Origin of the sequence: Mucilaginibacter sp. (assembly GCF_041663085.1) — a bacterium.
Classification (GTDB): Bacteria; Bacteroidota; Bacteroidia; order Sphingobacteriales; family Sphingobacteriaceae; genus Mucilaginibacter.
The window spans coordinates 1-48,897 of sequence record NZ_JBAZRC010000012.1; the positions used below are offsets into that span (position 1 = coordinate 1).

At 39.9% G+C, this 48,897-nt stretch carries 49 protein-coding genes and 2 tRNA genes; 31 read left to right on the forward strand and 20 right to left on the reverse strand.

Annotation, left to right across the window (positions count from 1 at the left end; all coding sequences use genetic code 11):
- From WC615_RS04765 to WC615_RS04780, 4 genes are all read right to left on the reverse strand, one after another.
- Nucleotides 1-397: FAD/NAD(P)-binding protein (locus WC615_RS04765; protein WP_372976990.1), on the reverse strand; the 397-nt coding region annotated here is incomplete at its 3' end.
- Nucleotides 398-501: 104 nt separating this feature from the next.
- Entirely contained in the window at nt 502-1,224 is a 723-nt protein-coding gene (locus WC615_RS04770) for a sensor histidine kinase (protein WP_372976991.1), read from the reverse strand.
- A 366-nt stretch (nt 1,225-1,590) separates the two neighbouring features.
- Nucleotides 1,591-2,325 (reverse strand): LytR/AlgR family response regulator transcription factor, encoded by a 735-nt coding sequence (locus tag WC615_RS04775; protein ID WP_372976992.1) that lies wholly within the window; start codon nt 2,323-2,325, stop codon nt 1,591-1,593.
- A 220-nt stretch (nt 2,326-2,545) separates the two neighbouring features.
- On the reverse strand, nt 2,546-4,687 hold the full coding sequence (locus WC615_RS04780) for an ATP-binding protein (protein ID WP_372976993.1): 2,142 nt from the start codon (nt 4,685-4,687) through the stop codon (nt 2,546-2,548).
- Nucleotides 4,688-5,414: 727 nt separating this feature from the next.
- Between WC615_RS04780 and WC615_RS04785 the strand changes: the two genes are divergently transcribed.
- From WC615_RS04785 to WC615_RS04795, 3 genes are read left to right on the forward strand one after another with little or no spacing between them, the layout of a single operon-like run.
- The gene (locus WC615_RS04785; RefSeq protein WP_372976994.1) at nt 5,415-5,963 is read left to right on the forward strand and encodes a ferritin-like domain-containing protein; all 549 of its coding nucleotides are present in this window, start codon (nt 5,415-5,417) and stop codon (nt 5,961-5,963) included.
- A 9-nt stretch (nt 5,964-5,972) separates the two neighbouring features.
- Nucleotides 5,973-8,192 carry a catalase gene (locus WC615_RS04790; protein WP_372976995.1) on the forward strand — a complete coding sequence of 740 codons (2,220 nt, stop codon included), beginning with the start codon at nt 5,973-5,975 and terminating at the stop codon, nt 8,190-8,192.
- A gap of 50 nt (nt 8,193-8,242) precedes the next feature.
- Nucleotides 8,243-8,719, forward strand: coding sequence for an ankyrin repeat domain-containing protein (locus tag WC615_RS04795; protein ID WP_372976996.1), 477 nt, complete (start codon nt 8,243-8,245; stop codon nt 8,717-8,719).
- Between the two features lie 101 nt (nt 8,720-8,820).
- Here WC615_RS04795 and WC615_RS04800 read toward each other — a convergent pair whose 3' ends face one another.
- The gene (locus tag WC615_RS04800) at nt 8,821-10,059 is read right to left on the reverse strand and encodes an alkaline phosphatase family protein (protein WP_372976997.1); all 1,239 of its coding nucleotides are present in this window, start codon (nt 10,057-10,059) and stop codon (nt 8,821-8,823) included.
- Between the two features lie 178 nt (nt 10,060-10,237).
- On the opposite strand from WC615_RS04800, the gene WC615_RS04805 reads away from it, so the two are divergent.
- Nucleotides 10,238-10,501 carry a hypothetical protein gene (locus tag WC615_RS04805; protein WP_372976998.1) on the forward strand — a complete coding sequence of 88 codons (264 nt, stop codon included), beginning with the start codon at nt 10,238-10,240 and terminating at the stop codon, nt 10,499-10,501.
- Here WC615_RS04805 and WC615_RS04810 read toward each other — a convergent pair.
- A complete protein-coding gene (locus WC615_RS04810) occupies nt 10,472-11,095 on the reverse strand; it encodes a TetR family transcriptional regulator (RefSeq protein ID WP_372976999.1) in 624 nt (207 codons plus the stop codon). The two genes, WC615_RS04805 and WC615_RS04810, sit on opposite strands and share 30 nt — an antisense overlap.
- A 456-nt stretch (nt 11,096-11,551) precedes the next feature.
- On the opposite strand from WC615_RS04810, the gene WC615_RS04815 reads away from it, so the two are divergent.
- From WC615_RS04815 to WC615_RS04850, 8 genes are all read left to right on the forward strand, one after another.
- Entirely contained in the window at nt 11,552-14,737 is a 3,186-nt protein-coding gene (locus tag WC615_RS04815; protein ID WP_372977000.1) for a SusC/RagA family TonB-linked outer membrane protein, read from the forward strand.
- A 16-nt stretch (nt 14,738-14,753) separates the two neighbouring features.
- The gene (locus tag WC615_RS04820; RefSeq protein WP_372977001.1) at nt 14,754-16,217 is read left to right on the forward strand and encodes a SusD/RagB family nutrient-binding outer membrane lipoprotein; all 1,464 of its coding nucleotides are present in this window, start codon (nt 14,754-14,756) and stop codon (nt 16,215-16,217) included.
- 70 nt (nt 16,218-16,287) lie between these two features.
- Nucleotides 16,288-17,208: a metallophosphoesterase gene (locus WC615_RS04825; RefSeq protein WP_372977002.1), complete on the forward strand. Its 921-nt coding sequence runs from the start codon at nt 16,288-16,290 to the stop codon at nt 17,206-17,208.
- Nucleotides 17,209-17,458: 250 nt separating this feature from the next.
- Entirely contained in the window at nt 17,459-18,010 is a 552-nt protein-coding gene (locus WC615_RS04830) for a hypothetical protein (protein ID WP_372977003.1), read from the forward strand.
- A gap of 107 nt (nt 18,011-18,117) precedes the next feature.
- Nucleotides 18,118-18,366 (forward strand): hypothetical protein, encoded by a 249-nt coding sequence (locus WC615_RS04835; protein ID WP_372977004.1) that lies wholly within the window; start codon nt 18,118-18,120, stop codon nt 18,364-18,366.
- 27 nt (nt 18,367-18,393) lie between these two features.
- Complete coding sequence (locus WC615_RS04840) at nt 18,394-20,637, forward strand: FG-GAP-like repeat-containing protein (RefSeq protein WP_372977005.1); 2,244 nt, start codon at nt 18,394-18,396, stop codon at nt 20,635-20,637.
- Nucleotides 20,638-20,678: 41 nt separating this feature from the next.
- Nucleotides 20,679-21,047, forward strand: coding sequence for a hypothetical protein (locus tag WC615_RS04845; protein WP_372977006.1), 369 nt, complete (start codon nt 20,679-20,681; stop codon nt 21,045-21,047).
- A gap of 126 nt (nt 21,048-21,173) precedes the next feature.
- On the forward strand, nt 21,174-22,430 hold the full coding sequence (locus WC615_RS04850) for a DUF3179 domain-containing (seleno)protein (protein ID WP_372977007.1): 1,257 nt from the start codon (nt 21,174-21,176) through the stop codon (nt 22,428-22,430).
- 109 nt (nt 22,431-22,539) lie between these two features.
- Here WC615_RS04850 and WC615_RS04855 read toward each other — a convergent pair.
- Nucleotides 22,540-22,611, reverse strand: a tRNA-Phe gene (locus tag WC615_RS04855).
- 52 nt (nt 22,612-22,663) lie between these two features.
- Between WC615_RS04855 and WC615_RS04860 the strand changes: the two genes are divergently transcribed.
- Entirely contained in the window at nt 22,664-23,827 is a 1,164-nt protein-coding gene (locus tag WC615_RS04860) for a tyrosine-type recombinase/integrase (protein ID WP_372977008.1), read from the forward strand.
- Between the two features lie 48 nt (nt 23,828-23,875).
- Here the strand turns inward: WC615_RS04860 and WC615_RS04865 are convergent, their stop codons facing one another.
- Nucleotides 23,876-24,376, reverse strand: a complete 501-nt coding sequence (locus WC615_RS04865; protein WP_372977009.1) for a hypothetical protein — start codon at nt 24,374-24,376, stop codon at nt 23,876-23,878.
- A gap of 663 nt (nt 24,377-25,039) precedes the next feature.
- On the opposite strand from WC615_RS04865, the gene WC615_RS04870 reads away from it, so the two are divergent.
- Nucleotides 25,040-26,866, forward strand: a complete 1,827-nt coding sequence (locus WC615_RS04870) for a hypothetical protein (protein ID WP_372977010.1) — start codon at nt 25,040-25,042, stop codon at nt 26,864-26,866.
- A 906-nt stretch (nt 26,867-27,772) separates the two neighbouring features.
- Here the strand turns inward: WC615_RS04870 and WC615_RS04875 are convergent.
- Together WC615_RS04875 and WC615_RS04880 are read right to left on the reverse strand one after the other, a co-directional pair.
- Nucleotides 27,773-28,489, reverse strand: coding sequence for a hypothetical protein (locus WC615_RS04875; protein ID WP_372977011.1), 717 nt, complete (start codon nt 28,487-28,489; stop codon nt 27,773-27,775).
- Entirely contained in the window at nt 28,486-28,863 is a 378-nt protein-coding gene (locus WC615_RS04880; RefSeq protein ID WP_372977012.1) for a hypothetical protein, read from the reverse strand. Before WC615_RS04880 ends, WC615_RS04875 begins: the two co-directional genes overlap by 4 nt.
- A 401-nt stretch (nt 28,864-29,264) precedes the next feature.
- On the opposite strand from WC615_RS04880, the gene WC615_RS04885 reads away from it, so the two are divergent.
- From WC615_RS04885 to WC615_RS04895, 3 genes are all read left to right on the forward strand, one after another.
- A complete protein-coding gene (locus tag WC615_RS04885; RefSeq protein WP_372977013.1) occupies nt 29,265-29,744 on the forward strand; it encodes a hypothetical protein in 480 nt (159 codons plus the stop codon).
- 13 nt (nt 29,745-29,757) lie between these two features.
- On the forward strand, nt 29,758-30,003 hold the full coding sequence (locus tag WC615_RS04890) for a hypothetical protein (protein WP_372977014.1): 246 nt from the start codon (nt 29,758-29,760) through the stop codon (nt 30,001-30,003).
- A gap of 132 nt (nt 30,004-30,135) precedes the next feature.
- Complete coding sequence (locus tag WC615_RS04895) at nt 30,136-30,636, forward strand: hypothetical protein (protein ID WP_372977015.1); 501 nt, start codon at nt 30,136-30,138, stop codon at nt 30,634-30,636.
- Nucleotides 30,637-30,656: 20 nt separating this feature from the next.
- Here the strand turns inward: WC615_RS04895 and WC615_RS04900 are convergent, their stop codons facing one another.
- On the reverse strand, nt 30,657-30,899 hold the full coding sequence (locus tag WC615_RS04900; RefSeq protein WP_372977016.1) for a helix-turn-helix domain-containing protein: 243 nt from the start codon (nt 30,897-30,899) through the stop codon (nt 30,657-30,659).
- A gap of 138 nt (nt 30,900-31,037) precedes the next feature.
- Between WC615_RS04900 and WC615_RS04905 the strand changes: the two genes are divergently transcribed.
- The 8 genes from WC615_RS04905 to WC615_RS04940 all read left to right on the forward strand — a co-directional run bounded on the left by WC615_RS04905 (nt 31,038) and on the right by WC615_RS04940 (nt 36,872).
- Nucleotides 31,038-31,592, forward strand: coding sequence for a hypothetical protein (locus WC615_RS04905; protein WP_372977017.1), 555 nt, complete (start codon nt 31,038-31,040; stop codon nt 31,590-31,592).
- A 7-nt stretch (nt 31,593-31,599) separates the two neighbouring features.
- Entirely contained in the window at nt 31,600-32,007 is a 408-nt protein-coding gene (locus WC615_RS04910) for a hypothetical protein (RefSeq protein ID WP_372977018.1), read from the forward strand.
- 43 nt (nt 32,008-32,050) lie between these two features.
- A complete protein-coding gene (locus WC615_RS04915) occupies nt 32,051-32,329 on the forward strand; it encodes a hypothetical protein (protein ID WP_372977019.1) in 279 nt (92 codons plus the stop codon).
- Nucleotides 32,319-32,771, forward strand: a complete 453-nt coding sequence (locus WC615_RS04920; protein WP_372977020.1) for a hypothetical protein — start codon at nt 32,319-32,321, stop codon at nt 32,769-32,771. The genes WC615_RS04915 and WC615_RS04920 overlap by 11 nt, the downstream gene beginning before the upstream one ends.
- Nucleotides 32,772-32,810: 39 nt before the next feature.
- Nucleotides 32,811-33,722, forward strand: a complete 912-nt coding sequence (locus WC615_RS04925) for a putative phage abortive infection protein (protein ID WP_372977021.1) — start codon at nt 32,811-32,813, stop codon at nt 33,720-33,722.
- A 592-nt stretch (nt 33,723-34,314) separates the two neighbouring features.
- Nucleotides 34,315-35,160 carry an AbiJ-NTD4 domain-containing protein gene (locus WC615_RS04930; RefSeq protein ID WP_372977022.1) on the forward strand — a complete coding sequence of 282 codons (846 nt, stop codon included), beginning with the start codon at nt 34,315-34,317 and terminating at the stop codon, nt 35,158-35,160.
- A 228-nt stretch (nt 35,161-35,388) separates the two neighbouring features.
- Nucleotides 35,389-35,949, forward strand: a complete 561-nt coding sequence (locus tag WC615_RS04935; RefSeq protein ID WP_372977023.1) for a hypothetical protein — start codon at nt 35,389-35,391, stop codon at nt 35,947-35,949.
- Nucleotides 35,946-36,872, forward strand: coding sequence for a hypothetical protein (locus WC615_RS04940; RefSeq protein ID WP_372977024.1), 927 nt, complete (start codon nt 35,946-35,948; stop codon nt 36,870-36,872). The genes WC615_RS04935 and WC615_RS04940 overlap by 4 nt, the downstream gene beginning before the upstream one ends.
- Here the strand turns inward: WC615_RS04940 and WC615_RS04945 are convergent.
- The 5 genes from WC615_RS04945 to WC615_RS04965 form a co-directional block, all read right to left on the reverse strand.
- On the reverse strand, nt 36,869-37,726 hold the full coding sequence (locus WC615_RS04945; RefSeq protein ID WP_372977025.1) for a hypothetical protein: 858 nt from the start codon (nt 37,724-37,726) through the stop codon (nt 36,869-36,871). The two genes, WC615_RS04940 and WC615_RS04945, sit on opposite strands and share 4 nt — an antisense overlap.
- Before the next feature lie 217 nt (nt 37,727-37,943).
- On the reverse strand, nt 37,944-40,376 hold the full coding sequence (locus tag WC615_RS04950; protein ID WP_372977026.1) for a right-handed parallel beta-helix repeat-containing protein: 2,433 nt from the start codon (nt 40,374-40,376) through the stop codon (nt 37,944-37,946).
- Between the two features lie 302 nt (nt 40,377-40,678).
- Complete coding sequence (locus WC615_RS04955) at nt 40,679-41,119, reverse strand: energy transducer TonB (RefSeq protein ID WP_372977027.1); 441 nt, start codon at nt 41,117-41,119, stop codon at nt 40,679-40,681.
- On the reverse strand, nt 41,112-41,390 hold the full coding sequence (locus tag WC615_RS04960) for a hypothetical protein (protein WP_372977028.1): 279 nt from the start codon (nt 41,388-41,390) through the stop codon (nt 41,112-41,114). The genes WC615_RS04955 and WC615_RS04960 overlap by 8 nt, the downstream gene beginning before the upstream one ends.
- A gap of 909 nt (nt 41,391-42,299) precedes the next feature.
- Nucleotides 42,300-42,372 (reverse strand) — tRNA-Phe (locus tag WC615_RS04965).
- Between the two features lie 265 nt (nt 42,373-42,637).
- On the opposite strand from WC615_RS04965, the gene WC615_RS04970 reads away from it, so the two are divergent.
- Genes WC615_RS04970 through WC615_RS04980 form a run of 3 tightly spaced genes read left to right on the forward strand, consistent with a single transcriptional unit; the run spans nt 42,638 to nt 45,174 of the window.
- Complete coding sequence (locus WC615_RS04970) at nt 42,638-43,945, forward strand: 4Fe-4S dicluster domain-containing protein (protein WP_372977029.1); 1,308 nt, start codon at nt 42,638-42,640, stop codon at nt 43,943-43,945.
- A gap of 12 nt (nt 43,946-43,957) precedes the next feature.
- Nucleotides 43,958-44,386 (forward strand): DUF2750 domain-containing protein, encoded by a 429-nt coding sequence (locus WC615_RS04975; protein WP_372977030.1) that lies wholly within the window; start codon nt 43,958-43,960, stop codon nt 44,384-44,386.
- Nucleotides 44,386-45,174: a (Fe-S)-binding protein gene (locus tag WC615_RS04980; RefSeq protein ID WP_372977031.1), complete on the forward strand. Its 789-nt coding sequence runs from the start codon at nt 44,386-44,388 to the stop codon at nt 45,172-45,174. Before WC615_RS04975 ends, WC615_RS04980 begins: the two co-directional genes overlap by 1 nt.
- Here the strand turns inward: WC615_RS04980 and WC615_RS04985 are convergent.
- Nucleotides 45,169-45,654: a hypothetical protein gene (locus WC615_RS04985; RefSeq protein WP_372977032.1), complete on the reverse strand. Its 486-nt coding sequence runs from the start codon at nt 45,652-45,654 to the stop codon at nt 45,169-45,171. The two genes, WC615_RS04980 and WC615_RS04985, sit on opposite strands and share 6 nt — an antisense overlap.
- Before the next feature lie 46 nt (nt 45,655-45,700).
- On the opposite strand from WC615_RS04985, the gene WC615_RS04990 reads away from it, so the two are divergent.
- Genes WC615_RS04990 through WC615_RS05000 form a run of 3 tightly spaced genes read left to right on the forward strand, consistent with a single transcriptional unit; the run spans nt 45,701 to nt 47,108 of the window.
- Nucleotides 45,701-46,186: an ABC transporter ATPase gene (locus WC615_RS04990; RefSeq protein ID WP_372977033.1), complete on the forward strand. Its 486-nt coding sequence runs from the start codon at nt 45,701-45,703 to the stop codon at nt 46,184-46,186.
- Nucleotides 46,187-46,188: 2 nt separating this feature from the next.
- On the forward strand, nt 46,189-46,476 hold the full coding sequence (locus tag WC615_RS04995; protein WP_372977034.1) for a YciI family protein: 288 nt from the start codon (nt 46,189-46,191) through the stop codon (nt 46,474-46,476).
- Nucleotides 46,477-46,496: 20 nt separating this feature from the next.
- The gene (locus WC615_RS05000; protein ID WP_372977035.1) at nt 46,497-47,108 is read left to right on the forward strand and encodes a DUF1801 domain-containing protein; all 612 of its coding nucleotides are present in this window, start codon (nt 46,497-46,499) and stop codon (nt 47,106-47,108) included.
- Nucleotides 47,109-47,296: 188 nt separating this feature from the next.
- On the opposite strand, the gene WC615_RS05005 is transcribed toward WC615_RS05000, so the two are convergent.
- From WC615_RS05005 to rplI, 3 genes are all read right to left on the reverse strand, one after another.
- Nucleotides 47,297-47,707, reverse strand: coding sequence for a DUF1801 domain-containing protein (locus WC615_RS05005; RefSeq protein ID WP_372977036.1), 411 nt, complete (start codon nt 47,705-47,707; stop codon nt 47,297-47,299).
- A 65-nt stretch (nt 47,708-47,772) separates the two neighbouring features.
- Nucleotides 47,773-48,516 (reverse strand): monofunctional biosynthetic peptidoglycan transglycosylase, encoded by a 744-nt coding sequence (mtgA, locus tag WC615_RS05010; RefSeq protein WP_372977037.1) that lies wholly within the window; start codon nt 48,514-48,516, stop codon nt 47,773-47,775.
- A 101-nt stretch (nt 48,517-48,617) separates the two neighbouring features.
- Nucleotides 48,618-48,897: 50S ribosomal protein L9 (rplI, locus tag WC615_RS05015; RefSeq protein ID WP_372977038.1), on the reverse strand; the 280-nt coding region annotated here is incomplete at its 5' end.

Consider the following 48,897-nt stretch of genomic DNA (forward strand, 5'->3'; position numbering starts at 1 on the left):
TGTAATGGATAGTATATTCAATGCCCGCCTCGTCTGCTTTTTGTTGTAACAGGGCAAATTGCGCTGCAAGGTATTGGCCAAACAGCAGGCGTGGCAGTACTTTATAATCGTTATATATTTCGGGGGTGATACAAAACTTGTCCAGCAATGCTTTTGGCGCTGTTTTTATCCAGTCGGCAATAGAGGTAACCAACTCCGGGATCTCGTTACCGGATACATTGGTGATATGTTCAGTACCCGCACCTTCGGTGCTGTAGGGCATGCCGGCGCCTAATTCCTGTTTTTTTTCAAAAACAGCTATGGTGATATCCTTACGGCCGGCATCAACCAGGCGTTTAAACATGAACAACCCACTGGGGCCCCCGCCAAGTATGGCAATGCGTTTTTTATTTTTCAATTTACTTGTGCCACCTATTTTAGCGGTGATATATGTAAATCGAAATAACATTAAATTGTTTTACCCGTATTGCTTTATAGGATATTTTATATATTAAGGGTGTATTAAAGTGCTGCTTCCTTTTTTTGCGGAAGGCTATAATAAAATGTGGTGCCCTGGCCCGGGGATGATTCAGCCCAGATACGGCCATTCATCTGCGCTATCATATCCTTGCAAATACTCATGGCTATTCCTGCGCTTTGCAAATAACCCTGTACCTGTGTGTCAGTATCCTGCAAATGGAAAAGCGTTTCCAGCTGGTCGGCAGTCATCCCGTTGCCGCGGTCGGTAAAGGCAACGGTTACCCAGTCTTCGTCTGCACTGCAGGTTACACCTATAATGCCGCCATGCTGCGAATATTTGGTAGCATTACTTAAAATATTGCGATTGATGAATTGCAGCATTTCCTTGTGCGCGTAAATAAGCTGGCGCTCGGGAATAACGTTATATAAGGTAATGTTTTTGCTTATCTGGTCGTAAAGGTATAAACCGTTAGCCTCGTGTATCAGGTCGCACAAAAGCAATGGTTGTGTTTTACCGGCCGAGTTTTCTTTTCTTGATTTTACCCAGCAAAGCAAGCCATCTAATAGTTTGATGCTTTTAGCGGCGGTATTGCTCAGCTCTTCAAAAAGCAAATGCGTTTCATCAACAGCCAAAGGGCGCTGGGTATGTTTAATTACATCGGCAGTCATCACTATAGATGCAAATGGCTGCCGCAGATCATGCGCCATTATAGCTATCAATGTTTGGCAAAAAGTATCTTGTGTTTCCAGGTTGTCTGATTTCATGACCGTGACGTGCGATTGAGTTTAACGGGTTGGCGCAGGTACAGATGGCGCTTTTTGTGCCTGCGATGATAATCGGCGGCAATCCATACAAAAAAAATAATACAGCCGTTCCACATCAGCACTACAAACATTGGCAACATGCGTTGTAAAATAAAATGCATTACGTTTCCCTCCTTTGTTATGAAAAACATGCTATCAGTAACGATAAACAAGGCTTCACATGCAAAGAAAAAAAGAGTTGCCGAAGCTAAAGACCACGTTCGACAGATACCCCGTTATGACAGACAGAAAGGTTGATAGGTTAGACCATGGCTACTCCTAAAAGTTTTGGAAAAGCACTATTTACAGAGATAGAAAAGGTGTTTGTTAGAACCACTGATGCGCGAACTTCCTGAAATCGTCTTTAAACTGTTCGGTTACCGGGATAATGGTTTTACCAATTTTGATAGTGTTTTTGGTGATAGCGTCTATCTTATCTACAGAAACTATAAATGACCGGTGCACCCTTATAAAGCCATTTACAGGCAACTTTTCTTCAAGTCCCTTCATGGTAGTTAAAGCTTTTAAAAAGCCGTTATTGCCCGTTAAATAAACCTTAACGTAATCTTTAAAGCCTTCCAGGTATAAAATGTCTTTCAAATAAATGCGTACCATTTCATACTCTACCTTTAAAAATATAAAATCGTTTATTACATAGCTATCGCTATGTATGGCGGGTTTTTCTTTTTCGGCGAAATAGGTTTTGGCTTTATAGCAAGCTGTTAAAAAATCTTCATACCCCACGGGTTTCAGCAAGTAATCGAGCGCGTTTACTTTGTAACCCTCCAGCGCAAACTTTTCATGCCCGCTTATAAAAACAATACGGGGGGCATTAACGCCATGCATAGCCTGTAGCATTTTAGCAAGTTCCATACCTGTAATACCGGGCATATTAATATCCATAAATATCAGTTGGATATCCTGTGTTTCTATAGCGGCAAGCGCCTCAGAGGGCGACTGATAGAATGTTATTAAGTTTAAAAACGGTACCTGACTTATAAATACCTGCAGATGAGATATGGCTAATTCGTCATCATCCACAATGATACAATTGATTGACATAGGCAAAGATGTAAGCAATAATTGGTCAACAAACACTAAAGCCAATGTTTAACTGGCTTTTTTACCTGCCTTTAATGCTCAGGTGGCTGTATCTGTATATACCGTGCATTAAAATTAGGGTATTGCTTTTATATATTATTAGTGTGATGAAAGTTTTTATGGTGCTGTAAAATCTAAAATGTGTGTTTATTTTCTCAATTGTAGTACGCCATTCCACAATTTATAAACCCAGCGCCAGTATAATTTGCTTTATTAATTCAGCCTCAACAAATGGTTTAACCAAAACACCGGCAAAGCCCTGCACTGTATATTTTTCCCTGTCGGCAGGTAAGCCGTCGTTACTTATTACAATAACAGGAAGTGTATTAAGCGGCGCTTTTAAACTTTTTATGTTTGCAACAAGTTCTGTGGCGTTCATGCCGGGCAGGTTTAAATCGGTCAATACAATTTGTATGGTTTCTTTAGCAATTGTTTGCAGGGCTTCATCGCCGCTTGATGCCTGGTGAAATTTGATGTTCCACTTAGCGGTCATCATTTTAAGGAAAGTTAAGCTAAGCTCATTGCTGTCAACCGCTAAAATGCTTATGCCGTTTAACTTCCATACCGGGTTATTGGTTGCCTGGTCATTTTCGTCAGGCTGGTGGGTTTTGTATAGGATGATAAAACTAAAGGTACTCCCTGTTTTCTCATCGCTTTCTACCTTTATTTCGCCGTTTTGCAGCTGAATAAGCTGCTTGCATATGTATAAGCCCAAACCGGTACCAATTTGCCCCTTAGCAGAGTTTGACTGGTAATATTTAGAGAAAAGCTTAGTTTGCTGCTCAGCACTGATGCCCGCGCCTGTATCAATAATTTTTATTTGCAGCTTATTTACGCCGTTGGCGGGTACAAGCTGTGCTTTTACTGTTATGCCCCCTTGTTTGGTGTATTTTACTGCATTGCTTAATAAATTAACCATTACCTGTTTAAGCCTGAAGCTATCGCCCAGTACCACCGCTTCTTTATTCCCCTCAAAATTATAGGCAAGGCTTAGCTGTTTTTTGGTGGCGCTAAACTCCATACTTTCAACAACTTCTTTTAAAACAGTGTTGGGGTTAAAAGGGTCGCTGTTTATTTTAAAGGTGTTGGTTTCCATCTTTGCGGCATCAAGCGTATCATTTAAGGTATGCAACAACATGTCTGACGAGAGCCTGATAGAGCCCAGCATATCTATTTGCCTGGCCGAGAGGTTTGAACGGCTGAAAATGTACAGGAAGCCGTTAATAGCGGTAAGCGGGTTGCGTACCTCGTGGCTCATGTGCAGCAGCAGGTCCATCTTTTGCTGCGCAATGGTTACCGATCGTTGGTTCTCGCGCAATAAGTACTCTTCGGCCCGGTTAAGGTTGATGATAAATATGATAAGCAGGGTGGCAAATATAAGCACCATTAAAAGCGAGGCCAGGTAAAACTTATTTAATAAAGCGGTGGTGTCGCGATAGCTTTTGAGCGCGTTTTCCTTCAGCTCGTTGATAATGTTGAGGTTGATATTATTTACATCACTTACAATCCTTTCCAGCTCATTATTAATGCGCGTGTTGAGCATTATCATTTGCTTTTGCGTGGTAAACAGCTTTAAATTATGTTGTTGCAGTTGCTTTAGCTGTTTGTTGTAAAAGTTTTTGCTGCGTTTAGCATTTATTTTGTTTACCGAATCAATTATCCGTTTGCTGCGGTTGTAGTTAATTACCGTAACGTTAGGCGCCCCTGTGGTGCCGCTTTTGTTGGTAATAGCATCTTTTATACGCGCAAATAAGCCCTTTTTAGTAACCTTGGCGGTACTTTTTACAGTATCAATACTGTTTGTTACTTTCTCTGTACGTATGTATGGGGCAGCCGTGGTTAAGCCGCTGTTTGATGTATCGGCAGCCGAAGGCTTTTTTAAGAGAGAATCGAAACTATGTTTTAAAATATACAGGTTATCAGAAAGTTTGAGTTTCTTTAAAAACAAGCTCCTTACTTTAACACGCTGTTCGGCAGATAATTTTGTTGTATCTATATCATCTTTAAGCAGCCCGTCTATCAGGTTAAACGATAACGAAAGTTTTGTTCGGTATGAGTTGCTTTTTGCAGTATCGCCGGTTAAAAGCGATTCCTGGAAATCATCCTCGGCTTCGTGAAGCAGCAGTAAGGCTTTTTGTGATTTTGCTTCATCGTACTCAATGCCCGATGTTTGTTTTGAAAGATTGGCCAGCTGGTTGGAAATGGAGCTGTGTACAAACAATGCGGCAATTGCCAGTGCAATTACAAATAGTATAAATGCAATAAGTATCCTTCTTGATAACCCTTTTATATTGGTGGCGGCTAAGTTATTTTGGTTGGGCATAGGGTTGGTAATTGTGAGTTACAGGCAGCAATAATAGAGCGCGGCAGGGCCTCCCAAAAATCGTTAAAAAAATGAAATTTTATACCAATTTTAAATTTTGTGCCCACAAGGATGTTTGCAAGGTAGTGCCGGCTTATATTTTATATAACCTTTCTTTTTTTGCCGACATGATACGATACCTGGATTTAAGGCATTTAGCGCAAAAATATCGTTTTATGGGTATAAAAAATAAAAGGTTTTGCCCAAACCAGTTCCTGGGCAATTTATAGTGAAAGGGCTGCGAGCACTTGCCGCACCTTAAAAATTCTCTTTGATCGTGGTTCATCACATCGTTCTTAACAACAAGCTAAACAGCTATACGCCCGGGCGTGTATAGCCACAGGTTTTACCGGGCAAAGGAATAAATACTTCCGCAATATTTAAAAAAAGTCGACGTAAAGCGGAAAGCGATCGACGGAACACGGGGAAATAACAGACAGGACGGGCTCGCCTGATGAATATGTTCCCAGTAACCGGCTGTTAATGGAGATGGATATACACGCCCTGTATCCCGGCATAATTTACATTGCAATATGTTCCCCAATATAAATATTAATTATAACGATAAATTTAGTGAACAATCATACAACTATTGTGTTTATTATTTGCCTGTCTGCTCTATTTATTTTAGCCGTTCCCAATCTTTTTTCCCGGCAGGCCAACCATTAACTTATTTAAAAAATTTGTCATGAGCAAAGAAACAGGGGAACCTAAATTCAGCACCAAAACATCACCAAAGGCCGAGCCTGCCTTACTGGAATTGTTTACCGATGGTATTAAAGACATTTACTGGGCAGAGAACCACCTGGTAAAAACGCTGCCTAAAATGCAAAAAGCAGCTACTTCAAAAACACTGGTGAGCGCCATTGAAGGCCATTTGGAAGAAACCAAAACACATGTAACACGCCTTGAACAGGTATTTAAACTGCTGGGCGAGGAAGTGCAGGCGCAAAAATGTGATGCTATGGAAGGCCTTACCAAAGAGGGTGAAGGCATTATAGAAAGCACCGAACCCGGCACCGCAACGCGCGATGTAGGGATCATCCTTGCTTCACAAAAGGTTGAGCATTATGAAATAGCTACGTATGGCGGTTTAACCCAATTGGCTAAAACGCTTGGGTTAAACGATGTGGCCGAATTACTTTATCAAACCCTTACGGAGGAAAAAGCCGCGGATGAGAAATTAACCGGGGCGGCGGAGAACGATATTAATTACCTGGCTGCAAACGAAGCTTAACACAATACCATGAGCAAGAAAAACACCCCCCCAAAGCTGGGTACAGAAACGGCAATAGATAAGAAGTTAGCCGCACAACCCGAAAATAGTAAAACAACGCAACTGGCCGAACATACGGCAGATGCAACCGGCGAACGGATGAATACCAATACCGGTTTAAATATAAATGACGACCAAAACTCGCTTAAAGCAGGCGACCGCGGCCCTACCTTACTGGAAGATTTTATCCTGAGGGAAAAGATCACGCATTTTGATCACGAACGTATCCCCGAACGTGTGGTGCATGCAAGGGGCTCCGGTGCGCACGGGGTATTTAAAGTTTATGAGTCGTTATCAGGCGTAACAAAAGCGAAATTTTTAAACGATATTGAAAGGGAAACGCCGGTATTTGTACGCTTCTCTACAGTAGCCGGCTCGCGCGGATCAAGCGACCTGGCGCGTGATGTACGCGGTTTTGCCGTACGTTTTTATACGCAAGAGGGTAATTTTGACCTGGTGGGCAATAATATGCCCGTGTTTTTTATACAGGACGCCCTTAAATTTCCAGACCTGATACATGCGGTAAAACCCGAGCCGGATAACGAGATCCCCCAGGCGGCTTCTGCACATGATACCTTTTGGGATTTTATTTCCCTGATGCCCGAATCGGCACATATGGTTATGTGGGCCATGAGCGACAGGGCTTTGCCACGCAGCCTGCGTATGATGGAAGGCTTTGGTGTGCATACCTTCCGTTTAATAGATGAGGCGGGTAAAGCCAGTTTTGTTAAGTTTCACTGGAAACCTTTGCTGGGCGTACACTCCGTTGCCTGGGACGAAGCGCAGAATATATCCGGGAAAGACCCCGATTTTCACAGAAGAGACTTGTGGGATGCTATTGAGAGTGGTGCTTTCCCTGAATGGGAGCTTGGCCTGCAGATCATTCCGGAGGAAGATGAGTTTAAATTTAATTTTGACCTGCTTGACCCAACAAAGCTGGTGCCCGAAGAGTTGGTGCCGGTGCAGCGCGTTGGTAAAATGACGCTGAACCGTAACCCCGATAATTTTTTCGCAGAAACAGAACAGATCGCTTTTCACCTTGGCCATATAGTGCCGGGGATAGATTTTTCAAACGATCCGCTTTTACAGGGACGTTTATTCTCTTATACGGATACACAGTTAACCCGTTTAGGCGGGCCAAATTTCCAGGAGATCCCTATAAACCGCCCTATTGTACCTGTGCACAATAACCAGCGCGATGGTTTTATGCGTCAAATCATTAATAAAGGTAAAACCAGCTATAGCCCAAACTCTTTGGGGAATAATGACCCGCAACAAGTAAAAGAAGCGGATGGTGGTTTTGTAAGCTATCAGGAACGGATAGAGGCGCGTAAATTACGCAGGAGGAATAAAAGTTTCTTTGACCACTTTAGCCAGGCACGCCTTTTCTTCAACAGCCAGTCGGACCCGGAGAAGAACCACATTGTTGATGCCCTTACCTTTGAGTTGGGTAAAGTAAAAACGGTTGCCATCAGGCAGCGTATGCTGGGCATACTGGAGCAAATAGATAAAGGGCTGGCAACGCAAGTAGCCTTTGGTTTAGGCCTGCACCTGCCGGCAAAAGCCGATTTGCCTTCCAACCAAAGTATCCCTGCTGATGGCGACCCTTCCGAATACCAGTCAATACAGGTTGATGGATCAATTGCCCGGTCTGCAGCATTAAGCATGGCCAATACTATTAAAAACACTATCAAAAGCCGCAAAATTGCTATACTGACTGCAGATGGCGCTAATGCGGAATCCATCATAAATATTAAAAATAAACTGACTGCCGAAGGGGCCGTAGTAGAAATAATTGCGCCAAGGCAAGGGTACATTACAGCCGAGAATGATGCGCAGATAGAAGTTGACCAAAGTTTTTTGGGTGCAGCATCGGTATTATTTGACGCGGTTTATGTTGCCGGCGGTACCAACGCTGTGGCAACCCTGGAGGCAGAAGCCAACGCGGTACATTTCCTGAACGAAGCGTTTAAACATTGCAAGGCCATTGCGGCGCATGATGATGCAAAGCAGGTTTTAGATGCAACCTATTTTAGTAAGAAACTTCCGCCCGATTACAGTGAGGAAACTGTGCTGAGCGAAGGTGTGCTGCTGGGTGATGCCGGTAATAAATTTGCAAGCCTTTTTGTGAAGATGATTGCGCAGCACCGTTTTTGGGAACGCGAGAAACCAAGATTAATACCTGCATAAATTAATTCTATAGCCTGTGCGAACGCACAGGCTATTTTTACAAAATATATATGGACCCAATTATTACACAATTAACCGGCGCAGCCCGTTCAGGAAATATCGAATTGCTTACAGACCTGATAGCCTCGGGGGCAAACCTTAATGCGAAGGATGAAAAAGGGTTTACCCCGCTCATAATTGCATGCTATAATAATAAAGCCGAAGCCGCAAAACTTTTACTTATGGCCGGCGCCGAGGTGGACGCTTCAGACTTTGGCGGCAACACCGCACTTATGGGTGTTTGCTTTAAAGGGTACCCGGCTATTGCCGAGCTATTGCTTGACTATTGTGCGAACCCCAATTTGCAGCATGGCAATGGCGGCACAGCGCTAATGTTTGCTGCCATGTTTGGCCGTAACGATATTATAAAGATCCTTTTGGCGCATGGTGCTGATAAAGCTATTGTAGACAACCGCGGGATGTCGGTTTTTGACCTGGCCGCGCAACAGGGTAACGAAGAGGGGATAGCTATACTGGAACAGGATTGAGCTGCTATAGCTAATTTAAAAAGTAAGCCTCTTTGATTTCTCTAAGAGGCTTGCTTTTTTGTGTATCAGACGCAGTGGATAAACCATTCGCCGTGGCTGTTTTATTTTACAGGTTTAACAACATGCCAAACATTTACAGTGTTGTGCTTACCTTCTATTACAACTTTATAAAAAGGCTGGCCAACTAAACCGGCAGAAGTATAACTGAATTTTTGTGCGCCAGAGGTTGGCGTGCCTATCAGCTTGTAGGTATCGGCTTTACCTTCCTTTACATTATTTGTATAGGTGATATATACTTTCAGTTTTTCGGCAGGTGCAAATGTTTTCCATTTTACGGTGAATCCCTGTGCGGTTGTATCCAGCGTAGCGTTACTTAATGATACCGGGCCGGTGATAGGTACGCCGTCAAGTTCCCTTTTTATTGGAGCAGGCAGGTTGATGTTTAAATAATTGGCAACAGATGGCAGGATATCTACAATGCCGGGTTGGGCATACTTCATATAAGCATTGGTAACAGGCTTATTCAATATCATCCAGGTGGTTCTTTCGCGTTCGCTTTGGCCACCGTGCCCGTGCCCGTTTACCGGGTCGCGGCCGTGGTCGGTCGTGATCACCAGCAACCACTTTTCTTTAAATTTCGCTTCCCTGTAATGAATGGCGGCAGCAATTTTTTTCATCCGCTCATCTAAAAGGCCAATAGCTTTATCAAACTCTTTCCCTGTGCCCTTGCTATGGCCAACATCATCCGTGTATTCCAGGTATATCCATGACAGGTCGGGCGCTTTTTCCCTGATAACCAAATCGGCACAATTCACAACATGGTCATCAATTTGATTCATGTAAAGGCCGGCTTTATCATGCGGAAAGTGTGCGGTGTCTTTTTCAAAGCCATCATACACATAATCTACAGACAGGTTTTGTGTTTGCGGCAGGCCCGTTCCCAGTAACATCTTCCGGTTTTGTACCCAGGTAGAAAATATGGCAGTAGTGCCGGCTGGCCTTGCTGTTTTAAACAGCCTAAAAATGGTGGGGTAATTATAGTTAGGGTGCTGGTTATCATTATCCCAAACATTATGTTTATAGCCCCATGTGCCGGTTAACATATCGTTATAGCCGGGTGCCGATATGGTAGGTGTTTCGGTATAGGTGCCTTTTGTGCCACCAACATGGGCACGGGTGTAGGCCCCTTCGTTAATAATTTGCTGCATGGCAGGGGGGCGCAGGCGTTCTATCACGTCGGCGGGTATACCGTCTGCAATAACCAATACAACCTTTGGTTTAGTCTGCGCTAACGCAGTAAGGCTTAGCATTGTTAAAAGTAAAGTGTTTATGATACGCATATATATTGTTTTTTGTTTTAGGGAGGTGGTAAACAGGGTGTGGGGCATTGCCATGACCCTTGTCAGGGGCCAAAAGTATATTCCTGCTATTAGCAAATTGTTAAGGTTAATATTAATATTTTGGTTATCTCCATTTTTAATTAATCTTGCTGTGTTGATAAGAACTTAATCCAATAGCATGAAGCAAATTATATTATCAGGTATTGGCTGGCTGGGTGTTGCGTTTTGCACAGTAGGGTACCTGCTGTTAAGTATGAAAGTGCTTACTGCCGAATCGCGCATTTTTCAGTTATTAAATATTCTGGGTGGGCTATGTTTAGTAGCTACAGCTGTTGATAGTGATGATATGCCAAATGCAGTAGCCAACTTACTATGGATGTTTATAGGGGTTTATGCTTTAGGTCGCCGCTTATTAACTCAAAGCCTCGTCCGTAAGGATTGAATGTTCCATCCCTAAAATTTGGTAGGCCCTGTTCTTATAATACTCCAGCCTTGCCGCGTAGGCTTTTTTATCATTTTCAAGCGAAAGGTAAAAATACGCACCATCCACCAGCACAAATATCAGATCGGCAGCAGTTTTAGGTTCTGCAACACGTGTTAACTGCTTTGTATTGCATTGCTCTATCATTGATGAAAGGGCAAGGCGAAGGGAATCCAGTATAGCTTTATATTTCATTTTAATTTTTTTCTCTCTAAAGGCCAGTGCATAAAATGTGTAGAACAGCCCGTCATCAAATAAAAGGTTCCATTTTTTTGAGAAAAGCATTTCAATTGTTTTTTGCAGATCTGTAAGTGTAACCTCTTGTTTGTTTTTGATAGTATAGATAAGTAGGTACCTCTCCAGTATATGATCTATCAATGCATAGGTTAAGTCCTCTTTTGTTTCAAAGTAATGGCTAACCAGGCTTGGGTTAATATCCATCACTTTAGCTATTTTGGCAATAGAGGTATTCTCGTACCCTTCCTTTTTAGCAACCTTGTAAAAAGTCTTTATAATTTCTAATTGTCTTTCCTCTTTAAGGCTTTTTCTACCCATGTTAATTATTGTGAACGGTTAAACTAAACAAAAGTAATGTTATTCTGAAATAAAATAGATTGATTGACCATTCAATTAATTTATTAATTTAACGCTAACTTTCAGATAACATGATAAGCGGAACTTAGGCCTCGATTTAAATAGCACAACATTACAAAAATCAGATTTGCTAAATCTTAATTAATTATGAAAAAATGTGCTTGATATGCTTTATAAGTTAAAAAAAGGGGGATGTCCGGCCTATCATTATGAGCTGTGTGACTTTGAATGCCGAAGGTTCGGCCATCAATAGATGACAATTAATTATAACCCTTAAACTATAAAAAACGATAGCAAAAAAAACATAATGATTTAAACACAGGCCAGGTTTGTGTTTAAAAAAAACCGGCATGTACGAGGTGCTGGTTGAATGTTATCCTCTACACAGTTTACATTAAATAACAAATCAGTTAGTTTATGAAAAAAAAGAATTTTACCCATTTTTTGCTTCCTTCATTTTTACGGTGCCTGGGCCTGCTTATGGGCTTTACCGTACTTTTAAATACGTTTGCCTTTGGTGAAAAAGCAAATGTTTCTGCTAATATGTTTGGAAGCGCTCCCCGGATTATAAAAGGCTATGTTACCGATAGTAAAAAGGTAACCTTACCAGGAGTTTCTGTATTAATAAAAGGTACTAATAAAGGCACTATAACCGGCCAGGACGGAGGGTTCTCTATCAAAGCCGATAATGGAGACATACTTGTTTTAACCTATTTAGGTTTCAAGACCCTTGAAGTACCCGTAACCGAAAGTAACTTATACAATATAACCCTGGAAGAAGATGCCAAGGGGTTGACCGAGGTTGTAGTAACCGCATTGGGCATAAAAAAGGAAAAAGCCAAGCTGGGCTATGCTGTACAGGAAGTAAAAGGAGAGGCCCTGGTTAAGGCGCGAGAACCTAATGTAATTAGTTCATTAACCGGCCGGGTAGCAGGGCTTAACATTAGCAACTCGACAGACCTGTTTCAGGACCCGGGTATTACTTTGCGTGGTAAAAAACCCCTTATTGTAATTGATGGTATACCTGACCAAACAGCAGATTTGTGGAAGATTAATGCGGATGATATTGAAAGCATGAGTGTGCTAAAAGGAGGTAACGCGGCTGCCTTGTATGGTAATATTGGTAGAGACGGCGCCATTATGATAACTACCAAACGCGGTAAAGGGAAAGAGTTAAGTATTGAGGTAAATTCCTCAACCGAGTTTCAGCCAAGCTTTATCCGTATCCCAAAGGTACAAACCAAATACGGCAACGGTAATTACGGCCAATATGCCTATGTAGATGGTTCTGGCGGTGGAACGGAGGGCGGAGGCTGGATATGGGGCCCGGAACTGGATAAAAAAGATCCTTCTACAAAAAGTGGTTTTTTTGAAACCCCGCAGTTTGACAGCCCGATTGACCCGGTAACCGGAAAACGGATACCTACGCCTTTTATTTCAAGAGGTAAAAACAACGTAACAGACTTTTTCAGGACAGGGCTTATTTCCAGTAATAACATTACGATTATGCAAAGCTCTGATAAGGGAAGTTTTCGGGCATCGGCCTCACACATATATCAGCAGGGCATTGTACCAAATACCGATTTGAAAAATACCTCTTTTAACATCTCGGGAAACTATAAATTAACCGACAAGCTTACCCTTGATAGCCGGTTAAGCTATAATAAACAGTATACCAAAAATTTCCCGGAAACTGGTTATGGCCCTACTAACTATTTATATAACCTGGTTTTATGGACTGGTGCCGATGTGAGTGTTAAAGACTTGCGCAATTACTGGGTACCCGGACAAGAGGGGGTACAACAGCGTAATTATAATACATCGTATTATAACAACCCCTATTTTCAGGCTTATGAATACCTGCGGAGTTATGATAAAAACAGCACTTTTGGGTCAGTTGACCTTGATTATAAAATCAATTCAGATTTTAATGTTAAACTAAGAAATGGCATTAATCAGTACGGCCTGTTTCGCGATTATAGTGAGCCTAAAAGCTACATTGGCTATGGCGATAAATCGCGCGGGCAGTACACCGCTGCTACCGATAATTATTTTGACATAGCGACAGATCTGATTGGCGATTATAACCATACTTTTTCTGACAAGTTTAAGATCCACGCATTGGTTGGGGGGGCAAATTATTATCGTAACCAAAGGTATGGCTCCATTGCTACCGACGGCTTAACTGTACCGGGGCTTTATAATCTCGGTAATTCAGCCAACCCTATTAAAGGTAATTACTTTTTAGAGCAACGTAGAACAAGCAGCGTATATGGATCATTAGATCTGGAATTTTTAAATGCTATTTATGTATCTGCAACAGGCAGAAATGATATTATATCAAGGTTACCCGTAAAGAATAACAGCTTCTTTTACCCCTCAATAAACACATCGGTTGTAATATCATCATTAACACAACTACCAACATGGTTTACGTACTTAAAAGCACGAGGGGGATTCTCAAAAGTTTCGGCAGGCAATTTAAACCCAAACGACCCCTATACTTATCGTTACCTGTTAACGTATGATACCGGTACCACATGGAATAATTTGCCATCGTTAACCTATAGCAGCACACAGAAAAACCCCAATTTAATTCCCGCAACCACAACAAGTTGGGAAATAGGTATTGATAGCAAGTTTTTTAATAATCGTATTGGTTTAGAGGCTACTTATTATAAAAACCGCGACTACAATAATCTTTTAGATCTGGAAAGATCAATAGCAAGCGGATATAGCAGTCAGCAGCTCAACGCCATAGAATATAGCCGCAGAGGTTTTGAATTTGTATTATCAGCCTCGCCAGTACGAAATAAAGACTTTAGATGGGATGTTGCCGCTAACTTTAGCACCTATAAAAGGATACTCACCAAAACTTATGATGGTCAGGAATATTTTGGTAACCTAAAAGTAGGCGACCGTGCTGATAAATTATTTACAGGTGTTTATCAAAAAGATCCGCAGGGAAACATTATTTATGGAAGCAATGGTTTCCCGGTTGATGATCCCTACCCAAGAGCTATAGGGAACAGCGACCCTAACTGGACCTACGGTTTAGAAAACACGTTTACTTATCACGCCTTTTCTTTGAAGTTTTTAGTTGATGGCCGTATTGGTGGTATGTTATACTCTACCACAAACCAAAAAATGTGGTGGGGCGGTACCAATCCGGGTACGTTAAACCAATACCGTATAGATGCTAATAACGGCCAGGAAACCTTTGTAGGTAAAGGTGTTGTGGTTGTCTCTGGTAGCGCTACTTATGATGTAAATGGTAATATCACATCAGATACCCGTGTATTTGCGCCCAATACAAAAGCGGTAAACTATATTGATTATATGACCACTACAAGTAACGGTGCTTATAATAACTACAATTATTTTTCGCAAACCTTTTTAAAACTCCGCGAGGTAACGTTAACATGGCAGATGCCTTCCAAAATGTTTAATAAAACATTAATAAAGGGTATTACACTATCAGCGGTGGGCCGTAACCTGTTATTGTTTTCAAAGATACCTAACATAGATCCAGACCCCGGAGTTGATAATCTTCAAACTCCATCAACACGTACAATTGGTTTTAACGCAAACTTTAAATTCTAACCAGTAAAATATTTATATGAAAAAAGTAATCTTAATATTGCTTGTAGGAATAGCTTTACTGCAAGCGGGATGTAAAAAATTTAGCGAATTTCAAACAGACCCTAATAAAGCAACTAAGGCCACGCCCGATTTGCTTTTGAATTCAATTGAACAAAGCGCGTTTCAGTCTACCGATATCAATAATGCGCTTATATGCCGCCAAATGATAAATACCGATGGCGTATCCCTATCGCAATACTATGGTTGGTCAAGGAATAGTTATAATGATTATGACAATTTGCTTCAAGTATTAAAAATGGAACAAGCCGCCACAGCATTAAACAAACCGGAATACGTGCCTATTGGTAAATTTTTTAGGGCATGGTATTTTTTAAGGCTCACCCAGTTATTTGGCGACATCCCATATTCGGCGGCCTTAAAAGGTGACGAGGGGAATTATACACCGGTTTACGATAAACAGCAGGATATTTATTTAAGTATACTGAATGATCTGAAAGCGGCTAACGACCTGATAACGGCCAGTACAACACCCATACAAGGCGATATTGTATTTAACGGTAATATGCAGCAATGGAAAAAGGCCATCAATTCATTATCATTAAGGGTTTTAATGAGCCTGTCTATAAAAGAGCCTAATACCCCCGCCCTTGATATTAAAAAACGCTTTGCCGATATTGTGAGCAACCCCGCCCAGTATCCTATTTTAACCGGCAATGTTGATAATGTTAAGCTAACCTTTTATAATTTAGATGCTAACCGGTATCCATATTTTAACAGCAATGATATACAAACGGCTGAGTATATGGACGAAACCTTTATTGATTTATTGAAGTCTTTAAATGATACCCGCTTGTTTAGCTTTGCAGATAAAGCATCGAAATTTGCAGACTTGCCGGTTACAGATTTTAATGCCTATGGTGGCGCAAATGGTAGTGCTCCTATTGCAACTAATAGGGGGCGGGCACTTGCGGGCACGGTTTCGAGAATTAACCCTCGTTTTTATAAAGACCCGATTAATGAACCCAGCATCGCGCTAGGGTATGCCGAGGTGCAATTTATTTTGGCAGAAGGTGTAGTTAAAGGTTGGATAACCGGTACTGCCAGTGATTATTATAATAAAGGGATACAGGCTTCGATGCTGTTTTACGGTATTGATCAGCCAACTATTGATACATACCAGGCACAAACCGGTGTAAAATTACAGGGTGCAGCCAATCCCATTAAAAACATTATTACTCAAAAGTATATAGCATCATTTATGAACAGTGGTTACCAACCGTTTTATGAACAGCGCCGTACCGGTTACCCTGTTTTTGATGTATCTGGTGGCGGTATTTTAAATGGAGGCGTAATCCCAAAACGCTGGATGTACCCGGATAGCGAATCGAGGCTTAACCAAAAAAACCTTGTGGATGCTATAAACAGGCAATATCCCGGCGGTGATAATATTAACGGGGTAATGTGGTTGCTTAAACCCTGATGTAACTTTATTTACCCGGCAGATACTTTTACCTGCCGGGTAAATATTTTATGATGCAGAACAAAATGTGATGAAATTGAACAGAAGATCTTTATTAAAAGCCGCAGGCGTAGCCACCGGTATAATAGCCACAGGTGGGCTGCCTGCCTTAGCTTCCGAAAATAGTAATGAGGATAAAAAAGGTAAAAAGTTGGCGCTTAATGTGGCCCACATTACCGATGTACATATCAGGGAGGGCGACAACGCACCGGCGAGGTTTAAAAATTGTTTGAAGCATATAATAACCAAACATAAGCCCGATTTTTTCTTAAACGGGGGCGATTCTATCAACGATGCATCGTATGATAATGTAACGTATGACCAGGTTATCCGGCAATGGGGTATTTGGGATGAATGCATAACCATGCTTGATAAATACGAAGTACATAGCTGTATTGGCAACCATGATTCGTGGTGGAAAGCGCCATCAAAAGAGGATGCCATGTACGGCAAGGAATATGTGGTTAAACGGTTAAAGATTCCGCACCGGTATTATAGCTTCACCAATAAGAACTGGCATTTTATTGTGCTTGATGGCAATAACAGCAACATATCCCTTGATGAGGAGCAGTTTAACTGGCTACAGGCCGAACTGGAGAATATCCCTCAAAATGAGTTTGTATTGCTCATGTCGCATTACCCTATTTTGGGCACCACCCAGGTGCTGGTAGGCGGTGGCCATTCTGATCATAAGAAACTAAAGGACCTGTTTTACAAACATCGCGATAAAGTAAGGATATGCTTAAGCGGGCATAATCATTTGTCTGACCATACCTTGTACAATGGCGTTTTATATTGCTGCAACGGGGCCATGAGCGGTTTTTGGTGGGGTAAAGGCGATAAAGAGTCGGCCGGCCCCGGCTATTATTTTGAAACCCCTCCGGGCTATGCCATGCTGCGCTTATACGAAGATGGAACCGTTGAGAATGAATATTATCCGCATCCCTATTAAGGATGTTTTATAAACCACTCTGCAAATAAACAAAAAGCCTCTTAAGTTAAATACTAAGAGGCTTTTGTGGTATTAACTGCGACCAAATTAACGAGAATTAAGATTTTCGTTTTGCTGTTCTATAACCCGGGTTATGAAAATGGTCCGTTTAACATCCTTATATGATAAAAAGGCTCTAATAATAGTTTCATTTTGGAAATTAAACTATTATTACCTAGGTTTATATAACCAAAGTATACAACCGTAATAGTTGAAAAAGATTTTTGCAATATTCATGCTTGCCGTGCTTGTGTTTAACATGGGCGGGTATATGTTATTGTTTCAATATTTTATAAAAGCATCAGACCGGTTTGCCAACGAGCAAATAAGCAAAGGTTATTACAGGCCCGATGAACTGGTAGAAATAAAGATCCCTGTGCGGATGCCTTACGTTCAGGAACAACGCCAATACGAAAATATCTCAGGCCAGATCCAGCTAAAAGGCAGCTGCTATAACTACGTAGCCCTTAAAATGACAAGAGATACCATGTACGTGAAGTGTATACCCAATTACACAAAAACCAAACTGGTAAATGATAATGTTATTACTGCTAAAGAAATAAGCGATACACCGCTTGCCAAAAAAAACCATCTGCCGATTGTTAAAAAAACAGGGTTGGATAACGACTATAATTACACCATTGCGTTATTTGACCTTACGGTGCCTGCAAGATCAACACGCACGCAGCTTGTTTATGTAGCACCAAAAGTACTGAATACCTATTTTTCTGCACCGGCACAACCACCAGACGCCCGGGCATAATCCAATTATTGTAATTCACGGGAATGTATAACAGGTACAGCTATAAGCTGCTGCCTTAACCTACATGCATTTTTTACTGCTTATTACCATAAGCGGCAAATTGCCGTATGCATCCCCATTTACTTACTTTTTTATTGATTGTTTTATGCTTTATAGCACTTGAAGATCATTTGCCGGGTATTATCGGTTTGTTAAAATATCCTACAAGCAGGTATATCAATTATGATGCGTCAGGCAAACTGCTCCGCAAGCGGCATTACGATAACAGCGCGCCAGCAATAACCACGGACTATATAGACAGGGCATCTACACCGTATTGTATGCAAGAAGGTTATCAATCAAGTGTATATAAATAAAAAAACCATCTGCTTACCTGAAACAACATGACCATAAAACTAAAAATCATCATCCTTGCGCTTGCAGTATTTGCAGCGCTGGGGTTTACGCTGATTGTAAAAAGGCGATCAAATTCTCATAACCAAATGATCGCTACACTACAGGCGATCCATCGGAAAAACACCAATATCGAAAATCCGTTTAACGCGGAACCTAAAATAGCATATCTGGATTCGTTTATTAAAGCAACCCCCGCTGCAGAGGACAGGGAACTGCTCTCAACAAAAGGTGCGTTATTATTAGAGGCCGGTAAAGAACAGGAAGCCGTAAAGCAATATGAAAAGGTCATGAACCAAATGGATTTTATGACCACAGACGAAGTATTGGATAATGCCGGTATAGCTTACATGCGCTTAGGCGAACGCAGCAATTGTATGTTAAACCACACTGGTTCGTCGTGCATATTTCCTATTAAGGATGATGGGGTGCATATTATCAAAACCGGCTCAACCAAGGCTATTGAAACATACAAAACCTTACTGAAAATAAACCCGAATGATCTGGAGTCGAGGTGGCTGATCAACATTGCTTACATGACATTAGGGCAATACCCGCAAAATGTACCGGCAGATTTACTGATTCCCGGGCTTAATGAAACAAATGTAACTGATGTAAAACCATTTAAAGATATAGCCAAAAGCTTGGGGCTTAACACCAACGGCAGGGCCGGTGGTGTAATTGTAGATGACTTTAACAACGATGGGTACCTGGATATAGTAACTTCTGCATGGGACCTGAGCGACCCTATGCATTATTTTGAGAATAACCGAAACGGCACATTTAGCGATGTTACCGAACGGGCTAATTTAACGGGTATTACAGGCGGGCTAAACATTCAGCAAACTGATTACAACAATGATGGGAATATAGACATATTTGTGCTGCGTGGTGCATGGCTTGATAAAGGCTTTGGCGACCAGCCAAGCTCATTGCTGCGCAACAATGGCGACGGAACCTTTACAGATGTTACTAACGAAAGCGGCCTGATGTTTTTTCATCCTACACAGGCAGCTACCTGGGCCGATTTTAACAATGATGGGTGGCTTGATGTTTTTATAGGTACCGAAAGCCATAACTACGATATTAACAGCAGGCCGTCTAATTGCATGTTGTATGTCAATAACCACGATGGTACATTTACCAATGTTGCAAAGGCCGCGCATGCTGATATAAGCGCATTTGTAAAAGGTGTTACCTCTGCCGATTATAATAACGACGGATGGATGGATGTATTTATCTCTACCATGGATGGGAAAAAACACTTGCTTAAAAACAAGGGTAAAAAAGGCAGTGGTATTGATTTTGAAGATGTAACAGAACTGGCCGGTATAGCCGGAAATACAGAGCGTACCTTTACTACCTGGTTTTACGACTACAATAATGATGGCTGGCAGGATATCATCGTATGCGATTATAAGTTTGAGCATGCGCTGTCATACTATGCAGCAGCGGAAGCCTTAGGGAAACCTATACCCGATGCAGGCAATGTATTTTTATACAGAAATGATCATAACGGAAAGTTTACTAACGTAACCAAAGAGGCTGGCCTTGATAAAGTGGTTTACAGTATGGGGGCCAACTTTGGTGATATTGATAACGATGGCTACCTGGATATGTATTTTGGAACAGGCAACCCCGATTTCAGATCATTAGTGCCTAATAAGTTTTTCAGAAACGTTGGTGGTAAGAAGTTTGAAGATATTACCACGGCATCCCATATGGGTAACCTGCAAAAAGGGCATGGTATTGCTTTTGCCGACTTGAGGAACGTAGGCAAGCAGGATATTTTTGCCGAAATGGGCGGCGCCTACATCGGCGACTCATACACCAGTTCGTTATATTTAAATCCCAACAATAATAACAACAACTGGATAAGCCTTAAGCTGGAAGGTGTAAAGGCAAATAAAGCCGCAATTGGCAGCCATATAAAACTAACATTCACCGACAACGGTGTGCGAAGATCTGTTTATAAAGATGTAAATTCGGGTGGGAGCTTTGGCGCATCGCCATTAAAGCAGGAAATAGGTATCGGAAAAGCAACCGTTATTGACGAAATTGAAATAAAATGGGCGGGAAGCAATGTTATACAGCATTTTAAAAATGTATTGCCAAATCAGTTTTTGCAGATAACGGAGGGGAATAACAAATATCAAATTAACAAATTGGCTAAACTAACTTTTATTGATAAGCAAGACCCGCTTTGTATGCCAATGACTGCAAAACTTAAATAAAATAAGTATATTTAAATATCTAATAACCAAACAACTAAAGCATGAAAAAAATAATAATGTTATGTGGCCTTATCATAGGCTTTGCAACAGCTGTAAGCGCGCAGACAGCTTCTTCAGAAAAAGCTAAAGAGCTACAAAAGCAATTAAAACTTACCGATAAACAAACAGATAAAATATCGGCTATCTACAATGAATCATCACAAAAATTTGAAAAAATAAAGAAAGATGAGCATGGCGATAACGCAAAAATGATGGTTGCAATAAAACCCTTACGCACCGAAACCATAAAAAAAATTAAAGCAGAATTAACCCCTGTTCAAAAAGCTAAGTATGATAAGCTTTTAACAAATAAAGTTAAACCGGGTGGCCTCGCATGGGGCGAGGGCTGGAGTTCGCCCGCATCAGAATAAGTAAAAAATTAAAGCAGTAATATGCCGGAGATAGCCGTATATTACTGCTTATTATTACCCTTTTAATTTACAGCAGTGCCAATTTTGCTGTAAGTTTTAATTATTGTAACCTTTATTATGATCTCAATGCATAATGAATCTGTGCCTGCGGTACAAAATATGTATGTAAAAAATACCGTGGGTAAAAGCCTTGCTAAGCCTTACCTTTTTTGGTGGGGATTTGCATTCTTATTATTACCCGGTTTAGTTCATGCTTATTTACTCATGCCTTTCCCGGGAAGCCAAAATTTAAATGCTATTACCGTTTCCTATTATCTTGAAAAGATAGTAACACCCCTACGTGTTTTAGGCGGATTGTTAATTGTATGGTACGTTATTGCCGATTTTACTAATGATTCCCGCCGTGGTAAAATCATTAAAACATCCATTTTGGTGCTCGGTTTGGGTAGCTTTTATTTTACCGATTTTAAATTCCGGGCAGAGCGGATGTTTGAGGAACCGCAAACCATTAAGTTCGCTAATTTTATTCATAACAGTGTGCCTGAGAGTACTGTTATCATCGGGATAGTTAACAACGGTGTGGCCAAAGCTTACCCATTAAATTATTTGGGCTATCATCATAAAATACAGGATGATGTAGGCAACCAGCCTGTATTGGTTACATATTGCACCATGTGCCGCAGCGGCAGGGTGTACAACCCTGTAATTAATGGCACAAGGCAAAACTTCAGATTGGTAGGTGCAAGGCATTATAATGCCGTTATTGAAGACGAAGCAACAAAAACGTGGTGGTACCAGGCCAACGGCAAGGCGGCAGTGGGGGAATTAAAAGGCAGCCAGTTGCAAGAGATCCCTTATGAACAATCAACCCTGGCCGCATGGATAGGTAAGCACCCCGGCTCGCTTATATTACAACCCGATAATCATTACTTAAGTGATTATAATGACCTTAAAAACTACGACAGACTACAAGCTGTAGATAAAGACAGCACCCTCAAGAATAAAGATTCCCTTATGCGTAAAAGCTGGGTGGTTGGCCTTGTTGTAAACGGGCAGGCAAAAGCTTACGATTGGCGTAGATTATTTAAAAAACGGTTTTTGAACGATAGTTTTAACCAAACCAACCTATTGCTTACTTTAGAGAAAGATAGCCTTACGTATCATAGTTTTAATACATCAGTAAACGGAAAAGTATTACATTTTAACCTGGATAAATCCGGGCAGCTAACCGATCTGGAAACCGCTTCATTATGGGATTGGGATGGCCTTTCAACATCAGGGGCGCTTAAAGGTAGCCGGTTAAGCAAGGTGCAGTCGTACCAGGAGTACTGGCATTCGTGGAAATATTTCCATCCAAATACCTTATTTTGGAAAGGTCTTTAGGGGGAAATAACCCGGATCTTTTTTCCAGTTGGTCCAACATCTTTAGCATTGGCCATCTGCACATGTAACAAAAAAGCCTCTCAGATTTCTCTAAGAGGCTTTTGTTTTGTGGTATCAGCTGGGATCGAACCAGCGACACAAGGATTTTCAGTCCTTTGCTCTACCGACTGAATAAGCGTATTTAAGGCGTTTTTTACGATTTTAGTTCGAAAGTGCGCCAAAAGTGCGCCAAGATGTCCATAAAAATCTCCGATTACACAGAACCAATTATTGTCACTAATGATGATTTAAATCATCGCTCTTACATTACATTTTATTTTAACAACGAAATACAAAAGCAGTATCATGGTAAAAATGTTGGATTGAAAATTAATCCTAATCGTGCGAAGTCTTTAGATGAAAAACGTCAGCTACTTAAGAAGCTGCAATTTGAAATACACAAATCGTTAGAAGCCGGCATCTACCCTATAATTAAAGATGATACCCCACTACATCAAAATATCAAAGAACTTACGGTTTCGTTATCAGCTATAAAATTATTGTTTGAAGCTGTTAAGGAAAAATTACGTTCTGATTTAAGCAGAACATATAAGCGTGATCTTAAGAGCGTTTACAGAGACTTCAGGGATTTTATGCTTCCTAGTGAAGCAAATGGCCCTATCAATGATGTTGCCAGCATTAGAATTGAGAAATTCCTCTCTCGATTCGGCTCGTCAGGAACATATTACATGAATAAGCGAAGAAACTTAGGTGTAATAATCTCTGCTGCAGGAAGGCTTGACAACAAAGAATTAAAAACAGTAAAAGACACTAAACGCAGGAAAGCTAAAGCCAAATTACATAAAGCTTATGAGAGGTCCCAGGTAAAGCCAATTCTTAATTATTTAAAAACCCACTATCCCAACCTGTACTTATGCTGCCTAATTACCTATAGTTCCTGGCTTCGTCCGCACGAAGAAGTTAGGCTACTGACACTTAATGATTTTAAGAAAGACTGGACTGAAATACATTTATCGGGTGATGAAAATAAGGGAGGAAAGGTCAGGGTAGTGTACATTCCGGATTACGCCCGAAAGGAGCTTGTGCCTATTCTTTCAAACTTGAGTAGGAGGGATAATATTTTTAGTTTAAAAATTGAACCTTTTAATGAATCCTATTTCAACACTGCCTGGTCAAGGGCTTATAAGAAAATGTTTGAGTTAGGATTGATATTTGAAAATCAAACTATTTATTCGTTTCGACACACAGCTGCCATAGAGGTTTATAGGAAAACAAAGGATGTTTACTTACTTCAAAAACTTTTAGGACACTCTAATATCATCGTAACTTTAAAATATTTGCGTAGTCTTGGAGAGTTTAACAGCGAGGAACTAAGAGATGCAGCACCGCAGTTGTAATTAATAATGAAACAAAAAAGCCCATCCTTATTAGGGATGGGCTTGAGTTTATTCATCTTCAGGCTTAAGTTTAAATAAAGGTGTATATCCTCTTATCGATTTTTTCTGCTTTGCAGCTTGTTCAAGGTCTGAACTAATTTCATCAATCTCCGTTTTTACCAAAAACACAGAGAACAAGTCTCGAAGGGAGTTTTTCTTGATACCTGTTAAGTAAGTATCGAGATCAATATCTCGTCTCAGAGCACCAATGATACCCATAACTTGATTTTCGGTATAGGTAACACCAACTTCAAAGTTTTCGGAAAGCAGGTCATGATATCTCTGTGTGAGATAGTCAGCTTTCATAATATTTTGCAGTTTTTCGCTTACTTTCTGATAACTATTTTCACCTCGCGGTTCTAATAGCGTTATTAGTTCATAAGTACTTGAATCGTCTGGGAATATGTTCCGCAGTACAGCAAAGCGTTGCTTCTGATTATAAGATAAGTTTGCTGAATTTGTTATTGATGTAGAAGCCAAGTCGTTGACTTCAGATTTGTTTGTTAACATGTTTTAATTAATTAAATAAATGATTTTTTCAGTTATTTAATCGGTACCGATAATGCTGATTGGCACAGCATAACAGGGATAACTTTAATAGCCCCCTCGCCTAGAATTGCCATTCTAAACTGTATATAGGAAGTCTCACAAGCGTAGCTATCACTTGCAAGGTTCAAATTTTAATTTCCATGAATAAAAATTATTATGGGTTTATTCAAGATGTCAAAGAACGAATTATTATTTTGCCTTGGTGATTGGTACAACAACCAGAAGAGGTTGCGTCATGATTGATTTTGATGGTTTAGGTTCTGCAAATGTAGTATTATTAGAATAAGTTGCAAATTATTAATTAAAATAATTTAAGAATTAAATATCACAGTCTTCAATCAGCTCTTGACTCTTGCATAATGAAAAATATGAGTTGCAGAAGTTTATTGTTTAAATAACTGATAATCAGTGATATATTTGTAAATGTCAATTAATTTTCGTATATTTGTCTTAACAATTCGAAACGATATATAACTCTTAAGCAGGGTACAGAAGCCAATGTAAATTGGCTTTTTGTTGGTTTTAGGTTTCCAAAAAACATATCGTTGGTATATTAGATACACCACTTCAATAGATACACCCAGGCAACAGATTCACCCTGCTTTACTTTTTATATACAATGAAGTGTACCAACAAACAATTTACATCAACCTTGAATTAACTGATAATTTCAATGTTGCATTCCCGAACAAACGAGTTCCCAACGGTTTTATTGATAAAACCAAAACTAGATTAGGCATTACTTATACCAACTTCCATGACGAAAGGCATAGTATTAGTGTAATCCCTTCAGTTCCTATAATTGAAGATGCGTTAAAGCAATATCCCTACCTTAATCTTTTTGAGATTAAAAAAGGGGTTACACCCGAGATGATTGCAGACTACCTAAATTCTGATGCGCAATATAAAAGATTAGTAACCACACCAGAAAGTTTTAATAAGATAATTGCAGCGGCCATTACGAACGAACAATTACAATGGCTATTCAATAACTTCTTCCTATATCTTGACGAAGTGCACTGTTACGTCACGGATAGTTTTAGAGAAGATATATTGATTCCATTTGACGAAGATTTGATCTGGGAGTTTAAGGATATGGCTATGGGTTCTGCATCGCCTTTTCTGTTCAGTGACCCAAAGATTTTAGCATTGCCTCACTACAAAATCTTATTTAAAGAGAAATTTGGTAAGATTACGATAGTAAATGAACACGATCCTAAGGCTGTGCTTTTACATATGCTAAAAACACCTGAAATGTTCCCCGGCAACGTTTATATCTTCTATCCTTCAGTAACCAGTTCGGGTGAAGTAGTTATGTCAGCCGGAGTAACAGATGTCAATATATATTGCAGGGACGAGCGACGCAATATCGAAAACCTTAAGGAAGCAAGTGTATTTCACAAAGAGCTTCCGCGCAAAAAGGAGTTTAAGAAATTCAACTTTTTTACTACTCGATACAATGAAGGATGGAATCTAGACGAGGATGAAACCGCTACCATCATTCTAGTAACCGATGTTCATCAACCACATACAATGATTGGAATACCATACAAGGGTTACCAGGCCGTGGGAAGATCAAAAGTAACGCCTAATAAGATTTACCATGTCACTAACAACTTATGTAAGGGCGATATGAGAACCTTTGAAGAGATACAAAGCTCCGCATTGTTTAATGCTACGAACCATATTAAATATCACAATCATCATATTAAATTATGTAACACAGAGAGTTTTGCTGATGATGGTAAGATTGTTGATTTAGTTAAGCCTTTTTCACGTTTGGATGGAAGCAATTACAGGGTTCGCTACCCTATGAAGCATGACCAATTAATTTGTGCAGCATGGTGCCGCGAGCATTATAACAATGCAGATACCATCAAAAAGACTTGGGAGAGTATAAACTACGATACCGAGTTTAAAAAGTTTGACCTTGAGCCAGTCGTTCGGGAAAGAAAGTCCCAAGAAGAAATCAATATGCAAATAGTAGAGCGCCTGGAGGAGTTTAAGATTAACAAAAGTCAATATGAATACGGAGTCGTTACCGAAACTATAAGAGGTTATGAGGAAGAGTGTCCTATTCTATTTGAGGCGTATGAGCAACTTGGACTAAAAGAAATTAGAAATCTTAATTATAACAACAAAGCAATGAAAGCTAAACTAATACAAACAAGCAACCAAAATGCAGAAGCAAAACTACGGTTAATGCTAATAGATGAATACCAATTAGGTGAACGATACATAAGAAAGGATATGAAAATTAAATTGCAAGAGTTTTACGACAAGCTACGGATAAGAAAAGCTGATGGAAAGCGCGAAATCGCAACTGTCGAGAAACTTAAGGAACTTGGCTTGTTTGAACTGCATCAATGCAAGAAAGAAGATGATGCCGGTAATTTAAAGCCAGCATATGAAATTACTAAACTAAATTTCATTGTAAAGGAAGCTGCATAGCAAACTGGGAAATTGCCATTTTCCAGAAAATGAAAATATGTTGTTACTATAGGTAATATGAAAGGACCTATTCGGAATTTGGAAAACGTTCAACAACAATTAAAACCTGCCTTTAAAGCAGGTTTTCTTGTTTAACATAGACTTTGGTTATTATAAACCATAAACCAGTGCTTTTACTTGTTCTTGAGCAAAACCACACCATTTGCCATTTTTGTTGACAAAACACACGTTTTGCTATTAGTTGAGCATTAAATAGCCTTTGTTGTTAAGCAAGGTTTGAGATGATATCTTGACAACAGGTCAACCACATTCATTTAAAAGGCAACATTCGAAGTTAATTATTAATGATAATGAAAAGCAAGTCGAATGGTAACTTATAGTAAATAGATTGGCTGCTATTTTTAATATGCAAGTCCTTATAGTAAATAATATAAAATATATTGCTTGCCTAAGCTCTTTAAATTTCGTATCTTTACGTAAGTAAATATCTGATATACAGTTCATCTACAACACTTCCCTTTTGTTGTTTTACGAATTCTTTAGATCCAACAAAGGATGTTTAATGCATCCATCCGTTTAGATAATTAGCATAAACAATTAATACATCAGCTATCATAATGAAACTAAATAAATTAAAAAAGAAAATTGAGTTCCTTTTAGAAGAATGGAGACTACAGATTAATACAAATGTCGAATTAACAACAAACTTGATGTTGATTACAAAGAGAATCGAAAAGGTTGAATTGCTATTAAAAGCGAATCATGTATCTCAAATTAAATAACACTCTAAGCTGCCTATGTGCAGCTTTTTTGTTTACAGAGAATCCGATTGCACGCCAATAACGCAATCCCACATTCATTTATAAGGTAACTTTCGAAAAGTACCTTGTAAAAAAAATAGTTCGGCTAGCCTTTGTCAATTAACTCAACGTACTTAGCACCTTGACAGCTAAAGCAGATTCCTGCCTGCACATGTTTATATTCTGGGAAATAGCCGGCGCCATGACACTTATAACAAGGTGTTAGTAGTCCGATCTCACGACCTTGTTCATTTAAATATGGAACTTTACTATTGCTGTGTAGATTTTCATGGCATTGCCAGCACAATGTTTGAAAAGATTCTTCAGGATACTCCCACGGCAACCTCCCTTTCTGATAATAACTATGATGCACATGCAAGCCTGAAACAAACCGCCAAAACGGTTGTGTTAAATCTTTCATGGATGCCTCTAATTTTTCAGTTAAAAGTGGATCAAGAAAAAAGAAAGGGTTAGTACTTTCAAACTTCACGCTACTATCCTTTATCGCAATTACTTTAGCAAACTTATAATTTACCGATTCAGTATCAACATATCCTATAAATGGTTGCTTATAAACTGATAGCAAAGATGTACTCGGTTTGATTATGGTAGGCTTTCTAAAAATCTTTTTATCGTTGTCAATACCAATATAATTAAATATCATTGATTCTTGATAGTTAGATTGATATCGTAGCACGCCACAATAAGTGTTTTCCAAAACTTTTTTATTATTGCAATGACTGCACGAAAAGTTATCTCGCTCAAAAACTACCTGCCGCTTAAGTAGCCAGTTGCTGTCCTGTAATAGTTCTTTATAGGTCATCGATCAAACAGCGTTGAGTATTCAGGGAACGAGTAACCCAGCTTTTCAAAATTTTCAATATGCTTCTTTTGAATTTGAACATAACGATTTTCTCGCTGTTCGTTCTTTAATCCATCCTTTAACAAATCATCAATTACTATTTCTAGCAAGCTTTCGTATGCGCCTTGTTTATCCCCTAGAACTTTCGCTTTGTAATAATCAATTCTTATTTGTTTACGATGATATTCATTTTGAGCGGTCACTTGATGCTTAATAGCCTCCAGCTCATTAACAATTATATCTATTTTCCAATACCAAAGCATAACAGCCCTGAATACAAGAAACACAACGATAGAAATAGCAAGAACTAACAATAAGGGGAAAATGACATCCATGATGAGATAAGGGTTTAAGGTTTATTTTCTAAAGCTATTAATTAAAACTATCAACTCAAAGCGCTATTAGAATACACCCCTCCCCATAAATACGCCCCCCTGGCCTTTCAACATTAGTTGCGTCTGCTATAAGAAACTCATGTCTGAGAAAAATTATTGGGAGTGTTCTGCACACACCTGGAGTTCTGATTGTACCCCCCCAACCTAATCTCGTAGGAAAACGAAATATATAGCGAAGTGTTCACGCAGCCAAGCTGCCATGAACGCCGAATTATTCTTCCTATCGGAAGAAATCTCAAAAGCTTGCACAAGGTGCAATGAATACTGCCTACGTATAATCCATTTCGAAAATCCCAAACCAAAATCAAACCATAAACGACCACCAAAAACCTCCAAAACACATGAAAGAGATCTCAGAAGTCAACGAAATCCCAATAACGACACCTACTTACTCTAAAGTTTACCCTATTTCAAAACGCTGGAAAAAGGTGAGTAAACTATCACATGCTAATAACCACAAACAGCTCATCGACACAAGAATCATCCAATATGAGTGCGTGCTCAGGAAAGTAAAGGAACTTTATGCCAATTCAGGGGAGACCTGCTATGAACGGGATTATAAACACGACAATGAGAATCCATTTACTATCTACAGCTTTCTTACCTCAACTTTTTGGTGGGACATCGAATGTGACTTTGTTTACCAAATCAACATAGTATACCAATTTGAGAATTCTCCTCATGAAGATGCCATACGAGCTCTGTTTCGCGAGTTTCATCTAACCCCATACATCACAGAGGTTGCCAAGCAACCGAGCCTTGCAGGGTTCCACAAAGCGGTTTTGGCTTATCAAAAATCTCAATTCATTCACACTTTATAAATCCATATAAACCATGAACGCAGCAGAATTAACAATTATTAAAGAGACACCGGCAGAGAGCGTATACATCTTAGTCCTATGGCCTATGGTGCAAGACCTGATGGAATACACTTGGTTTAGAAAAGAATGCATCCTTTACAATGCGTTCGAAGACCAGGAATATCATGATTCAGCCTACTTTGTTCCCATACAACGGATGTTGGAAGTTCAGGTTGGCGACATGACCAATCACATAAAGGACGATGAACCGCAAAGGTAAATCCAAATCAACCTTATTTTTCTAAAAGGTACTGCGCCTTATCAATTCTCAAAAACATTCTAAATGCTTGGTAACGATGTCAACAGGCATTGTTCATTTAACATAAATCCATTAACCCAAACCCAATACAACATGAAACAACGAACGATCAATGATTCGCGAACATTACCGTATAATAAGGCAGTTAAAGCAGCTTATTATAAAATCCTCAGAGGTGCAAAGAACCTTATTGCTACTGTAGATAGGCACGACCTTAGATGCACAATAAACCTTACAGCTAAACCAATCGGTGGCGGTGAAAAAGAGCAACAACTCATTTCGCCTATTCTCTACCTCGCTTTAGATCAAGACGACGATGGCGAACATCTTTGCATCCAGTTTGGCTTCGAGCAATTCAGCGAAAGGAACGTCTACACAGATATTACTGCAAAGTTTGTCAGGATGATTTACAATGTAACAGCTAAAGCTAACAATGAAGTTAACATTGAGGACTGCCTTTACACGGCTGCGGTGATTACAGATTGTTCAGAGCTTTATGAAGCTATCGAAAGCAGCCACATGAATTACCCAATTGCGGTAATACCATACAAACCGGCAGCGGTTAAAAGAAAGCAAATGAGAGCAGTTGCATAACATAGTAGGAGTTTCGGCTCCTACTTAAAAGGCTCGTTAGGTAGAAAATCTTTAACAGAACATTTAAATATTATAGCAAGCTTATTCAAATGATTAAGGTTGTATTTAGCAGGAAACTTTGAGCTTTCAACTTGGCCAATAAAGCCATCAGACAAATCCAACTGCACAGCAAGTTCAGATTGAGTCAGCTTTAAAGCCTCCCTTTTCTCCTTGACCTTATTGATTACGTAAGCTTCAATATCTGTTTTAAGATTCGCTGCCATCAACAACGAAAGAATAAAAACAAAGCTTAAATACTACTTAGTTATAACTAAGTAAATTATTAATTTAGCATTATGGTTTAGTCCACTATAATCATTACAAACCTACCGATATGACTAATCGGTTCCCTAATTATCACAATGAGAAAACTAATACTGATCATTGCCTTGATGTTTAAAATGATAAATATCCAGGCACAAACACTTACTTACAGTCAACTACAAAAGCTTTTTACAATCTGGATGAGTAATAAAGGATCCTCTATAACACAAGTTTCAACACATCTTAAGTCTATTAGCGCTAAATGGAAATTAGAATCTAAAACGCCAACAGTTGATGGGGAGGTTAAATATTTTGTATGGAAAGCTATGGAGGGAAAGTCTGATACAACGCTATTCGCTGTATTGATCGAAGAGGATGAAACTACCGTCAAATTCACTGTGAAGCACGCGTTTCACAACAAAACCTGGTTTAATGTTTTGCATAAAAGCTTAAATGCGTCTGCTTACTACAAAGGCAACGTAGTTTCATTCAACGATAAAAGCCGGGGCCAAATAACCTACACTGGCAGACCACCAGAGACCGGGCCAAAATCGGAAAGAATTGATTGTATACTATCTGACTACAATTCAAATGAAGGGACTAATCCACGCTTGTTTACATTCGATTTAAAGTCGCGATACATTGATAAATAAAAGAGGCATGAAATTCAAAATTAAAACAGCTATCTGCATATTAGTAGCCGCTATGATTTCAGGCACGATCTACGGCCAATCACAGAAATTTGTTACATCGTACAAGAAGTATTTCGATGCCAATTTCAACCCTCGAATTACAGTTCACTATCATAACATTCATAAAAAGGATATAACTCAGATAATGTATGTTTTTGTTTATAACGATTTCCACGAGTGGAGCGAATCGAGTATGAAACGCAGCTTAGTTAATGATGCTACGGTGAAAATTATAAGAAATGTAAACCTTCCGGTTAACGGAACTGGAAAAGATGATTTTGCTATAACTCCATTAGAGGGCTATGAAGGTAAAACCCCAACTGGCCATATTTCAAAAATAAGGTTCTCCGACGGTTCAGTGCAATCATTTGATTAGTATTACTTCGAGAGCCTACATCATAGTAGGCTCTTATAAAACAATGAAATACAACCCAATTACAAAAGAAATTTATACAGATGCCGACACATTCTTAAAGAAGCTGCATTGTCCTTTCTCAAAACAGTGGGAAGAATTGAGTGTAACTGATTCCTTAAAAAAAGGTAAGATGTGCGATCAATGTCAAACGACCGTATTTGATACAGCATCATTAAGCGAAACAGAGTTGCAGACTTTAGTTAATGACCAACCACAAACCTGTCTTAAAGTGGATATAAATCAAGACAACCTAACCATCACATATAAACAAAATGGAAAATAATTTAAGAATTATAAAGACCGCAAGGTCAGAAGCTGCAATTAACGCAGCTGTAAAAGAAGGCTATTGGCCATTAGTCAAACCTGTAGTGCCATCACCCCAAATAAAAAGCAAGTATTCGGTAGTGCAAAATACTACCACAGGAGAAATAAAAGTAGTACATGATTATCGAGAGAATACGTGGGGTGATAAGAATTTAGCAACGGTGATTGATTTTACCTACTACTATCCACATCACTTTGAATCCCCTTTTGCGGCTTACTTAATACCATCTGATATTGTTATTGGGGAAACTGTTTGGCTGAGTGACCTTATAGAAGATATAGTAAGTGGTAATTGGAATCAAGGTGATACATTCCGTTTAAAAAGCTGTGAAGCTACATGGAACGGTAAAGACTTTATAATTCATGTGAAGCCATTATTGAAAGACATTATAGTAGGTTAGAATACTAACTTACTAACTTAGGGGCATAAACCTAATCTTATGAAGTTCACAGACAGACACGCAATTTATTTAATGTCGCTTGGCGTTGGTTTCGCAGTCATATTAACAATGATTTTCTTTTGGAAAGAATGGTCAGGACTATCAACTAATCTACCGGTGAATGATGGCAAAATTAGTAGCTATGGTTCTATTTTGAGTGGGTTAGTTGGCACATGTTGGTCTTTAGCGAGTGTGATATTATTTTATGTTGCCCTTACGGAACAACGAAAAGATATGGCAGTCAATAAAGAAGCTTTGGGTTTACAAACAGATGCTTTAAGACAACAGATTAAGGAATTTGAATTGCAAACCAAAGAGTTAGAGGAAACGAGAAAAGTTTATTCTGAACAACTTGCAACTCAAACATTGCAGAGATTTGAAAGTTCTTTTTATCAGATGCTCAATCTGCACCATAACATTGTGAATTCAATGACTTTCCGAAGCAGCACTGGTGGGCCTAATAGAATTGGAAGAGATTGTTTTAAAACTTTCAACACCCTTTTTAAAAAGGAATGTGAGGCAATCGACAAAACATCTGTTGTGAAATTAGTTGACGCCTATCTTAGTTTTTATGATAACCACGAAGATGCACTTAGTCACTACTTTAGAAATCTATATCATATCTTTAAGTTTGTAGATACATCTTCCATAAAAGATAAGAAATTCTACACTGCGCTTGTTCGTGCCCAGCTATCTTCTAATGAATTGTTATTGCTCATCTATAATTGTTTATCACCAAACGGTTTAGAAAAGTTTAAACCTATTATTGAACGTTATTCTCTGTTAAAAAATGTCAGCTTATCGGATATCGAGGGTGGAAGACTAATTATTACTCAATACAAAGCGACTGCATACGGGAGGAAAGACTTCGAATCTATTCTTAAGGGAATATCGGGATCGTCGATAGTTTAACAACTACTAACAGTTACATATACATGAAAGCAACCAGAACCATATTTAACCATTTCCTAAGAGTTGCTTAAGAGGGAATGGTTAAATATGTTCTTTGCGCTTCGGGCCTCTCACCCACCAGGAAGATAGGTGTTACGTTGCGCTAACCTCATCAAACCATCACGCCAAGCTTCGTTAAGCATTAATAAGCTTTTTCAAAGCACATTAACGCTTTACCGGCAAAGCCGGCTTGTCATGCGATTTGATTTTCGGAGAATCGCCACTCCTCATTCGCTTTCTCTGTATTTATATACGTTTCACTAATGCTGCGCTTATACTTGGTTTTACAACCAGGTAAAGCTTGCAACGTTCAACATTTACAAATCCAGTCGCTCATCATAATTTTAGCTCACCTGCGTCTCGCAAAACGCTTCAGCCATTGTCACGGCGCTTGCAATGCCAACCCGCTATCCATATAGCAACCGCAGCGCCAAGCCTTTGTGAAGCATTCTGTGAAACCGCCTATCGGCTCTCTCTTCACAGACGTTTTGCTCTATTCGCAGGTTGGTTCGCTAATTAAAAATTAATAAATATTTTAGCTTATAATTATAATATGAAATCATTTTCTGAAAGAATGGGGATAACCCCAACGAGAGTAGAGATTCAACGAGAATCTATCGATGATGAAACTAAAAATGCCTTATGGAATATCGCCTATTTATTATATTTCGATAAGCTTTCATTTCACATCAGTGACAATAATGATCCATCTCGGGTATTGTTAAATAGATTATGGATGGGATATTTTCATCGGAGATATGATGATTTTCCAAGCGCTCCTCTAATTTGTGAAATGGTAAAAGAGGTGTTCATCAAATCCCCTTGGTATGAAGTGTTTAATGTTTTAGAATTTATACTAAATAACTACGAACTCGACCAATATCACGGGGGTGTTAACAATCCAAATAATAAGCATTTCGTCGAGAATTGCAATAAAACACTTGAGCGCTTCTTATCCGCCTATCGGTTTATAGACTTTCAAATTAGTGAAATTTCATCTTCCATTGAGATTGAGTCGATTGAAGAAGCGTTAAATAACCCAAGTAAACCTTCGGTAAAGATTCATCTTAAAAGAGCATTGGAATTGTTTTCAGATCGAACAAATCCTGATTATCGTAACAGTATAAAAGAATCAATATCAGCAGTCGAAGCTTATTGTAAATTGATTACAGGAGAAGAAAAAACCACATTAGGTAAAGCGTTAGCATTTATTGAAAAGAATCATGCTTTACACGGTTCATTAAAGACGGCTTTTAACGCTCTTTACGGCTACTCAAGTGATGCAGAGGGGATTCGCCATGCACTATTAGAGCAATCTGATCTAAATCAAGAGGACGCAAAGTTTATACTAGTTACTTGTAGTGCTTTCATAAATTACCTTACTGTAAAAACAGGTTAACCTTCAAAGTTTATCAAATGGCACCGCCAGTTTTTTATGAGCATACTGAGCAGTCGTAATGAGTACTTTCTCTGCTCAGACCCTAGCTCCACTCGCAATCACCTCCAATTATGTTCGGTGCTTTAGACGGCTCGCGTGATGGAGATACTAACATAACTTTTAATTTCTCTAAGATAATGTTATATATTTACATACATTAGCTATACCTATACCTATTCCAAAAGGATTATGTGTCCAATACCATCATTCAATCATAACAACGTTTTACCACCTCATTTGGGTTCTCCAACAGCTCCAAATGATCTATCTCCATATAATTGTACTATAATGGAGTTATGTGCGAGGTTCGCAACCTCAGTTGAAAGAGTAGCAATTTTAAAAGGTTTCATAACGTTTAGATTAAATATGTCGCAACACGGTGTTGTTGATGGCTTCCAGTGGGTAGATGGTAGCTTTGTCGAAAATATTGAATTGTTGGAAGGGCGTCCCCCAAGTGATTTAGACGTTGTAACTTTCTTTGGAGGATTAGATATGACAGTTCAAGGGACAATAGCAACCAATTTTCCAGAATTCTTCAATCCTACGCACTCGAAAGCTAAATACCTTTTAGATCATTATGTAGTGGATTGCACCTTTCACCCATTAAATACAGTCCAATCCACGAGGTATTGGATACAGTTATTTACGCATAATAGGCACGGTGTTTGGAAAGGAATATTAAATGTTCCAATTAATACACCGGTAGAGGATGCCGATGCTTTAACTTATTTAAATGGACTAACAATATGAGTTTGTTTAGGACAAAAGAAAGGGTGATGGCTGAAATCGTTGACACTTCCAGAATGTTGGATATGGTAAAGGAACACCCTTTCATGTCGATAGGGCTTCGCTCAAAATTGGATGAATTACAAGATGAACTGAGAAATTTACCTCAGACTGAATTTGAACCTAAGATAAGTCTGCTCTTTAGTGGCCGTGCGGTTAGGGGGGCGATTGGAATTAAATCTTCTTTCGTTGGCAAGACAATTATTCCTTTTCAAGAAATGATTAAAACTCAAGCAGCACTGCATCGATTTGGTAGCGTAGGGCGTAGAGGCCAGGCGAAAAGCCTCCCCAATTCAGAGTTATTTATAACTGCTTTACCCGTTGGGTCATTCGGTGTTGAGTTAAGCCAATTGGAAAGCAACGATTTATTTGCAGAAAGAGATATATCAACTGCGATGAAACAAGTTATTCAGTTAATCGCGAATATTGCTGAAAGCGACGAACTTTTTGAATCTACTATCGAAAATATCCCAAATAGGCATTTAAAGAATTTAAAAAGATTTTTAAAGGAAATCGTAGATGAACATTCAATTTTGAAAATGGAATCTGGCGAAGTAGGGGTTGTTTTTTCAGAGGAGCAAGTTGAGCAAGCATATCTTCGAGTTGCTTCGACAGTCGAAGAAGACGTGGAACAATTCATTGCGGTTATACTTCGCGGAATACTTCTCGATTCAGGTAAGTTTGAAACTCTAACGTTAAATGGCGAGGCCATCTCGGGAATTATCGCGGAAGATTTAAACGACGAAACTCTTATTGCTTATGACAAGGAGTTCCTAAATAAGGAGTGTATAATTCATATTCAAATTCATAAGACCAAATTTAAAACGGGCGCCGAGAAAACTGAGTATGAGTTGCTTCAGATATTGCAGCCGTCGGATACCGTTTAGAAATAAGCAGTTGTAACTGTCAAATCATCATCTGCTTGCAAAGCTTTTATTAATTGCGTTAGCGAGTGTTCTGGCGCTTTCAACGTAATCAATATTTCTCCATCAGATGTGGTATTTACGTACCATCTATCGAAAGTTGAGAGATTTTTATCGACAATTTTCTTAACATGGTCACTCATAGCTTTCCCAGTTTTTTTAGTGTGTTTTATCCTAACTAACAATACTGGGTTGTCCTTTACACCATCGAGCGTTGGCCGAAGTCCTACATTATTATAAACCTGTTGCAATTCTCTTTTGATTTCATCAAATCCTTGAATTACATAATCTTTAAGGTCGATGTCTTGTACTGTGATCGTGGGTTTGTATTCTGTAAAACTTTGTAAAAAGGTTTTGTATGTGCCATCTTCAAAAGCTCGATAAGTTGCGATTAATGCTGCTTTTAATTCTTTTTTAAATTGTATAATCTTTGTATGCCTAAGATCTTTCGGGTACGAAATATGTCTAATAGGTGAAGTGTCGAAGTTATAATCTGTAGCATCATCTTTAATGACTATCGTCGGCTTATCGAAAGCCAATCTTAAACCAAGCTCGAACATTACATTAGGGTTTTTTGAACTTACATCGCAAATAACGATTGGATTTGAATAAAGATTCTTTACTATCTCTCCATGAATTATGTTACTTACTTTAGAATCACTTACAACTTTGCCGTCGAACCCTGCGAGATCGATTACTTCCATTAAAATATTTAGCACATCTTCCCATTGACCTAATGGGTAGCCATCTGTATTACTTATCGGAATAATTATCCCGCATACTTCTCTTGGCTTTTTCTTTGAAAGTTCAATATCCATTGCTAAATATATAAATTATATTAATTCTCTTCTCAAAGTTAGCTGATACATCAGCATACAGCCACTTCGTTTCAAGGTAGTATATAAAACCAGGGTTTCCCTTTGGGAGCCTCCCAGCTTTTATACTCCACTTTTTAAGCATCTTGGTTTGAAGCCGCATGTGCATGACCCTGGCGAGAAGCGCTGAGGAATGGTATAGCATCGTATTACGTTATGCCTACACTGCCAGCGTTGCAGGGAACAACAGCCAGTCACCGGCTATTGAGTTATCAATTTTGATGGCAATTATTGGCCCGCCTGTTAAATGGGGATATAAGACACGAAAGCCTGTCTTGCCTATACCAGTAGCTGCATTAAACGGATATGTTGTATTAAGATCAAGCTTACTTATGCTGGACGCGGAACTTGGGTTGATCGTATTATACGAATTATCGAGGGCGGCGTTAAGAGTTGAAGGAGTTATAGCTTTTACTCCGTTCGATGCCGCTTGTACTTCAGCTTGAGTAGCCAGTTGGATTTTACCGGGCGCACTGGTAGACGACACTGCCAAAGTCAATAACACCCACCCTTGTCCCACGGCACTTCCATTATAATTTTGCACCCAAAGGTTTGCTGTAAAAGCATCCTTATAAATACTGTACGTGCGCTCATACGAATAACCATTGAACGTCCTTACCTCACCACTAGCAGAAGGATATTCAGTTCCGGAAGCGACAATAACACTTGTTATTGCACCGTCTACAAGCGTACCAGTTAGATTTAGGCCATCGGCATTGGTATGCGCTGACCCTATACTTTTTACTGTCCCCACATTGTAAACCCAAGTTGTACCATTCCAAATTTCAGGGATGAAGGTATCCGTATTGCTGTATATGAAACCGGTTGGTATTCCTGTAGGGCGATTAACAGTACTGCCAGCAACATTATAACGATTGTCTATTACAACATTTTTAACCCCTGAGTTATTTATCTTATTGGTAAGACCCGAATTTAGAAGGTCATTATTAATGATAAAATTCGACACCGCTGCTGACGTAGAGGTACATGAAATACCATACTTGATCTTGTTTGTGGCCAATCCGGCTCTTATGGCATTACCCTGAATATTGTTGTTATCAGAGGTGCCTTCAATAAGTATCCCTGCAAATGTGTTCGATACATCTTTTCCCACGTCAGTAATTTCATTATTGCTGATTATGTTATTATTACTGTCAGTTAGCCTGATACCATCCCGCCCACATTGCTCTATTATGTTGCCGGAAATAACGGAGTTCGTAGTATATTTTAAGCTAATCCCCCAAGAACTGGCTTGGCTTACTTTCACATTTAAGATTCTGATGTTTTTATTGCTTAGTGAATTGTCTGATGTGATAGAATAGTTAAACGTTGAAATATTTCCGTTTGAAATCGTGACGTCCAAATTATCTCCTAGCAAACTTAATCCGGAAGTCATTATGGAATTCTCCTCGATCTTGAAATTATTCACATTTCCGTTTGAAATATAGCCAAGATAAATGCTCCAAGTATAAGCTTTAGAATTTCCGCTGTTATAAATACTTAAGTTGACAACGTTAAGGTTTTCCACACGTACAAATGAGAGTCCGCCTAAATTGTTAGAAACAGACGATGCATTTACTATGTCAATATTCTTGATTCTACCTAATGAATTTGATGCAACGTCTATGCCCTTTCCACCGTTATTTGTTGTTGACAGGTTCATACAACTTATGTTATGAATGAAGCTATTTTCAGGGTTTGCGAACATCAAAATTCCAGAACCTTCGTTTGCATTACATTGACAGTTATCTATCATAACATTTGCTACAGTTTGATTTGCGTTCGGTTCAATATCTATGCCCGCTTCTGGTGCAGTGCCACCGGTATTTGTGAAGCTACTATTTGACACTTTTACCCCATCAGCATTCGTTATACTCATCCCCTGCCTTCTGTTGTGGTTACATACTACTCGTGATACCAAAATATTATTAGGCTGACCCACTTCAGCGGTGCCACCACCGATATATATGCCGTCCCCCCAACACTCAGAGATTCTGATGTTATCAATGACAACGTTAGTGCTTCCCGCTACATTTATTCCAAAGCCATGCTCACCACCCGGTGCCGTATGCTCATCGCGCTCTCCTACGATATCTCCACCGCCGTCTATAATAACGTTTGCAACATTTCTTAAACCGACGATCGTATAATCGCCGGCGTCAACTCTATATTTTTTCAGCTTTGAAAAGGCAGCAATAATCAAATGAGTATTATCGTTTAGCGATACTTCCTTTCCTGCATCAATCAAAAAAGTCCCCCCGGATATAATAACGGTATTTTCATTAGTGTAGGATGCCCAATCTATTGCATTATTAATACGGTCAGTGGCATAAGTTACCCCATCTCCTTTTGCACCGAACCATCGAATGTCAATTGGTGGAGAATAGATTCTTTTCCACTTGCCAGTAAGTGGCGTAGGTGAAAAATTAGTATCGAAAATGGTACCATTATTAGCGGTTTCTATTGATGAATCATCCCAATAAAAAGTTCCGCCTCCACCATCAAATTGAATCGAATAGTATTCTGCAACAACTTCTTCATTTACTGACGATGGATCAAGGGCTTGTAGTGCCGCTATGTTTGTAACTAGCATAGGAATTTGTTAGGTATAAATAGTGTTCTATAAATATACGAGGTTTACATTAACTTGATGTATACTTAAACTTTTTTGACTTTTTGCAAAAACATACAGCCGCCCGGCGTAATCACCGAACATCGCCGGCATATCTTTTAAGGCGTTTGGCTGGTGCATCCATTCGTATGGAACAGGGTCGCACGGCCGGTCCTGGCAAAGCGGGCAAACATTTGGTTTTCATAATAGGGGATTGCCGAACGGGTATTTGAACCTTAATGGGAATCTTCCTTGTTCATACACCTTATTATTCTTATTACCTTTTATTGTCCGACACTAAGGGACAAAGGAAAACCGGATATTATGGATCTGACAGGGGCCCCGTTAATCAAAGCTGGATTCCACTTTGGGAAGGCTTTAAACACCCTGATCGATTCTTCTTCCAGGCCATAGCCAATCGTCGCTGAAAATTTTATATTACTGATGCTACCGTCCTTTTCTATAATAAACGTAACAATCTGTTTGCCTTTAGCGTGATTATCTACAGATTGAGCGGTGAAATGAAAACGATAGCCAAAGGTCTGGTATATACTATGATTCCCTCCAGGAAATTCAGCCGGCTTGTCAACCTGAGCTTGTTTGTAGATTGTGGTATCTTTCATCAAACTGTCGGCGTTTTGTGCTTTCAGTGACGTTAAAGGCATAAATGCCAATAATAAGATTTTGAGCATTATAGCTTGCCGCTTGAAAAAACTTTCAAACATCTTTGTTATAGTCAGTCGCATTATCGCCTAGTTGTGTTTTGAATCCTCTTAGCAATTCCGTTTGTTGTTCAATCAAAAAGTTTTGCCTTTTTAATAATTCAGTTTGAGCTGTTTGATTTGAAACAATCGTGTTGACCTTCCAATACCATAGCATCAACCCGCGCAAGGCAAAAAACATTAATACAAAGAAACCAATTGACAGTAGTGCGATTATTAACTGTGAAAAACCAATGCCGCCACCGGCTTGAAGCAACACACAAAATTTATTCATTTCTATAGGGTTAGGTGAAACTCTAAGCTATGTGAATTATAGCAATAATCAAATACTTACTTATGCCTTATAACTTATCCTTCAACTTCTTTTACAGGGTACTGTTCTTGAAAGCTTCGAAGTTTACCTTTAAAGAACAAGCTTAGAATACACCCCAAACCACCCAATCTACATTTCTATCCTCACCAAGAAACATTTCCAAAAAATATTAAATCTTTGTAATACTCCTATACTAAGTAACATCAAGTAGTTTTTTGGAAAATGGCAAAGTGTAGTTCCACCAAATGCTCAGCTTACATGGTAAAACATGTGTTTTGCACCGTTTTCTACCAAAACCAGCGAATTGTACCTTTTAAAGCATAAAGGACGAATTGCACCAACCTTACTCCAAACACAGCATTAATCATCAAATTGATTCAATTCTAAACATTTCCAAAAAATTACAGTTCTTTGTAATCTTCCTATATATAGTAGTTTGATGAAACTTTTTGGAAATTGGAAAATCGGCTAAGTGGGAAAGGGGAGTGTGAGAATGATTATTCAGCAAAGTTAGGCACCAGGAACAACACAAGGCAAGGAACTACGGCATAAACACAAGCCCTGACACTACCCAACATTTATTCCGTTCCTCCTTGCATTTAGTTTTTCCTTACGCCTGTATAGGCATCATAATCATTCATTCACTTAAACAATACAGATATGGAAAGACTATTTAACCCCTAAAACTGCGCCAAAACTGCGCCAAAAGCAGTACATTTACCTATGAAATGGTGAATTTTGAATTTATAGAACAGTCGTAGTTCTATAGTGGATTTAATTAACAATTATTTTAAACATGCACTTATAGGCTAAATAAGCACTTTAAATACAAAAAAGCCTCTCAGATTTCTCTAAGAGGCTTTTGTTTTGTGGTATCAGCTGGGATCGAACCAGCGACACAAGGATTTTCAGTCCTTTGCTCTACCGACTGAGCTATGATACCGCTCCGTTTAAGGTCTGCAAATGTAGCGTTTTTTTTATTTCTGGAAACATTTTTTTCAACTTTAGTTAAGCAGGCGGCATATTACTACGTTCTTTGGTTGAATTTCAAGGAATTACATTGCTAAATTATTTTTAGTTTTTTTCTGCAGGGCTTTCAACAACCGTTATTTAAACAAATTCTAAGTTCAAAACATTTCCGTAATATCTACCTTTACTTTAAATCAAATTCCTAATTTAGCTTTAAATTACTATGCACGCATAATATAATGGTCGCACAAATCGTATTTATCATCATTTTACTTGGCGCTGTTTACCTGTTTGGTAAAAACGTTGCCAGGGTACGCCGCAACATACTTTTAGGCCGCGATACTGACAGGAGCGACCGCCCGGCCGAGCGCTGGGCAATAATGGCCAGGGTTGCTTTAGGCCAAACCAAAATGGTAAAACGCCCAACCGCAGCAGTAATGCACTTTTTTATCTACGTAGGTTTTGTGATCATTAACCTGGAGGTGCTGGAGATCATGATAGATGGCATCTTCGGTTCGCACCGTATCTTCTCAAAACCACTGGGCAGCTTGTATGGCTTACTGATAGGCGGATTTGAGGTGTTGGCGCTGCTGGTGCTGGTATCATGCGTGGTATTCCTGGCAAGGCGTAATATCCTTAAATTGAAACGCTTTAACGGTACAGAAATGACCGCCTGGCCAAAATCTGACGCGAACTACATCCTCACCATAGAGATATTACTGATGACGGCTTTCCTAACCATGAACGCCGCCGACTATAAATTACAGCTTTTACATTTTGGCCATTATGCTACAGCGGGTAGTTTCCCCATCAGTGGGTTTATAGCACCACTGTTGCCATCTGGGCCGGGCGCCTTAGCCGGTATTGAACGCGGCTGCTGGTGGTTCCATATTATCGGCATACTGGCATTCTTAAACTATCTGCCGTATTCCAAACATTTCCACATACTGCTGGCGTTCCCCAATGTGTATTACTCCAACCTAAAACCCAAAGGCGAGTTTACAGATATGGCATCGGTTACCAACGAGGTAAAGGCTATGCTCGATCCTTCCTTCGTGCCCGAACCTGCCGAAGTAAGCCGTTTTGGGGTAAAGGACGTAACCGACCTTACCTGGAAGAACCTGATGGAGGCTTATACCTGTACCGAATGCGGCAGGTGTACTTCTGTTTGTCCGGCAAATATTACGGGCAAACTCTTATCGCCCCGCAAAATTATGATGGATACGCGCGACAGGCTGGTTGAAGTTGGTAACAATATAGATAAACACGGAAAGGATTACACCGACGATAAAACTTTACTGGATAACTACATCACCCGCGAGGAGTTGTGGGCCTGTACCACCTGTAATGCCTGCACAGAGGCCTGCCCGGTGAATATTAACCCGCTTGAGATTATTACCGAGATGCGCCGTTACGTTGTGATGGAAGAATCACAGGCGCCGGCAAGCCTTAACAATATGTTTGGCAATATGGAAAATAACGGCGCCCCGTGGAAATACAGCCAGGCCGACAGGTTTAACTGGGCAGCAAATGATAAAGTTGATTAATAGCACGAACGAATGGCAGAAGAGATAGAAGTTAAATACAACCAGTTTATAGAAAAAGTAGCCGCCGCAAAATTAGTGTGGGGTTTAAAAAGCAAAACCGGCTGGGCCAATGCCGAGTCGGCCCAAAACGATGAAGCTGCCGTTGTGCCGTTTTGGTCGGAGAGGGGGCTCGCCAAAACCAGTGCCCGCGACGACTGGAAAAGCTTTGTTCCAACAGAAATTCCCCTTGCCATTTTTTTAGAGGATTGGTGTATGGGTATGGACGAGAACGATACCCTTGCCGGTATCAACTGGGATGCAAATATGCATGGCATTGAGAGCGATGCACTGGGTGTAGCCCTTGATATTTTAAACAGGCTGAACGAGATTAATTCGGCCATTACGTTTACCAACTACAGCAGCATTAACGAGTTTATAACCGAGATAAGCGAAGAAGAATAATGGAGCAAAAGATACCAACCATGGCCGAAATGGCTGCCGAAGGCAAAGAACCTGAGATTTTATTTTGGGTTGGCTGTGCCGGTAGTTTTGACGAGCGCGCGCAAAAAATAACCCGCGATATTTGCAAGATATTACATCATGTAGGCATCAGTTACGCCGTTTTAGGTACCGAAGAAAGCTGCACCGGCGACCCGGCTAAACGCGCCGGTAACGAGTTTTTGTTCCAGATGCAGGCCATGGTGAATATTGAGGTGCTGAACGGTTATAACATCAAAAAAATAGTGACCGGCTGTCCGCATTGCTTCAATACCATCCGTAATGAATATCCCGGCCTTGGCGGTACTTACGAAGTGATCCATCATACACAACTGATACAAGGATTAATTGATGAAGGTAAGCTAAAAGCAGAAGGTGGTGAAAGCTTTAAAGGCCGAAAGATAACCTTCCACGACCCCTGTTACCTGGGCCGGGGCAATAACGTTTACGAAGCCCCGCGTGCGGCTTTAGAGATATTGGATACCGAACTGGTAGAAATGAAACGCTGCAAAAGCAACGGCCTTTGTTGTGGTGCAGGCGGTGCCCAAATGTTTAAGGAGCCCGAAAAAGGCAATAAAGACATTAACGACGAACGTATGCTTGATGTGATTGAAACCGGCGCCAGTGTAATTGCATCGGGCTGCCCGTTCTGCATGACCATGCTTACCGATGGCGTAAAGCACATGGAAAAAGAACAGGAAATAAAAGTGCTGGATATTGCCGAAATAACGGTCAGGGCAAACGGTTTATAACCCCTTTGCTTTTAAAAAGGTTAACGCCCGCCGCAAGCTATCTACCCGCGGCTGCGTCATTTTCTTTACCGGGATATCCCAGCTTGTGGCCATCGAATCTATATCGCCTTTTGGGTCTTCATAAGTTTGGTAGATGATATCGTCTGTTTGGGTTTTTATCTCCAGGGTGTCTGTAGCTGCCGTGCCGGGGATATAATTCAGGTCGGTAAAACGCTTTACGTTAAACGAATAATACTCCTGTTTACCCTGTTGATAAGTTTTACGAAGACGGATAAAATGATCAGGCGTGAGCATTATTTCATACTTTTTCAGCTTGGGCTCAACAGTAGGGTCGTAGCTCTCGTTCAGAAAGCGGTTGCCCCATGTTATCCATTGCTGCTCGTCGTTTAGCACCGTAAATCCCCCTAAAAATACCCCGGAAAGCAATATTGCCGCAATAAGCACCAGTTTTTTAGATCCGGGCAGAAGTGATGTTTGCATGACAACTTATAATAAACACAAGGTAATAATTTGATAAATTTGCGATATGGAATTTTCTTCACATTCAAGGGTTTGGGTATACCAATCAGATCGTAAATTAACCGATGCCGAAACGCTGCAAGCGCAGGTTTTGCTGGATAACTTTACTACCGGGTGGACAGCCCATAACAACCAGTTGCTGGCCAAAGCCGAAATAAGGTACAACCGGTTCCTGATTTTGTTTGTAGACGAAAGCCAGGCCGGCGCAAGTGGCTGCTCTATAGATAAATCGGTGAACTTTATGAAGCAGTTGGAGCAGCACTTTGGCATTAACCTGTTTGACAGGTTTAACCTTGCCTACCGCGATGGGGAAGAGATACTATCTGTACCCCGCCACCAGTTTGAAGATTTGCTAAAAGCCGGTAAGATAAACACCGAAACAATTGTGTTTAACAACCTTGCCCAAAACATAACCGAACTGCAAACAAAATGGGAGGTGCCATTTAAAGATAGCTGGCATATCCAACTATTTCGTGATCTGGTTGTTGCTTAAGCATGTTCATTATCAGCCTTAACTATATTGTTCCGCTGGAAGAGCTAGATAAGCACATGGAAGCCCATGTAAAGTATCTGAAGAAGTATTATGCCGCGGATGTATTTATCATGAGTGGCCGTAAAGTGCCGCGTACAGGCGGCATTATTATTGCCCAGGCCGATTCAAAAGAGATATTGGAGAAGATCATCACCGAGGATCCCTTTCATCAGCACAGGCTCGCTGAGTTTGAAATAACGGAGTTCCTGGCCTCGCAATCGCATCCTGATTTAAAAGATTTATTGAAATAATTTTTTCATTAAATTGCATAATGGAAAAATTTGATGCACGGGTAGACGCGTATATCGAAAAATCGGCAGATTTTGCAAAGCCCATTTTAAACCACCTGCGCGAGCTGGTACATAAAGCATCGCCCGAGATAACGGAAACCATGAAATGGAGCGCTCCGTTTTTTGAGTATGATGGTGTATTGTGCTTTATGATGGCTTTTAAGCAGCATTGCGGTTTCGGTTTCTGGAAGGCCGGTTCTTTGCCCGATCCACACGGGCTGATAAAGGATGAAGGCAATGCCGGTAGTATTGGCAAATTAACCAGCCTGGCAGATCTGCCAGGCGATGATATACTTATCTGGTATATTCGGCAGGCTATGGAGTTAAAGAGGGTGCCGTCTGTAAAAAAAACTGTGAAAAAGGTAGTAGCCCCGCGGGCAATTATATCAACAGATACTCCTGATTACCTCAGTCAGTTGCTTGATAAAAACCGGGTGGCAAAAGAATATTTTGAAAAATTCAGTACCTCGCAAAAAAAGGAATACATAACCTGGTTTGAAGACGCCAAAACAGAAGCTACCCGTAACAAGCGTTTAGCTGAAGGCTTGGCCTGGATCAGCGAAGGCAAAACACGGCATTGGAAGTATAAATAAGAAATGTGTTTTTGACGGTTTTGTTCATGTTCACACATGTGAACACCTTGAATATTTTTAAGTATTTTATTATCAGTAATTTAATATTTATGGGTCTGACAAAACGTTGTCACCATTATTTAGAAAATATATGGTAACGATGTTTAGCTGATAGATACTTTATTAAGTTTACCATCATAAGTTCTAACCTATTTATACATCAAGCTTAACCATTGCTTAATAACATACTGTAAAGCATCAGCTTTTGCTTTTACATCAGCCATGTCTTTAAAAATGGCCAGGCGCCTGCCGTCTTTGTAATCGCCTTCTAACAGCCCCGAGGTGTCATTTATCTTTGCACCGCTGGGGAATACCAGCATAATACGTTTTTTATACAGGTTCATTACAATTATGTCCCGCTTATATTCCTTTGGGTCAAATGGGGCCATTTCACCGGTGTAATAAAAACTGGGGTTGTTCCACTTTATCTGTTCGGCAATCTCGCTGCTAGTACCTAAAATAATCTGCCTGAGCATTTCTATCACATCGCGTATAGAAGGATCGATTTTTTGGATATGTTCGGTTACTTGTTGCTGAGGCGTGAGGGTGTTTTTAGGCATAAGATTCTTTATAATTCAGATCTTCCGGTATAAGCAGAATTTGTTGCTTAATATCGCTCAAATCTTTAAAACTCCAGCGGCCCCAGCCTGCGCATGTTTTTCATGATGAGGTATTGCCTGTGCCTTAAATAGCGGGTAGGGTTGGTAGCGCTCCATCGTAAGGGGTTCGGGAATATCACCGCTATGGCTGCCGATTGCCTTTTGGTAAGCTGCGATGCCGGTTTATGAAAGTAAGCTTGTGATGCAGCCTCTATGCCGTAAATGCCATCGCCCATTTCTATTACGTTGAGGTAAACCTCCATAATGCGTTTCTTACCCCAAAAGGCTTCTATCAGAATGGTGAACCAGGCCTCGAAACCCTTGCGCACAATAGACCGGCCCGGGTACAGGAAAACGTTTTTGGCTGTTTGCTGTGTAATGGTACTGCCGCCGATTAATTTTTTGCTTTTAGCGTTTTTTTGAATGGCGCGTTCAATCGCTTTAAAATCAAAACCGTGGTTCTCTAAAAAACTTTGGTCTTCGGCGGCTACAGCGGCGCGTTTCATAGGGTCGGCAATCTGGTCAAAATCAACCCATTTTTTGTCAATTTTCCAGTCTTTACCATCTGCCTTGCGTTCAAAGCCGCGCTGTATCATCAGCCAGGTAAAGGGCGGGTTTACAAATTTGAATAACAGAACGCCAAACAAACTTGCGGCAACAAATACAATGGCAATTAGCTTAACCACGCGTAAAAGCAACCTTACAATGCCGGTATTAAAAAATCCTTTGGTTTTGCTGCTGCTTTTGCGGCTTTGCGTTTTTTTTGCCATGTAATTTTTGATGCCCTAATGTCCGTATAATCTTTATTAAACGCAAAAAGGTGTTTAGCCTAAACTAAACACCTTTTTTAAATTTATGAGTTCCGGATTAATTACTCAGCAACAACTGAGAAAGGAACCTGAACTTTAACTTCTTTATGCAGGTTCACAATTGCGGTGTAATCACCAACAAATTTCGGCTCCTGGTCAAAAGTAATGCGGCGACGGTCAACTTCAAAACCTTCTTTCTTTAATGCATCAGCTACCTGGATGGTATTGATAGCACCGAAAATTTTGCCGCTTTCGCCAGCTTTAGCGCCGATAGTAAGTTTAACACCTTCTAAACGTGCAGCTATTGCGTCAGCATCTTTGCGTATTTTTTCTTGTTTAAAC

Excerpts from the sequence above, each read along its gene's own strand:
- WC615_RS04885 (WP_372977013.1), top strand. The coding sequence starts at position 29,265 with ATGAAAGAGATCTCAGAAGTCAACGAAATCCCAATAACGACACCTACT.
- WC615_RS04920 (WP_372977020.1), top strand. The coding sequence starts at position 32,319 with ATGGAAAATAATTTAAGAATTATAAAGACCGCAAGGTCAGAAGCTGCA.
- WC615_RS04865 (WP_372977009.1), bottom strand. The coding sequence starts at position 24,376 with ATGTTAACAAACAAATCTGAAGTCAACGACTTGGCTTCTACATCAATA.
- WC615_RS04805 (WP_372976998.1), top strand. The coding sequence starts at position 10,238 with ATGAAGCAAATTATATTATCAGGTATTGGCTGGCTGGGTGTTGCGTTT.
- WC615_RS04900 (WP_372977016.1), bottom strand. The coding sequence starts at position 30,899 with ATGGCAGCGAATCTTAAAACAGATATTGAAGCTTACGTAATCAATAAG.
- WC615_RS04845 (WP_372977006.1), top strand. The coding sequence starts at position 20,679 with ATGAAAAAAATAATAATGTTATGTGGCCTTATCATAGGCTTTGCAACA.
- WC615_RS04980 (WP_372977031.1), top strand. The coding sequence starts at position 44,386 with ATGGAGCAAAAGATACCAACCATGGCCGAAATGGCTGCCGAAGGCAAA.
- WC615_RS05000 (WP_372977035.1), top strand. The coding sequence starts at position 46,497 with ATGGAAAAATTTGATGCACGGGTAGACGCGTATATCGAAAAATCGGCA.
- WC615_RS04910 (WP_372977018.1), top strand. The coding sequence starts at position 31,600 with ATGAAATTCAAAATTAAAACAGCTATCTGCATATTAGTAGCCGCTATG.
- WC615_RS04930 (WP_372977022.1), top strand. The coding sequence starts at position 34,315 with ATGAAATCATTTTCTGAAAGAATGGGGATAACCCCAACGAGAGTAGAG.
- WC615_RS04785 (WP_372976994.1), top strand. The coding sequence starts at position 5,415 with ATGAGCAAAGAAACAGGGGAACCTAAATTCAGCACCAAAACATCACCA.
- WC615_RS04770 (WP_372976991.1), bottom strand. The coding sequence starts at position 1,224 with ATGAAATCAGACAACCTGGAAACACAAGATACTTTTTGCCAAACATTG.
- mtgA (WP_372977037.1), bottom strand. The coding sequence starts at position 48,516 with ATGGCAAAAAAAACGCAAAGCCGCAAAAGCAGCAGCAAAACCAAAGGA.
- WC615_RS04795 (WP_372976996.1), top strand. The coding sequence starts at position 8,243 with ATGGACCCAATTATTACACAATTAACCGGCGCAGCCCGTTCAGGAAAT.
- WC615_RS04840 (WP_372977005.1), top strand. The coding sequence starts at position 18,394 with ATGACCATAAAACTAAAAATCATCATCCTTGCGCTTGCAGTATTTGCA.
- WC615_RS05005 (WP_372977036.1), bottom strand. The coding sequence starts at position 47,707 with ATGCCTAAAAACACCCTCACGCCTCAGCAACAAGTAACCGAACATATC.
- WC615_RS04995 (WP_372977034.1), top strand. The coding sequence starts at position 46,189 with ATGTTCATTATCAGCCTTAACTATATTGTTCCGCTGGAAGAGCTAGAT.
- WC615_RS04990 (WP_372977033.1), top strand. The coding sequence starts at position 45,701 with ATGGAATTTTCTTCACATTCAAGGGTTTGGGTATACCAATCAGATCGT.
- WC615_RS04825 (WP_372977002.1), top strand. The coding sequence starts at position 16,288 with ATGAAATTGAACAGAAGATCTTTATTAAAAGCCGCAGGCGTAGCCACC.
- WC615_RS04890 (WP_372977014.1), top strand. The coding sequence starts at position 29,758 with ATGAACGCAGCAGAATTAACAATTATTAAAGAGACACCGGCAGAGAGC.
- WC615_RS04780 (WP_372976993.1), bottom strand. The coding sequence starts at position 4,687 with ATGCCCAACCAAAATAACTTAGCCGCCACCAATATAAAAGGGTTATCA.
- WC615_RS04820 (WP_372977001.1), top strand. The coding sequence starts at position 14,754 with ATGAAAAAAGTAATCTTAATATTGCTTGTAGGAATAGCTTTACTGCAA.
- WC615_RS04895 (WP_372977015.1), top strand. The coding sequence starts at position 30,136 with ATGAAACAACGAACGATCAATGATTCGCGAACATTACCGTATAATAAG.
- WC615_RS04850 (WP_372977007.1), top strand. The coding sequence starts at position 21,174 with ATGCATAATGAATCTGTGCCTGCGGTACAAAATATGTATGTAAAAAAT.
- WC615_RS04915 (WP_372977019.1), top strand. The coding sequence starts at position 32,051 with ATGAAATACAACCCAATTACAAAAGAAATTTATACAGATGCCGACACA.
- WC615_RS04775 (WP_372976992.1), bottom strand. The coding sequence starts at position 2,325 with ATGTCAATCAATTGTATCATTGTGGATGATGACGAATTAGCCATATCT.
- WC615_RS04790 (WP_372976995.1), top strand. The coding sequence starts at position 5,973 with ATGAGCAAGAAAAACACCCCCCCAAAGCTGGGTACAGAAACGGCAATA.
- WC615_RS04935 (WP_372977023.1), top strand. The coding sequence starts at position 35,389 with ATGTGTCCAATACCATCATTCAATCATAACAACGTTTTACCACCTCAT.
- WC615_RS04975 (WP_372977030.1), top strand. The coding sequence starts at position 43,958 with ATGGCAGAAGAGATAGAAGTTAAATACAACCAGTTTATAGAAAAAGTA.
- WC615_RS04875 (WP_372977011.1), bottom strand. The coding sequence starts at position 28,489 with ATGACCTATAAAGAACTATTACAGGACAGCAACTGGCTACTTAAGCGG.
- WC615_RS04810 (WP_372976999.1), bottom strand. The coding sequence starts at position 11,095 with ATGGGTAGAAAAAGCCTTAAAGAGGAAAGACAATTAGAAATTATAAAG.
- WC615_RS04970 (WP_372977029.1), top strand. The coding sequence starts at position 42,638 with ATGGTCGCACAAATCGTATTTATCATCATTTTACTTGGCGCTGTTTAC.
- WC615_RS04925 (WP_372977021.1), top strand. The coding sequence starts at position 32,811 with ATGAAGTTCACAGACAGACACGCAATTTATTTAATGTCGCTTGGCGTT.
- WC615_RS04815 (WP_372977000.1), top strand. The coding sequence starts at position 11,552 with ATGAAAAAAAAGAATTTTACCCATTTTTTGCTTCCTTCATTTTTACGG.
- WC615_RS04860 (WP_372977008.1), top strand. The coding sequence starts at position 22,664 with ATGTCCATAAAAATCTCCGATTACACAGAACCAATTATTGTCACTAAT.
- WC615_RS04960 (WP_372977028.1), bottom strand. The coding sequence starts at position 41,390 with ATGAATAAATTTTGTGTGTTGCTTCAAGCCGGTGGCGGCATTGGTTTT.
- WC615_RS04945 (WP_372977025.1), bottom strand. The coding sequence starts at position 37,726 with ATGGATATTGAACTTTCAAAGAAAAAGCCAAGAGAAGTATGCGGGATA.
- WC615_RS04985 (WP_372977032.1), bottom strand. The coding sequence starts at position 45,654 with ATGCAAACATCACTTCTGCCCGGATCTAAAAAACTGGTGCTTATTGCG.
- WC615_RS04940 (WP_372977024.1), top strand. The coding sequence starts at position 35,946 with ATGAGTTTGTTTAGGACAAAAGAAAGGGTGATGGCTGAAATCGTTGAC.
- WC615_RS04955 (WP_372977027.1), bottom strand. The coding sequence starts at position 41,119 with ATGTTTGAAAGTTTTTTCAAGCGGCAAGCTATAATGCTCAAAATCTTA.
- WC615_RS04950 (WP_372977026.1), bottom strand. The coding sequence starts at position 40,376 with ATGCTAGTTACAAACATAGCGGCACTACAAGCCCTTGATCCATCGTCA.
- WC615_RS04905 (WP_372977017.1), top strand. The coding sequence starts at position 31,038 with ATGAGAAAACTAATACTGATCATTGCCTTGATGTTTAAAATGATAAAT.
- WC615_RS04880 (WP_372977012.1), bottom strand. The coding sequence starts at position 28,863 with ATGGATGTCATTTTCCCCTTATTGTTAGTTCTTGCTATTTCTATCGTT.
- WC615_RS04835 (WP_372977004.1), top strand. The coding sequence starts at position 18,118 with ATGCATCCCCATTTACTTACTTTTTTATTGATTGTTTTATGCTTTATA.
- WC615_RS04800 (WP_372976997.1), bottom strand. The coding sequence starts at position 10,059 with ATGCGTATCATAAACACTTTACTTTTAACAATGCTAAGCCTTACTGCG.